We start from the raw sequence: 57,671 nt of genomic DNA, 5'->3' as shown, positions 1-57,671 counted from the left end.
CAAAGCTATTATGATTCCGGCGGCTGGCGCGCAACTTGGGCTGGAGAAGGTGGCGGTGTCATGCTAAACCAATCCCCGCATCAGTTGGATCTATGGCAATGGATTACTGGGATGATGCCAACGCGTGTTAGGGCATTTTGCGGATTCGGGAAATATCATGACATCGAAGTGGAAGACGATGTAACCGCTTATGTTGAATACGAAAACGGAGCAACCGGTCTATTTGTGACATCAACAGGCGAAGCACCAGGTACGAATCGTTTCGAGGTAGTCGGGGATCGCGGTAAACTCGTTGTAGAAAATGGTCAATTAACGTTTTGGCGCTTACGTCAATCAGAACGTGCATTTAACCAAGAATACAAAGGCGGCTTCGGTCAACCTGAATGTTGGAAGATTGACATCCCTGTCCGAGGGCAGTCTGAACATCATGTCGGCATTTTGAAAAACTGGACAAATGCTATTTTACATGATGAAGAGTTACTCGCTCCAGGACCAGAGGGGATTAAGAGTTTGGCGATATCCAATGCGGTTTATTTATCAAGCTGGCTTGATGACTGGGTTGAGCTGCCAATTGATGAAGACTTGTTTTATGAGAAATTACAAGAAAAGATTAATCAATCTACTTATAAAAAGGTAACGGAGCAAGATATAACGATGGATGTCAGTGGCACGCATTAAACTATAAAGTGGTGAGATCATTTGGGAAAAGACGGGATGAATTACGCTCCAAAAGGTAAGACGAACCGAGTTGTGGCAAAAGGTGAATTTGTCATTGCAGCCATGGCTTTGGATCACGGCCATATTTATGGGATGTGCAATGGCCTTGTGGAAGCAGGGGCAACATTAAAGTGGGTATATGATCCAGATCCTGTGAAAGTAGAACAATTTTTAGTGTCATATCCTAATGTAGAGGTAGCCGAAAGCGCTGAGCAAATATTACAAGATCCGGAAGTAAAATTGGTTGCAGCAGCAGCTGTTCCTTGTGAAAGAGGGCCACTTGGTGTTCGAGTGATGGAGAGTGGAAAAGATTATTTTACTGACAAAACGCCATTTACAACGCTCGAACAACTGGAAGAGGCGAAGAAGGCGGTTGAAAAAACTAAACAGAAATATTTAGTATATTATTCAGAACGCTTGCATGTTGAAAGTACAGTTTTTGCTGGTTATTTAATTGAAGAAGGAGCAATCGGGAGGGTTATTCAAGTAACAAATCTTGCCCCACATCGTTTAAATGCTCCATCCCGTCCTGACTGGTTTTTTGAAAAGGAAAAATACGGCGGTATTCTCTGTGATATCGGCAGTCATCAAATCGAACAGTTTTTATATTATACTGGGAATGCGGATGCGAAAATTGTCAGGAGTCAGGTAGCGAACTACGCCAATAAGGAATATCCAGAACTGGAAGACTTCGGTGATTGCATGCTAGTTGGTGAAAATGGTGCAACACAATACTTTCGAGTAGATTGGCTTACACCAGAAGGACTCGGTGTCTGGGGAGATGGCCGGACAGTGATACTTGGTACAGAAGGATATATTGAACTTCGAAAATATATTGATATAGTCCGTGATGACGAAGGAGACCAAGTCTATCTTGTCAATCAAAACGGTAAGTATCATTACTCAGTTAAAGGTAAAATCGGTTTTCCTTTTTTCGGAGAAATGATTTTAGATTGTATAAACCGAACTGAAAACGCGATGACCCAAGCACATATTTTTAAAGCAGCGGAGCTTTGTTTATTAGCTCAACAGCAAGCAGTAAGATTGGAATAGAAAAAATAACCCTCTTTTGGTAAAGGGGGTTATTTTTTTGTGGTTTATAATAAATATTAATTTTATAATTAATTTACTAAATTAATATTGAATAAAAAATTAATTATGTTTATAATTATATTAAATTATTGAAGGTGAGGAGGAGGTTATGAGTTATCCAATCATAACAAATTGTCCAGTTTGCTCGGAACAATTGAAAATTACAAAATTACATTGCAGTCATTGTCATACGACTATTGAAAATGAATTTGAATTAGCAAGATGGGCATCGCTGTCTACTGAGCAACTATTTTTTATTGAAGTATTTTTAAAAACTCGCGGTAATATCAAAGAAGTTGAAAAAGAGTTAGGTATTTCTTATCCAACTGTTCGTGGAAAATTAAATGATATTATTGGTGCACTTGGGTATGCGGACAAGAAAAGTAACGATGAGAAGGAAACCGTAGATAAAAGTAAGATTATTTCCATGCTCGAAAGTGGAGAAATCTCAGCGGATGAAGCTTTACGTCTATTAAAAAATGAGTAAGGAGCTGATTGGAATGAGGGAAGAGATTGCAAAAGTATTAGCGATGATGGAAGAAGGGAAACTTGGAACGGAAGAAGCTACTGACCTAATCCAAGCTTTGCAAGAGAAACAAGCGCCTAATCAAGTAATCCAACAACGCGATTACATGGATAAGATCTTAAAAATCCAGGCCGAAGAGAAAGGGAATAAAGTTAATGTTAATTTACCATTGCGTTTAATTAAAGTTGCTTTGGAAGCAGGGATAAATATTGCTTCAAAAATTCCGGAATCAGCCAAATATACAGAAGCGATTGATTTGGTAGATATTAATCTTATCATGGACGCAATTGAAAATCAGATAGAAGGACCAATCGTTGACATTACCGGTGAGAATGGAGAAAAAGTGTCTATTGTGATTGAGTGAGAAGCCAATGATTAAAATAACCCTTAATCAGGAAAACCAAAGGCCACGAACGATTCACTTGCCCTATTTATTCGTAAGTGCAGGAGGGCGGATCGCAACATCGAAGCTTTTTTGGAAATTAGTGAAATCTAAAATCAACGAAGAGCGCTATGTTCAACTAAGACAAATTAACTGGCAAGAGATCCAGCCGTTGTTAAAGGAAATGAAGAAATATAAAGGATTAACGATTGTTGATCTGGAAGACGATAAAGGTCAAGTCGTTAAAATTACGCTTTAGCCTTCTCCCCCTTAAAGAGAGAAGGATTTTTTTTAATGAAAGTAGAATATCCAAAGGAGAGGTGATGATGAAAAAGCCTTTATTCAAGCATTGATCGACTATCGGCTTCGGCTGTTAAATGGAAAAACAATTACGAATAGAGAGTTTCGTGAGTTTTTTGGGGTGAGCTCCATTCATATTGCCTCTAAGATGCTTAGCTCCTTAAAGTTACCAACAATCGGGGAACGCAAAAGTCGAAAATATGAATTACCTTTGGAACACTTGGTGAGTTTTCTATAAAAAAGGGTCAACGGCTAATAAAGTGCTCTCAACGGCTAATACAGTTTTAAATAGAATTATTGAAGGCACTCCCGCGAATGTCCAAACGGGAGCGCCTTTGACTGGAGATTATTGTCAGAGGATTAATGTATTATAGCATCAAAGACAATTAAAACAAATGAAACTATAAAATTAGGAATAGCAATCAACAAAAAGTTTTTGGCCCAACTATTTCGCTCTGCTTCGCTGTCGGCATCTGATTTCTTTTTAGTTGGATATTCTCTCAACGACACCCCAGCTAAGATGCCAGCTAGCAAAATGGAAACGATGGCTGTTAATCCTGTAATCCGGGTTGCCAAGAACCAATCATTGGCCACTGCACCAATCATAATGCCTATTAAGGCAATAAGACAGCCAAAGGTGGAAAAGCGGTCCATATTTTCGCCTCCCTTCATCTTATTATATGCACAGATACAGTAAGCGTTTACAAAGGAGGCGAAAGACATTTAAAAAGAGAAAAAAGCATGCGAAATGCACACTTTTAACGATTATTTGCAACCAAAAAAAGGGAAACCTTTTTCCCGAACCAATGGAATAGGGCGTACAAACTATATCCAAGCACTGCTCCCGCCGTATTAAAAACGAGATCATCCAATGTACCACGCCTAGTCATTGTGAAAAAGGTTTGGGTTAGTTCGATTGTTAAGGACCCGCAAAAGCTAATGAAGAGTAAAACTCCAAAGCGTCTGCACGATCTAAACAAAATCGGCAAGAAAATCCCTAACGGAAAGAATAAAGCGATATTCCCTACTGAATAGAGAGTTTGAAGCTGCAGGTCAGACATATGACTTAGTTCATAAAAAAGCCGATAATCGAAATGATATCCACTTTTTCCACCCGAAATGCCAAAAGGGAGATTCCATTGAAATGGTTGCATCGTTAAAAACACGACAGACAACAGATAAAAAACGAATCCATTTAATAGGAACTCCTTCAATGGCTGCAGCCGATATTTTTTTCGTCTACTTACCATCCAGAGAAGGTAAATGAATCCAAAGGCTATGATGCCAATCCTCACCGTTTCAACGCTCCCTTATAGTACGATGTCTTTTTTCTTTCCATAGTAGCATAATGGAAGTCGAATATGCCACTAGCACTAAAAGTAGCAGAACCAATGTTTGAAATAGTTTGTAGTCAATAAAAAGCTGCCAAGTAATAAACCCGGCAGCTCTATCTTATACTTCTAAAATCCATTTATGTTGACGATTTCTTGTTTTTTCTTCTCCCTTGTGTTCAATTTTCACCGTATACGACTTCAGGTCTGGAAGGGTGCCACCTTGTTGCAATTCTACACGTTCCGGATTTTTCACCTTCCCGCCACCATGTCCAACCTCTACATAAGTACCAGCTACAGGTGCATTACTTCCTGGTTTTAAAAATGGATTCATTTAAATGACCCCGCTTTCATATATGATGTATTTATTATAACAGTAAGAGGGTGGTCACTTTTTCCTAAAATCGGCTGGAAAGTAAATTGAATAGAATGGACTAGTGATCTTCCTCTTCCTTGTATAGAACTGGCTTCCCATTTTCATCGACCTAGTACGGTCATGCCGCCACCATTGCCAAGCATATTCTCCGCATCTTGTACATTCGTTTCTGTGTCACGGATAATTCGAAATAATCCATTGTCCCTTGTGTATAAACAACTTAGAATCTTTATTTGTTCTCCCCTTATTAAGAAAATTTCCAACAGGAATAGTCTACAATATTTTACTTAAAAACTCTTGCGTACGCGGGTTTTGTGGGTGATCAAATATTTGTTCTGGGCTTCCTTCTTCCATCACAATTCCTTCATCCATAAAAATAACCCGATCGCCAACCTCGCGTGCGAAGCCCATCTCATGTGTGACGACGACCATAGTCATCCCGTCATCAGCAAGATCTTTCATAACTTGAAGAACATCCCCAACAAGTTCTGGATCTAGTGCTGATGTTGGTTCGTCAAAGAGCATGACTTTGGGGTTCATCGCAAGTGCGCGCGCGATGGCGACTCGTTGTTTCTGACCACCTGAGAGGCTGTCGGGATAGATATAGGCTTTATCGGAGAGTCCCACCTTTTCCAATAGAGGTAAAGCCGTTGTTTCTGCCTCTTCTCGAGCGATATCCTTCACTTTTATAGGTCCAAGTGTTACATTTTCCAACACAGTCATATGGGGGAAAAGGTTAAAATGCTGGAATACCATACCAACTCGTGAGCGTAGTTTGTTAATGTCAACGCTAGCATCAATTAGATGAACACCATCCATAACTACATCTCCTGAAGTAATCTCTTCTAGTAAATTTAAACAGCGTAAAAACGTACTTTTTCCAGAACCGGATGGCCCGATTACACAGACAACCTCGCGTTCCGCAATTTCCGCATTAATACCTTTTAAAACTTCTAAGTCGCCGAATGATTTATATAAATTTTCAACAGTAATCATTTAGACATCTAACTTCCTTTCCAATCTCTGTAAGTAATACGAAGTAGGGATCGTAATGATGAGATAAAGGATACAGACCATAATTAAAGTTTGGAAAGCAGAAAAGGTCGTGTTGTAATATTCCTTTCCTCGATAAAGAAGTTCTCCAACAGCGATGACAGAGAAGAGTGAGGTGTCCTTTAAACTAATAATAAATTGATTTCCTAAAGGCGGAATCATTCGTTTAAATGCCTGTGGCCAAATAATATAGCGCATTGTTTGTTTTTCAGTTAGTCCGATCGACCGTCCTGCTTCATGCTGGCCTTTATCGATGGATTTTACGGCCCCGCGGACAATTTCGGAAATATAAGCGCCGGCATTAATAGTAATCGCGATAATAGAGGCACTAAATTTATCAATGTTAAAACCGATAATATCTTCCGTTAACCCATTGTAAATAAACAAAACTTGAACGAGAATGGGTGTACCACGTACAACATCTACGTAGATGGCGCAAATTCCGCGAATGATTTTACTTTTAGATAAACGGCCGAGACCAGTTAGTGCACCGAGGATAAATCCAAGAATTAAGCCAATGATCGTGATGGCTAGTGTCCAGACTAAACCTTGGAGAAGGAAGGGTAGACTTTGAATATAGTGACTATTGACAATGGTATCTATCATTCATTTATTCTCTCCTTGGTTATTTGTTTTAGAAAAGCGTGCCATAAAGGGGGCATTCCCATGACAGTTGTATGGCATTTTATATGGCGAAAGCGCCACGAGAAGAGTTCTCATGCCACTTGTCTAGCATTTTATATGGTGTAAGCGCCACGAGAAGTGCTCTCATGGCACTTATCAGCGTTTTACATTGTGAATACGCCACGACCACCCTTACTCATCCCCAAGCCACTTTTCAGCCGGTCGTTCTCCAAAGTATTTTTCATAAATTTCAGCATAAGTTCCGTCTTTAATCATGCTTGCCAGTGCTTCATTGACATCATCTACTAATTCTGAGTCCTTTTTAAAAGCAATCCCGTAGGATTCACCTTGAAGGATATCACCAGTAGTTTTTAGTTCACCTTTGCCTTCTTGAGCAATAAAATATTGGACATTTGGAAGATCGTAAAGAGCCCCATCCAGTCGGCCTTCTTGTAAATTCATATAGGCTGTGACAATTTCCGGGAAAGCTTCAATTTTCGCATCAGTATGTTCTTTGAGATAAGATTGACTTGTAGAACCTTGTCTAGTCCCGATCTTTTTACCGTCGACATCATCAATCGACTGAATATCACTATCAACCGGCACCATTAATATCATCCCAGAATCATAGTATGGGTCAGAAAAATCAAGTGTCTCTGCTCGGTCAGGTGTAATTGACATCCCGGCAATGCCAATTGGATAACGTCCCGATTGCATACCCGTTAATAATCCCTCGAATTCCATCGTTTCAAACTTCACATCAAATCCAGCCCTTTTGGCGACCTCCTTCATCAATTCAATATCAAAGCCTTCTAATTCACCTGTTTCAGGGTTTAAATATTCAAATGGTTTAAAATTGGAGTCTGTTGCAACCGTGTATGTTTTACCGGATCCACCTGTTTTACTTCCACATGCTACGAGTAAAGTCAGCAATGACAGTATGACAATCAAAAACAACCAGCTTTTCTTAAAAATAATGGACACCCCTCGAGTATTTTTTTACAGCTATGTCTAAGGCTATTAGGTTAGTAGGGGGAATATTCTTAAAATGGTAGAATTGGAGGGTTTGGGAAGATGCTACTAAAGTTATGTTTAAAATAAATAAAAAAAGGGAAGTCAGCATGAACTTGACTTCCTTTGAAAATTTTATTTAACTAACCCAAGTGATTTTAATCCATTAAAAATCCCTGAATCCTGAACGCTCGTAGTCTTATGTTTTGCATAAGTAAAAACTTGCGGATTCGCATTGCCCATCGCAAAACTTTCACCTGCGATGCTGAGCATTTCTTTATCATTCAGTCCATCGCCAAAGGCTATCACATTTTCCAGTGTAATGCCCATAACTTCTATAACTTTTTGGACGGCGCTTCCTTTATTAACACTCTCTCGAATGATGTCATAACAGTGAAGCAATGCCTCAACATTAACTTGTGATAGTCTGTATGATTGATCAAATTGGTAAAGTGCCTGTTCTTCTTCTGCCAAATTGATCAGCGTTCCCCCTAAAATCTGATCAGCGACTTTATCTGTATATAATTCATTTTGCCTTAATTGGAATATTTCGATGACATCTTGAACGACTGGTTTGTCCAAAGACGTTAGATAATTTTTTTCGCTCGTATATAAGACGAGATCATGATTATGTTCTTTAGCAATCTCTAAAAAGTGCGTTACAGCCCCCACTTCCATTGGTTCTTGTACAACCACTCTGTCCTGATAAAGAGCAAAAGCTCCGTTGTACCCAATGAAGGAATGAACATTTAGCTCACGTCCTAATTCTCTAATTTCATGAAGAGGTCTGCCAGTTGCAAGGAATACTTCAATCCCTTTTTCTTGGACTTGAAAAATCGCCTCTTTTGTAGAGGAATCATATGTATGATCAGGTTTAATAATCGTTCCGTCAATATCTAAAAATAAAGCTTGATAATGGGACAAAATAATCTCTCCGTATCTTTTGATTTTTTAGATAGTTTACCATACTTCTTAATTGACAGGGAATAAGAAATCGATAATGCTTAAGAGAGTAGGCTGTTTTTTCAAAAAAGGAGGAATCCAATTGAAGTATCGGAGACTTGGACGCACAGGTTTAAAAGTTAGTGAAATTAGTTTAGGCAGTTGGCTTACGTATGGGAAAACAGTGGAAGACAATACCGCAACAAAAATTATTCATAAAGCCTATGAGCTAGGGATCAATTTCTTTGATTCTGCCAATATTTATGAACGCGGTGAAGCCGAAAAAGTTATGGCCAAAGCCTTAAAGTCATTTCCGCGTGAATCCTATGTGATCACAACGAAGGCATGGGGAAAAATGGGGGATGGCCCGAATGATCGCGGATTGTCGCGCAAACATGTTTATGAGCAGGTGCATAATAGTTTAAAACGAATGGAATTGGATTATGTCGATATCTTTTATTGCCACCGTTATGACACGGACACACCAGTTGATGAGACTCTTCGTGTTATTGATGATTTAGTTCGGCAAGGGAAAATTCTCTATGTTGGTGTCAGTGAATGGACAGCTGCGCAAATTGAAGAAGCAGTGGGAATGGCCGACCAGAAGTTACTAGATCGTATTGTCGTTAATCAACCGCATTATAATATGTTTCATCGCTATATTGAAAAAGAAGTCATTCCTGTTTCGGAAAAGTATGGGATTGGTCAAGTCGTATATTCTCCGCTTGCTCAAGGAGTGTTAACAGGGAAGTATTCGAGTGGTAAAATTCCCGAAAACAGTCGTGCTGGGAATGATGAAATTAATTTAGGTGTAAAGAACTTTTTAAATGAAGATGTATTGAACAAAGTCACTCAATTAGATCATCTAGCTAAAGAATTAAATACAACATTACCTGCGCTAGCAATTGCTTGGATTTTACGGCAAAAAAATGTGGCAAGTGCGCTCGTTGGGGCAAGTCGTCCTGAACAAATTGAGATGAATGTTAAAGGTAGTGATCTGGAACTAACGGCAGAGGTACTCGAAAAAATTGAAGAAATTTTAGCCTGAGTTGATTTCTTGACACGGCTGAGAAAATATCTAATCATATAAGAGTAGTATGAATTTATTGTAAAGGGGAAATGGCAATGAAGTACCGCAGACTGGGACGCACTGGCTTGAAAGTGAGTGAAATTAGTTTAGGGAGCTGGCTCACTTACGGCAAATCAGTAGAAGATGATATCGCAACGAAGACGATACATAAAGCTTATGAGTTAGGTATTAACTTTTTTGACTCTGCAAACGTTTACGAACGCGGGGAAGGCGAAAAAGTAATGGCTAAAGCGCTAAAAGAATTTCCGCGTGAATCGTATGTGATTACGACGAAAGCCTTTTGGCCAATTGGTGAAGGCCCGAATGACAGAGGCTTGTCCCGTAAGCATGTTTTTGAACAAGTTCACAATAGCTTGAAGCGGATGGACTTAGACTATGTAGATATATTTTATTGCCATCGTTACGACCCAGAAACTCCAGTTGACGAAACTTTAAGGGTAATTGATGATTTAATTCGTCAAGGCAAGATCCTTTACGCAGGCGTCAGTGAATGGACAGCTGCTCAAATTGAGGAAGCGGTAGGAATTGCAGATAAATATTTATTAGATCGAATTGTTGTCAATCAGCCCGTTTATAATATGCTCAATCGTTATATTGAAAAGGAAGTCATTCCTGTATCAAGTAAGTATGGAATTGCTCAAGTTGTTTTCTCACCGCTTGCCCAAGGCGTGTTAACTGGTAAATATTTGGGAGGCCGCGTACCTGACCAAAGCCGAGCTGCTAATTCTGAAATCAATAACTTTATTCAAGGAATGCTCACAGATGAGGTGAATAACAAGGTTGCCCAGTTAGACCAACTAGCAAAAGAGCTAGGCACCACTTTACCAGCGCTTGCGATCGCTTGGATTTTACGTCAACCAAATGTGGCAAGTGCCCTTGTTGGAGCAAGTCGTCCAGACCAAATTGAAGCGAATGTCAAAGGCAGCGAATTAATTTTGTCTGCTGAAGTACTTGAAGAAATTGAAGGAATTTTGGCCTAACTTTCAAGATAAGCCTGAGTAATGGATAAATTGAAATATCCACTACTTGGGCTATTTTAAATACTTTTTCAAAAAGGATTCAAGATATCACCTTTCCAATAGTCAAAATGTTATAATTATAGATAGTTAGAATTAGAAAGGATATCATCTGCATGAGGCAAGACAATTTTACAAGTGGCCCTATTGGAAAACAGCTGCTTGTCTTTTCTATTCCGATCTTAATGACTAACTTACTGCAAACCTCCTATCAATTCATTGATAGTCTTTGGGTTGGAAATTTACTTGGAGATACGGCGCTCGGAGCGATTTCTGTTTCGAGTACAGTTATTTTTACGGTTCTGTCCTTTATCATTGGAGTGAATAATGCTACCTTGACAATTTTATCCCAGCTAAAAGGTAAGAATGATGATGCTGGGTTAAAAAGTTACACGAATGCTTTTATAGTGATTTTAGGAAGTATCGCAATTCTCCTTGGTATTTTTGGTTTCCTCTTTTCTGAAACTATTCTCAAAATACTAGGAACTCCAGACGAGATGATCAAAGATGCGGCAAGCTATTTACAAATTAACTTTTTAGGAATCCTTTTTCTTTTTGGTTACAATTTTATCGGAACGGTCTTTCGAGCACTTGGCAATAGTAAAACACCACTTAGATTTGTCCTCATTGCCGTTGTTCTCAATACCGTATTAGACCCACTTTTTATTTACGTGTTTAAATGGGGAATTCAAGGTGCAGCTTGGGCTACCATTCTCGCACAAGGAGTCGCATTCTTATATGGATTATGGATTAGCCTCCATCATAAACTTATTCCTTTTTCTCGCCCTGCTCTTCCCAAAAAGGAAGAGATCACACTTATATTAGGGCAGGGAATCCCATCTGGACTGCAAATGACGGTTATTTCGGCTGGATCTGCTGCCATTATGAGTGTTGTAACAACGTTCGGAAGTGATACAGTTTCCGGATTTGGAGCGGCGCAACGTTTGGAAAGCCTGATTATGCTTCCAGCCCATGCACTTGGAACAGCCGTAAACAGTATGGCTGGGCAAAACATTGCTGCGGGCAAATGGCGACGTGTCCACAGGATTACTATGTATGCAACGTTCATGAATCTGACCGCTATGCTGATCATCGCACTCATCGTATTTACTGTTGGTGGTTGGGGAATCAGGATGTTTATTGCGGATGCTGGGGCTGTCGGGTTTGGAACAACTTACATTAAAATTGTTGCTTTTTTCTTCCCATTTTTAGGCTTTAATTTCGTTTGGAATGGAGTGGTTAGAGCTTCAGGTGCAGCTTTTCAAGTTCTTATGTTAAATGTTATTTCCTTTTGGTTATTACGCTTTCCATTGACATGGCTTTTTGCACATCAACTTGGTGAAAAGGGAATAGCGCTTGGAATGGGTATTAGCTTTGTAATTAGCAGTGTATTTGCCTTTTCATATTATCGCTTTGGAAAATGGAGTAAAAAGGAATTATTTGAAACAAAAAATGAATAAGTGATGCACCATTTACGATTAAAGAAGTAGACATCATAGGAGGCAGGAACAATGACGATTCTATACTTCTTAGTAGGGTTGGTTGCATCGATTATTGGAGCAATCGCTGGGCTTGGCGGCGGCATTATCATCAAGCCTGTACTTGATTTTCTAGGTCATTATGATGTTACAACAATCGGTGTTTTGTCCTCCTCAACAGTTTTATCAATGGCCATTGTATCGTTAATAAACGCGTTTCGATCAGGTTCAAAGGTTAAATTGAAAATTGGGATCACACTAGCGGTTGGATCCATTGTTGGAGGGCTAATTGGTAATTTTATCTTTGAAATATTAATAGACTCTATGAAGAACAAAGATTTTGTTACGGTGATCCAGGCTGGAATTTTAGCGATTTTAATGACTTCCATATTTATCCTTGATCATAAAAGAAAGAATATGCGTACAGCTAACTTAGAAAACATTTTCCTTATTTTTATGGCAGGTATCGGTTTAGGCGGAATCGCATCCTTTCTCGGAATTGGCGGTGGTCCGTTAAATATTCCCATTCTAATGCTCGCGTTTTCTATGACCGCAAAGGAAGCAGCACTTAATTCTATTTTTATTATTTTCTTTTCCCAAGTATCTTCTTTACTTTTAACAGCAACAACTACAGGATTTTCACCATTTAATCTTGAAATGCTTTGGGTAATGATTGTCGGTGGAGCACTTGGAGGATGGATTGGAAGAATGATTTCTCGGAAAATGGACGATGCCCACGTAGTTAAGCTTTTCCACATTCTATTGCTAGTCGTGTTAATTCTTAATATTTATAATATGATAAACTATCTTATTTAAATGGAGGTGGCGTTCATGTTCGTACATAAAGTTGATGAAGAGCTCTATTTGAAGTTGGTTGAGCTTCAAGATGCAGAAGCGCTGTATCAACTAACCAATCAATCTCGTGAATATTTAAGAGAATGGCTGCCTTGGCTTGACACGACTAGAAGAGTAGAGGATACAACTCGATTTATTGAAGAAAGTTTGAAAGGATACGCCGAACATAAATCACTAAATACGGTCATTCTATATAAAGAGCAAATGGTTGGAGTGGCTGGTTTTAATGAATTTGAGTGGTCGAATAGGGTTGCGTACATCGGCTATTGGCTTGCAGAAGAGTTTCAAGGGAAAGGCATTATGACTAGAGTAGCAGGTTCCCTGACAGACTACGCGATTCAAACGCTAAATTTTAATCGGGTAGATATTAGGGCAGCAGTGGAAAATAGAAAGAGCAGAGCGATCCCGGAACGACTAGGGTATACTGAGGAAGGAAGGATCCGCGAAGCAGAATGGCTTTATGACCATTATGTTGATCATATTGTCTATGGAATGTTGGCAAAGGATTGGAAATGAAAGTAGAGGGAGTATTAAACTCCCCCTTTATATAAAAATCGGAAGGTGATAAAATGAAAAAGTTTATGGATGAAACATTTCTTTTAACAAATGAAACCGCTTTAAACTTGTATGAACAATTTGCGAAGGACATGCCAATCATCGATTACCATTGTCACTTGAGTCCCAAAGAAATCTATGAAAATAAGAAGTTTGCAAACCTGACAGAAGCGTGGTTAGAGGGAGATCACTACAAATGGCGACTATTACGCGCTAATGGCGTCGATGAGGATTTGATTACAGGTAATGCTGATGATTATGAAAAGTTTCTTGCTTGGTCTAGAACTGTTCCAAAAGCGATTGGGAATCCGCTTTATCATTGGACCCATTTGGAGCTACAACGCTTCTTTGGTATCACAGATATTTTCAATGAAAAAAATGCTCCTCTTATTTGGGAAAAGGCGAATGCCGGGCTGCAAGGAGAAGGGTTTGGAGCAAGAGATTTTATAATAAAATCAAATGTGAAAGTAGTTTGCACGACGGATGATCCAACAGACACTTTAGAATATCATCAATTGATTAGAGATGATGAAAGCTTTTCTGTAAAAGTATTACCAAGTTTTCGTCCCGATCAAGGACTGGAAATCAACGCAGAGGGATTTTTAAGTTGGGTAGAAAGGCTTGGAGATGTATCAGGTATATCAATCACAAATTTTGATCACTTTTTAGCGGCCTTGGAACAACGGATTGAATTTTTCCACTCACTTGGCGGGCGAGTGTCAGATCATGGAATCAATACACTCCTTTTTGAATCGGCAACGAAAGAGGAGGCTGAAGCCATTTTTGAAAAGGCGTTACATGGTGAGAGAGTTTCATTGGAAGAAGAGAAAAAATACAAATCATATACATTGGTATTTCTAGGGAAACAGTATGCTAAGCGTAACTGGGCTATGCAATACCACATGAATGTCCTTCGAAATACGAATACGAGAATGTTTGAAAAAATTGGCAAAGATGCCGGTTTTGACAGTATGAACGATGGTTTATTGGCTAATCCGTTAAAGCAATTATTAGATACATTGGATCAGGAAGATGCCCTTCCGAAAACCGTACTATATTCATTAAATCCTAACGACAACTTTATTATTGGTACTATGATTGGCAATTTTCAAGGTGGCGGGATTCCGGGTAAAATCCAGTTTGGAACCGCCTGGTGGTATAACGATCAAATCGATGGGATGAGAGACCAAATGAGAACACTTGCTAATGTCGGCCTATTTGGTCAATTTATTGGAATGTTAACAGATTCCAGAAGCTTTCTATCTTATACAAGGCATGAATATTTCCGCCGTATTCTTTGCAATTTAATTGGTGAGTGGGTGGAAAACGGCGAATATCCACGAGATATGGATACGCTCGGTGAGATTGTCGAGGGAATATGCTATAAAAATGCGCAAGAGTATTTTCAATTTGTTTGAAATTGACTGAAATGGTACCGCTCGTGAGATTCTCATGAGCGGTTTTTTCTGTGTGAAATTCTGTACTTTCTATTGTAAACTTCCGACTCCATATGTTTATTTTTCGAAATTGCATAGGATTCTTTTGAGTTTTGGTGAAATTCATATGAATAAGCGTTGGAATTTATCGAGATAAGCTCACAATTTTTTAAGTAGGGGGGATTCCTCTATGCACCGAAGATCCCCCAACATTGCATCTGCTCAATCTTCCCAATCCCTTCAATATTTGTTAATAATTTGTTCATAACTCCGCTTTATCATGGAAATAGATAAAAACAAGGAGGACGAACGAGATGGAAAGAAATGACCAAGAGATTATGAATATTTCAGAACAACCTAAGAGTCGTTGGAAAAAGGGAAAGAGGGTTGTGAAGAAGGTTGTTTCAACTGTCGGTGCTGGTGTCATCGGATCTGTTTTAACATTGGCTCTAGCAGCAAATACATCGATTTTGAAAGAAGAACCGCAGAATCAACCACAAGCTGTAACGACAGCAAAAGCGGAAACAGACCAATCTTATAATGTTGAAAAACTTTCAACAACAACATCACTAGCAGATATGGTTGAAAAAGCTTCAAAAGCAGTCGTTGGGATCGTCAGCAGCAAAAATCAACAAACGGGTTTTTTCCCAAATAATCAAAGTAGTGGAACGTCATCTGGATCGGGTGTTATTTTCAGAAAAGATGATAAGGAAGCTTATATTGTAACGAATAATCATGTTATCGAAGGGGCAGATAGCGTTGAAATCTCCCTTGAAAATGGTACAAAAACTGAAGCAGAGCTAGTTGGAGCCGATGCACTAACAGATTTAGCGGTTTTAAAAATTAATGCTAAAGACGTGGAAACAGTTATGGAATTTGGCGATTCCGATACACTTAGAGCTGGAGATTCTGTCGTGGCGATTGGAAACCCGCTTGGACTTGAATTTTCCCGTACGGTCACACAGGGAATTGTTAGCGCAGTGAATCGAACAATCAGCGTGGATACTTCAGCAGGAAATTGGGATTTAAATGTAATCCAAACAGATGCTGCAATCAATCCAGGAAACAGCGGTGGCGCCCTCGTAAACATGGCTGGTGAGCTAGTAGGTATTAATAGCTTGAAGATTGCCGAAAACGGCGTAGAAGGACTTGGATTTGCGATTCCAGCTAATGATGCTAAGCCGCTTATTGAAGAAATGATTAAAAATGGAAAAGTTGCGCGTCCTTACATGGGGATTGGGATGGTTGATTTAGAACAAGTGTCCCCGCAGTATTTGCAACAATTACCAAAAGGTATTGAAGGTGGAGTGATCATTACATCTGTTGACCCTGAATCTGCGGCTGCGAAGGCTGGTCTAAAAATAGAAGATATTTTGGTTAGTATTAATGGACATGATATTAAAAATTCCACTGACTTAAGAAAAATGTTGTATACAGAGCTAAAAGTTGGGGATAAAGCATCATTGCAAGTTTATCGAAATGGAAAAACGGAAACCTTCTTCATTGAACTAACAGGCTACCCAGAAAATTAAGTTGGAATCTTATATCCCCCTTTTGCATAAACCTCCTGCCGATGTGGGAGGTTTATTTTAAGTGTAGCGCTATGCAACCTAAGAAGTTTGTAGGCGTTATTCGAGCGCATTGCTTTTTTTCTTGCGGTTATGAGCGATCTTCAATAAATTAGTTATAGGGGGTGCTTCAACTTGAAAATATTAGTAGTAGAGGATAATGAAAATGTGGCAACGATGATTGAAATGTTTTTTTCCAAGGAAGGAATTCAAGGTGAATTTATTACCGATGGAATCAAAGGGTTTGAACGAGCTCAGGAAGATGGCTGGGATTGTCTAATTCTTGACTGGATGTTACCTGGAATGGATGGAATCACAATATGTCGGAAAATCCGTGAGAAAAATAAGGCTGTCCCGATCATTATGCTAACAGCGAAAGATACAGAATCTGATCAAGTGCTTGGATTGGAAATGGGTGCAGATGATTATGTAACAAAGCCATTTAGCCCATTAACCTTAATGGCTCGTATAAAAGCGGTCACACGCCGTTACCATTCTCGGGAAGCTACTCCCACTAATTTTATCGAAACAAATCGGTTTAAAATAAATAAAACGACCCGGGATGTAATGCTTGACGGGCAACCAATTACAAACTTAACCCCAAAGGAATTCGATCTGCTTTGTCACTTCGCCCAACATCCGAAACAAGTCTTTTCCCGTGATCAATTGTTAGAAAAAGTATGGGGCTATGACTTTTATGGAGAGGATCGCACAGTGGATGTTCATATTAAACGTTTGCGAAACAAAGTAGGAACTCCAGAAGAGCCCTTTTTCAAAACTGTATGGGGGGTAGGTTACAAATTTGAAGAGGAATCAGAAGAATCCAGCCACAAAGGTCAAAATAAATGAAATTTAAATACTTCTACCAACAATTAGGTAGTCATATAGGGGTTATTATTTCGGCTCTATTAGTTTTAAGCTTACTTTTCACTCATTTTATAGAGAATCTTGTTTATGAAAATAAAGCTGATGAGTTAACTTCTTATGGAAAAAATATACTTACTGATATCGAGCAAAGCCAAAGCTCAAGAGCTGTTTTACAACAATATGGCAATGTCCTTTTAGGACGGGACATCCAATATAGCTTGTTCGATACTAATTCTGCGATCATTTATTCAACTGGAAGCGGTGCTATTACAAAAATTCAGGAGAAGGAATGGCAAAAAATCCAAAAAGGTTACACCGTTGTTGTCAAAAAGGATTTTAAACGGCAAGAGGAAGGAGTTACTTACGTTTTACTTCCTTATATTCATCAGGGCCAGTTCGTTGGTGGAATTTTACTAGCGTCCCCAATTAAAGGTTCAAGGGATATCATTTCGCAAATTAATCAATATTTATTATATACAGTGCTCATTGCTTCGGCGGTTGCTCTATTATTAAGCTGGATTCTATCAGCCTTTCACGTAAAAAGACTTAAAAGATTGCAAGCCGCAACTTCGCGAATTTCGAGTGGTGATTATTCTGTGCGGACTCCTACTTCTGACTTCGATGAAATCGGTGAACTTTCAAAAGACTTTAATCTTATGGTTCAAAAGTTGCAAACATCCATGGAGGAAATCGAAGGCCTTGAAAATCGGCGCCGTCAATTTATAGCTGATGTCTCACATGAAATGCGAACCCCTCTCACGACGATCAGTGGGGTCATTGAAGGAATTCGAAATGACATGATCCCTGAATCCGAAAAGGAGCGGGGAATGCTACTTGCTAGTAAAGAAACGAAACGGTTAATTAGACTTGTGAATGAAAACCTTGATTATGAAAAAATCCGCTCTAATCAAGTGAAGCTCAATAAAGAGGAGATCCAGCTTTCCGAAGTGCTCGAGATTATTAAAGATCAATTAGATATTCAGGCCGAGGAGAAAAAGAATCAGATTATTGTTGACGTTGATGAAAATGTGATGATCTATGCAGACTATGATCGACTCATGCAAATTTTAATTAACATTACTAAAAACAGTATCCAATTCACTCAGGATGGTATCATTACGCTTAGAGGTATGAAAAGGCAGAATGAAACTACCATTGAAATTGAAGATAATGGAATTGGAATAGACCCAGATGAAATTGAGAAAATTTGGCGGCGCTTTTACAAAGCAGGAGTTTCCCGAACAGCAAATCCATATGGAGAATTCGGACTCGGTCTTTCCATTGTTAAACAGCTTGTTACTTTACACAATGGACAAATCAACGTGACAAGTGAAAAAGGGAATGGAACGATTTTTACTTTGTCATTTCCATCTAAAGAAGGATTAGGGGGATAGGGAAAATAATTACTATCGAAACTTTTTTCAAATTCATTTAAAATAGTAATAGTTTATTCATATTTACATGGTAAACTATGAATAAAGACGAGCAAATAGAGGAGGAACAGATGGTATGAGTCATAAAAATCATCCAAATCAAAAACCATCAAACAAAAAGTTTACTATATCTGTAATCGTACTCATTATCATTGGGGTAGCTGCTATTTTTACTACCGCTTTTGTGAAAAGAGAGATTGTAGCTAATATTGATGGTGAAAAAATTACAAAAGCTGCATTGCAAGAAAAACTTGTAGAGACATATGGTAGCTCTACTCTAGACCAAATGATCGATGATATGGTTGTGGAACTCGAAGTAAAGAAGGCTAAGATAACTATCCCTGAAAAAGAAATTAATGAAGAAATGGACAAGTTTATCGAACAGTCTGGTGGCGAGGAAGCTTTCAATACTGCGTTGCAGCAACAAGGTATGTCTAAGAATGATTTCAAAAAGAATGTTGAGCAATATTTATCTATTAATAAAATCCTTGAACCACGGATCGAATTGACTGATGACGAAGTTAAAGAATACTTCGATAAGAATAAAGCTTCTTTTGATGAGGCTGAGCAAGTTGAAGCAAGTCATATTTTAGTTGAAGATGAAAAAACAGCAAAAGAAGTAAAGAAAAAGCTAGATGAAGGTGCAGACTTTGCAGAACTAGCAAAAGAGTATTCTACAGATGACTCCAATAAAGATAATGGTGGAGAACTTGGTTACTTCCCTAAAGGGAAAATGGCTCAAGAGTTTGAGGATAAAGCCTTTTCTATGAAGGTTGGAGAAATTAGTGATCCAGTTAAAACTTCTTTTGGCTATCACGTCATTAAAGTAACAGATCACAAGGATGCAAAAGAAGCTAAATTTGAAGATCATCAGGAAGAAATTAAGGACACATTGCATGATCAAAAAATTAATCAAGAATATTCCGTGTGGTTGAATGAGAAGAAGGCGGAATATGATATTAAGAAAACATTAGAGCAATGATATAGCAGAGAAGAGGAACTTGCGGAATTACAATTCCAAAAGTTCCTTTTTTTTCGTAATCGTAAATCCTCCAGCGAGCATTGCCCCCTCATTGTTGAACTGGCACCGTTAAAATAAAGCCTTCCCCCTTTTATGTATAGAAAGAGCTAAGTATGGAAAAAAGAAGGAATAAAAGTAAAGAAAGGTAACCTATTTCATGCCCTCTTTTTTTAAGCGTTTGAAAAAAAGTTTCAATAAATTAAACCAACCTAAGATAGAGATGGATGGCATTCTAGATACGTCACTTATCGCTAATCTAGAATACATAAAAAGTAGGACAGGAAACAGCACTGATATTATTATTCGGCACCATGTAATTGGCGAAAGTCCAGGTATACCCTTAGCTATTGTTTATATTGAGGGGCTTGTCGATATTCAAACTGTCAACGAGTTTATAACAGAATCGATTATAAAAGGGAAGATTCCTGTATTCGAAAACCCAAAAAGTACTATTGAAAGTCTGAGGAAAAATGGAATTACCCTTGGAAATATCAAAATCACAGATAAGTGGGAAGATCTATTTTTGTCCTTAATGGGCGGAGATACCATTATTCTTGTTGATGGAGTAAGCGAAATAATCATCGCCGGTACAAGAGGCGGAGAAACAAGGTCTATAGAAGAGCCGAATAATCAGGTTACAGTTCGTGGACCACGGGACGGTTTCGTAGAATCCATTCAAACGAATATAACTTTAGTTCGGCGAAGAATTAAAAATCCAAACTTATGGATCGAATCTATGCAAATTGGAAAACAAACGCAGACAGATGTATCTATTATGTTTTTAAATGGGATTGCAAATGAAAAAGTTGTTGAGGAAGTTCGACGGAGACTAAAAAAAATTAACATTAGTGAAATTTTAGAGTCGGGTTATATAGAGCATTTGATAGAAGATCAGACATACACGTCTTTTCCGACGATGTATCATACAGAGCGTCCTGATACAGTTGCTGCGAATATACTTGAAGGAAGAATTGCCATTTTTGTTGATGGTACACCATATGTATTATTAGTCCCAGCTGTGTTTATCCAATTTTTTCAGGCTGTTGATGATTATTATTCTCGCTTTGATATTGCCACTGCTGTACGGTTCTTGCGAATTTTAACATTTCTTTTATCAGTTATTACTCCTTCAGTTTATATTGCAGCGACAACCTTTCATCAAGAGATGATTCCGACTCAACTGTTAATTGTCATTGCTGCACAACGAGAAAATGTCCCTTTTCCAGCGTTTATAGAGGCCTTAATGATGGAAATCACTTTTGAAATTCTTAGGGAAGCAGGTATACGTATGCCTAGACCTGTCGGGAATGCTATTTCTATCGTAGGTGCATTAGTAATTGGCCAAGCAGCTGTTCAAGCAGGGATTGTTTCTCCCGCTATGGTTATTATCGTTTCCATTACAGCTATTGCCAATTTTGCTTCTCCGTCTTTTGCTATGGCTATTTCTGCGCGCTTGATTCGCTTTTTATTTATGGTATTAGCTGCAGTTATCGGTTTCTATGGGGTTATATTAGGAATTATTTTCTTAACTCTCCATTTATGTAGTCTACGCTCATTTGGTGTACCGTATATGACTCCATTAGCGCCTGTATCTCCAAGTAATTTACAGGACACGTTTATTCGGACTCCACTATGGATTACTAGAAGACGAGCCAATTTGATTAAGCAAAGAGACCTTAGCGGGGAAGAACAACCAGAACCTAAGCCACCAAAACCAAGAAGGATTTACAAAAAGAATTCGCAAGGTGGTAATTCCTAATGAAATGGAACGTTATGGTTTTTTGCCTATTATTATTTGTCTCATCTGTTTTGCTTTCTTCGTGTTGGAGCAAAAAGGAATTAATTGACTTGGCAATTGTAGCTGCTATAGGGATTGATAAAGGGGAGAATAAGGAATTTAAAGGTACCTTTCAAATCTTTAACCCAGTAAATACTGCAGGTGGGCTACAAGGAGGAAATGCTGGTGAAGGAACATCTGTTCAAGTTTATACAACAGAAGGTGATTCTTTAGTTGATGTCAGCCGGCGTATTTCAAATAAGCTTTCTAGAAGCGTCTATTACTCTCATGCAAGTTTAGTTGTAATTGGTTCAGAATTAGCTGAAGAAGAAGGAATTCTTCGTATTATGGATGCGTTGGATCGGGATGTGGAATTTCGAGATACATCTAAGATTGTTCTCGCACACGAGGGCAGTGCAGAAGATTTATTAAAAGTCTTAACCCCAATAGACAAAATACCCGCCGAGAAAATTGTAAAGACGATGGAAGCTTCTGAAGAGCGATGGGGCGAGCAAATGGAAGTGAATCTTCAGGAAGCTATTAGTACGCTGATCAATCCCGGAAAAGAATTGATGCTGCCTGTATTTAAAATAGATGGTTCAGCGCAGGAAGGTAAGGAATCGGGAAATATTCAAAGTTCTATACCAAAAACAATCATTGTTGCAAACGGATTGGCAATTTTTAAAGAAGGGAAAATGATAAGTTGGTTGCAAGGTGATAAGGCTAAAGGTGCTTTGTGGGTATTAGATAAAATTAACGCAACAAATATTGAAATTGATTGGGAGGAAGAGAATAGCGTAATATCCTTCCAGGTTGATAAATCTCAGTCAAAGATAAAGTTAGAAATGGTGAATGGGCAACCTCAATTCATCATAAAAGTAAACTTTAGAGGAAGCATAGGAGAGGTAGAGATTCCTCTCGATATTACAGAGCAAGAGGTTGTGAATAAGATTGAAAAGAAAGTGGAAAATAAAGTTGAACAGATAATCAACAATGTAATAGAAGATGCGCAAGAAAAGAAAACGGATATATTTGGATTAGGTTCGGAGTTGCATTATTCACATCCTGAAGAATGGAAAAAAGTGAAAAAAAATTGGAATAACGATTACTTTCCGGAACTAGATATAAAAGTTGTTGTGAATGCGGATGTCGTCAGAACAGGATTACGTGGCAACCCATTCTGGCTCCAATTGCAGGAAAATAATAAGTAATATTGGTAAAAGGCAAACGATGAACAATCGTTTGCCTTTATTAGAAAGATAAGAATGAACATGGGTTACATATTTTTTCTCTGCTTTTTATTCCTTTTCTTTTTATTTTTGTAAAAAGCAATAATAAATAATAGTAAAGGGAAGATTACTTGAAAAGGTAATTGGATAAATAAGGGGACGATTTGTAATCCTTCCTTCATATGCTCTACTATATTTTGCGCAAGCGCGATTGAAAAAAATAAGACAATAAACCCAATTGGAAAAGCTAAATGACCAGGTCGATCAATTTTAAACAAATCGGCTGTTCCAACCATTGCGGCATAAAATAAAATGCAAATTTTAAAGAAACCAAGAATGACTAAACTTAACATAAAGAAGATATCTAGCCTCTCAAGGAATTGAGCAATTTGAATGGATTGGATCGTACCTAATAACGGGAAATAAGATCGTATAACTTTATCAATACCTAAAACACTAATACTAATACCCATACTAATTGCCAAATTGGCTCCAGCTAGCCATAAGCCTAATAATCCTGTTATCCGCAATTTCTTTGGATTATTTAAATAAGGAAAGATCATAGAAAATGCAATGATTTCACCAAAGGGGAAAAACACTACTTGAGAAAAGGCAACCTTTGCTACATTTTTAAATCCATCTTCTAAGAATGGTTTTAGATTCTTCAGGTCGATTAAGCCAGACATAATAATTAAAATAAATCCACCGATTGCGAGGATGTAGATGAAAACAAATAGTAATTCTCCAGTCCTAGCAATTACCTCTATTCCCTTTCGTGCAGCATAGATAATGACTAGAAGCATGAGCAAGTGATTGAAGATTAGCGGTGTTTCAGGATAACCAGTGATTGCCAGCATTTCCCCGAATTCCCGTAAGATCCTTGAGGCAAGATATAAAAAATAGACTATATATAAAAAGGCAATAATTCTTCCGAAAAACTTACCGATTATTTTTTGCATATATGTAGTAGGAAGCATATCAGGATAATAGTGAAAAAGTTGGGAATGCAATAAAAAAATAAAAGATCCACCAACCATTCCTAGTAATATAGCTAGCCAGGCATCCTGTCTAGCATCTACACCTAGGGGGAGTAACAAGGCACTACCAAGTTCAAACAAAATGATTAAAACAAACAATTGATAAGAACTAATTTTTGCTTTTTCCATCGACTCATCCTCCCCTTGACTAGCGATAAGGAGTTCATAATGTTTGGTTTATCCACAATGGGTCACTTTTATACAAAAAGCGGCAGATCTACTGATAGATGAGCAAAAAAATTAGGAAGTGATATTATTGAAAATAATCGGGATTATTTTTTTAATTACTATTACGCTATTATTGCTTTCCGTTGGTGTAGATCTAATCTTGGGGATTGGCTTGAAAGCATCCATTTGGGGGAATATTCTTCCTTTTTCGTTTATGGTGCCTGCAGAAAAAGTGATCTTTGTTCTTTATCCAATTGTGATTGTTAGTCAACTTATATATTTTTTTATTCAAAAAAGGAGGAAATCTAAAAATTAGTTATGATTCGTTTTCTAAATAAAATGGGCAATTAAAAGATGTATAACTTTTAATTGCCTTTTTTCACATACTGCCTTTTTACGAGGAGGTGTTTTATTATATTCCCACTAAAAATTCCTGGAATTACACATATCATAGGTAGCCAAATTGGCCCTGGTAGAATTCCGAAAATAGAAAAACTTGAAGAAAAAATGGTTCCTACCGTTACAAAATAGGCACAAAAAACGAAGGGTAAAAAGGAATAGGGATCTTTCCCACCTCCCGCATCTCGATAGGCGTCCCAAATTGCGAAAAAATAGATACACGGATAGAACATTAACCATTGATAATCAACGCGATTAATCGCTTCTTCAATTTTTCCATGAAAACTCAATATAATAATTTCATTAAATTTGGAGCGATTATTAATAATGATTTCCAAAGCAAGTAAGACAATACCTTTTAAAAATTTGCCGTTTAAAAATTGCCCAAAGCCAGGGAAGGCGATACTCCAAAAAAGTTTTTCTTTAGGGTTCACACTCGCTTAGCCTTTCGCTAAATCTTTTCGATTAGGAGCGGAGGGAGGTTTCTCCATCCAACTATGTGCAATCATAATATTTGTCCCATCTTGTACTAGTTCCCCAACTTCAATCATTAAACGGCTATAAGCAGTGCCTAAATCCCTTCTTGGACTTCCTGCCAAACTTTGCCCATAAAAGACCATGCCAGCATCCATTAAGGCTGATAGATGAAACATGATTAATTTATCGGAAAATACTGGATCCTTTGCGGTTGTAACAGTTAAATTTGATGAAACTGGTGTCGGTAAATTACATTCAGAGAGAAATTTGCCAAACACAGAGCTATGATGTTTGGCAATTTCAGAACATCTAACGCTAAATTTGCGAACTTCTTTTGTTTGCGCTATTTGGGAAAATCCCGTCGCTAGCGCTCCACCGAGTGTATTTCGATAAAGATTCATAAATAAGAATGAAATCTCCGCGCTTGTTAAAGGGCGCTGATCGCCAATCCATCCAGCCAAAAAGTGATCCTTATTGACAAATTCTATTTGAGTAGGATAAGGAATCTGTGGAGGACGGATATATAATCCTTTTTGAATTGAAACATTTGTTGCACGATTAAATAACTCGGCAGATGATCGGAGACAAGCAGTAAAATGTTCGCGGACATCATTACGAGCTGAAACGGTCAAGGCGTGGCTATATGCGCCCATTCCCATTATTCCAATATTTTGGACATAATGAAGAATGACTTCATCACTAAAGAGTCGAGGTGCTTTAGTATAAACATCCTGATCTGTGAAACCCATTGGTATTGGGAGACCTTCGCCTCTAAATAACTCTCTGTCTAAATCGATGTGCATCTTCGATAAATCTAACGCATATTCAACACATGACTTAATGTCAGGATCCTCCACATGTTCCAAGAAATAGCTTAAAACACAAATAGACATCGAATCGTTAGAATAAGCCATATAAAACGTAGCCAATTCACTTGTAGTTAATTTGATATGCTCATGGGAACTCACTAATTATTACCCTCCTATAATGAAAGTAATGATAGCATTCCCCAAAATCGGAAAGGTATGTGGAGGGATGTAGGGAAGCTGTTAAAGACGTGCCTGGCACGCCCCGAAATATGTCGAATGAATAAACAGGATATATCCATTTGGATATTAAAAGGTGTAGGAGAAAAGGTGATGAAATATTGATTGAATGAAAAATCAGATATATCTATCAAAGGATATTTGGTATTATAGTCCTAAAGAGATATTTCTTAGGGGAGTGTGGAAAAATTGAGAAGGGTGTTGGGGCTTGATATTGGTGTTTCTTCCGTCGGATGGGGGATCATTGACCAAGACAGTGGAGATGTCATTGACGCTGGGGTAAGACTGTTTGAAGAGGCTGCACGTAATGCTAATGAGGATCGGCGAAGTTTTCGTAGTTCGCGCAGATTGAAGAGGCGGAGGACACACCGTTTGGAAAGAGCAAAAAGTCTTTTCGAGTACAATGGATTACCTTCTGAATCAATTGGGAAAATGGATCCATACCAAGCTAGGTATAACGCTATTTTTGGAGAGGTATCTAAAGAAGAATTAGTTGCAGGGTTATACCACTTAGTAAAAAGAAGAGGAACAACGCTTGACTCACCCGAAGATGAAAAATCGAGCGGCAATGAACTATCGACTAAAGAACAATTATCAAGGAATAGGAAATTTCTAGAAAACCGTTATATCTGTGAAGTCCAATTGGAACGTCTTTCAAATGGTCATGAAAAAATTAGAAATCATGAAAATAGGTTTCGCACAGAGGACTATGTGAAAGAAGCACGTGCGATATTGATAAGACAACAACAAAGATATTCGGAAATTACGGATGAATTTATTGAGGATTTTATCAATATCTTAAAATCAAAACGTGAATATTTCGATGGTCCTGGATCTGAAAAGTCACCAACCCCCTATGGGCAGTATTATTTAGATAAAGACGGGAAATTAGCCTATACATCCATGATTAACAAGATGCGTGGAATATGTACATATTTTCCTGACCATCTTCGCATTGCAAAAATGTCATATACAGCCGACTTATATAATCTTTTAAGTGGCGATTTAAACAAATTATTGATCAATGGTGAATATCTCACTTATGAAGACAAACTTTACTTGATTGATCATTTTATCAAAAAGGGCAAAAATATTACCCTTACACAAATTCTAAAGTATAAAGGTATTTCGGATGATTCAGATGTGAGTGGATATCGTATTGATTTGAAAACCGACAAACCAATTTTTACGGAATTTACAGGATTCAAAGAACTTAAAAAGATCGTAGACAAAAATGATTTGCCTTCATCCATCCTAGAGGACATAGATTTAATTGACGACATTATTGAAATATTAACGGCAGAAAAATCTTATTACAGGCGAGAAGAGCAATTAAAGCCATTGTTTTCGGAATATGATCAAGAAACTATTGATAGAATAGTTAATGCTTTTAAGGAAAGTACCTCCTTTAAGGGTTACCACGCCCTATCAAAAAAAGCAATTGAACTAATTTTAGAGGATCTATGGTACACAAACAAAAATCAAATGGAATTGTTTGCGGAAAGAAAACTAGAGGAAAAACGCCTTTCTGACTTGAAGACTCAAACAAAAGTTATGTTTGATGGTGATGCTATTCTTAGCACTGTTGCAAAAAGGGCGCATCGTGAGGCAATTAAAATAGTCAATGAAGTGCGTAAAAGATACGGCGAAATGGATGCCATTGTAATAGAAACAGCACGAGAGAAAAATAGTGAGGAAAAAAGAAAACAATATTCCGATTTTCAAAGAGAGATCGGTAAGCATGAAAAAGAAATGGCCAAACTTTTAGGAGTGAAATCATTAAAAGATCTTCGGCTTAATAGCAAACAACATCTCGCATTAAAACTTTGGGTGTCTCAGGATAGAAAATGCATTTATTCTGGTAGAAGTATCTCAATTAATGATATTGTACAGGATCCCTCAAAATTTGAAATTGACCATATATTACCTGTTTCACTATCCTTTGATGATAGCCAAGCAAATAAAGTTCTTTGTTATCACAGAGAAAATCAGAAAAAGGGACAAAAAACACCTTTTCAATATTTTTCAACTGGACAAGCATCACGTTCGTTTGACCAGTTTAAGGTAGAAGTTTTGAACTTATATAAGAGTAGGAAAATCAATAACAAGAAAAAGGATTACTTGCTTGAAATACGAGATATTGCTCATAATGAGGAATTACAAAAAGAATTTATTAATCGAAATCTAGTAGATACACAGTACGCAATGCGGAGCTTTTCTATGTCTCTTCGTACTTTCTTTAACAGTCATAATATTGATACGAAGGTGTTATCCATTAGGGGATCCTTTACTGCAGCTTTTAGACGAAGGGCTAGATTAAATAAGGACAGAGAAGAAAGTCATGCCCATCATGCTATTGATGCTCTGATTGTTGCGGCAATAGGACGTATGCCCATTTTTGAGTTCCTTAAAGAGTTTGATATGAGTGAAGAAGGTGTTGTTGTTAATAGAGAGACTGGAGAAATATTGGAAGAGAATGAGTTTTTTAAACATAAATACCTCTCTTTTATACGAAATCTAATGAATTATGAATCTAAGGTGAAATATTCTCATAAGGTCGATCGTAAAGTGAATCGGACTATGTCGAATCAGACGATTTATGGAACGAGGGAGAAAGATGGAGACACGTATTATCTTGGGAAGGTATCTAATATTTACAATCTGGATAAACATGGTGTTGAACCATTATTAAAGAGACTTGAGAAAAGCCCTAATAGCTTTCTTATTGCTGAACATAATCCAAAACTTTTCGAATTGATACAGCTTATTGTAAAAGAATATAAAAATGCGGATAACCCTTTTAAAGCTTATTATAATGATCATGGTTATGTTATGAAGGATGGAAAAGTTCCGGTGAAAACTTTAAGATATCGTGATCGTAAGTTGGGTGTCCACATGAAAATCACGGATAAGTATCCAGGTGCTAAAAGCGATGTGGTCTTACTAAGCATTAAGGGGGTTAGGGTGGATCTTTATAAGAATGCTGAAGGTAAGTATAAATATTTGGGCGTCCCTTATCATTGGTTTAAGCAGCAAGGGAATAAATATGTATTAGACATGGAAAAGTACAATGAGGAAAAAATGAAGGATTATAAGAAGATTGATGACACATTTGAGTTTCAGATGAGCCTTTATAAGAATGATTTATTTTCTTTTGAAAGGAAAGAAGGTTCTTACTTTAGGATTTTTAGAGGAGATGCGATGCCGAGGGACAATAAAATAGAGGTTGATTTCATAGATAAGAAAAAACAAGATCGAAAAGACGGCTTTCTATCCCCATCCACATTTAAAAACATAGTTAAGTATAATGTCGATGTTTTAGGCAATACTTATAAAGTGGAAAAAGAAAATTTCAAAAACACTTTACAACTATAGTAGGATGGGGTATCCTAAAGGGGCAATGGAGACGTCTATTGCCCTATACCAAAAGCTGGGAGAACCTGTCAAAACAAGGGTTTATCCCGAACTCAGAACCCCATTTTACTGGGGTTCTTTTCTTTTTCTCTGAAAAATAGTAGGGGAGGAAGATTGAGTGAGCTGGAGGATTATTTATATTTCAGAAGCGGAAGAAATGAAACTCTATCTTGATAACTTGAAAGTTGTGAAAGAAGAGCAGGAAATTTTAATTCCTCTTTCAGACATTCACACCATTGTTGTAGACAACACTAGAACTGTAGTTACTGGGCGATTAATGAATAAGTTAGCGGAGTATCATATTTTGCTAATCTTTTGTGATGAATCCCATCATCCAAATGTTTTCTCTATTGGACTTTATAGCCACTATCGTGTTTATGGAGTTTTGTATCAACAAATGAAGTGGTCTGATGATGCAAGGGGAGAGATGTGGCAAAAAATTATTCAGATTAAAATAAAAAACCAGGTATCCGTACTTCAGTATCTTGACAAGGATCCGAGTGTAATTTCAAAAATGAATACGCTGTCAAATAATGTTCTATTTGAAGATTCTAGCAATCGTGAAGGACATGCAGCAAAAATCTATTTTAATGAGTTATTTGGGACGGATTTTCGTAGAGAGCGGGGGGCTATTGATACGTATAATGCGGCTTTAAACTACGGGTATATAGTGTTAAGGGCATGTTTTGCTAGAACAATAGTAGCGTATGGGTTACATCCGGCATATGGCATTGGTCATCGAAATCAATTTAATGCATTTAATCTTGTCGATGATTGCATGGAGATTTTCAGACCGGTGATAGATTTGTGGGTCTATATGACTGCAGGGGATTCGGATTATTTAAATCGGGAAATGAAACAAAATTTAATTCGTCGTTTAAGTGCTAAGATCAATATCGGGGGTCAAAATCAAACTGTATTAAATGCCATAGACTTATATATTCAATCATTTATAAAAGCAATGAACCAAAATGAATTGGATATATTAGTTTACCCACAAGATGGCATCGCCATATAGAGTTATGAGGTTAATGTTATTTTTTGATCTCCCGATGAATACAAAAGAGGAACGACGAATTTATGCTAGATTTCGAAAATATTTGATTAATAATGGTTTCATTATGCTGCAGTTTTCTGTTTATGCAAAAATATTCCCGAATCGAACAAGTTTATTTCAATACATTGAAAGTCTGAAAAGAAATTTACCATCTAAAGGATCCATCCGCATAATGGCTGTTACTGAAAAGCAGTATGAAAAAATGCTTATTCTTGTTGGCGGAAAGTCTATTCAAGAAGAAGTTATGACAGACGAGCCAATGGTGATATTATGATCATTTGGCATATTGAAGGTAATGGACGTGAGGTTGAAATTGAAGTTGGTCCTCTCACAGTGTTGAAAGGCTCCCATCAAAAATGGTTTACTTTGGTACGCAAGATCAATGATTTTTTTAATGAAAAAAAGTCTGATGTGCAGATTTATGAGGATACGCAATTACTTCATAAACAAGACTGGGAATGTATATTTATACCCTTCGATGCTAGTTTGGAATTGGATAAGATAAATACTAAATCACCGTTAAAAATCTTACTCGACGAAATGTCAGACGAACTGACTATGATCCCATCTTATTATGAATTGATTTCTATCTGGGAGGAATTGATTGAAGAAGTTCAATTCATTAGTCATAAACTAAAAAGGTTTGATTTAAAATTAGATCTAGCGAATTTCGAATTGGACTTTTTGAAAAAACACCTTACCTTTCAGTCGATGAACCAATTAATGACCCCGATTGAATATAAAAAACTAATACTTCAATTATGTGCCGAAAGAGGGATGGATAAGAAGCGTATCATTATTGTGGAGCTTCCAGAATTATACGCGTCTAAAAAGGAATTGGCTAATTTTATTGGGATGGTCCATGATTTATTAGAAGTTGGAACGCGTTTTATTATTGTAACAAATTCAATTGCACAAGTAGGAAATAGAAACTATATATTTAACGGAAGAATTATCAATAATGCGATTTTGGAGAATATGAAACAGATAATCCTGTCTGAGCTACCCTTTTATTGCCAAGATGCTATTTATAGGGAGGTTCAGCAAATGGTTATTGATCATGTGGATAAATATGGTGATGGAACTCTAGAAAATGCCTTTACCCACAATTATCAAGAATCAGTGATTGCAGTGTTGTATGTTATCTCCAAAAACTTAAGTATTGATTTAAACCTTGATTTATCAAAGGTTTCGCCGAATATTAGCAAGTTCTTGAGTTCATATTCCTAAAACATTTTAGCCTATGTTATAATAAAAATGAGGTTTTGGCACTCTTTCAGTTTTTGGTATAGGAAAACCCCATAAATAACCTACAATTGCTCCTAATAGTTTTGGCACTCTTTCAGTTTTTGGTATAGGAAAACCCAAGGTAGCGGAGAAAATCCCGGGGACAAGTTTTGGCACTCTTTCAGTTTTTGGTATAGGAAAACCGATTTTGACTCTGGGTAATTACCCGGAGGGTTTTGGCACTCTTTCAGTTTTTGGTATAGGAAAACCAAGAAGAAGAACCAGGACTCTTTGATAATGTTTTGGCACTCTTTCAGTTTTTGGTATAGGAAAACGCTTTAAAGTTGAATATGATTGACCGTCTTGTTTTGGCACTCTTTCAGTTTTTGGTATAGGAAAACATTATTCACCATTGTAAAAGGTATAGCTTTGTTTTGGCACTCTTTCAGTTTTTGGTATAGGAAAACTGTTATAATTGGAATTATCAAGGATGTATGGTTTTGGCACTCTTTCAGTTTTTGGTATAGGAAAACTTTATTACACGGACGGAAATCCTAACATAAGTTTTGGCACTCTTTCAGTTTTTGGTATAGGAAAACATATCCCTACAAATATAAACAATATAAGAAGTTTTGGCACTCTTTCAGTTTTTGGTATAGGAAAACTGCACGTGCTTTTTGTTGTTTTGTCAGCGGTTTTGGCACTCTTTCAGTTTTTGGTATAGGAAAACTCAGGAGATTATGACTATTTAATGCAGGTAGTTTTGGCACTCTTTCAGTTTTTGGTATAGGAAAACTTGAGTTGCGATAATTCTTCAAGTGCTTGAGTTTTGGCACTCTTTCAGTTTTTGGTATAGGAAAACTTTAAGGAGGTGATACATAGTGATCTCAGCGTTTTGGCACTCTTTCAGTTTTTGGTATAGGAAAACACGCTGGATCATAGCTTCAGCCCATTTGACGTTTTGGCACTCTTTCAGTTTTTGGTATAGGAAAACTCTGAATCACTGTCCTCATAGGAACCGATGTTTTGGCACTCTTTCAGTTTTTGGTATAGGAAAACATTTTTTACGAAATGCAAATATCCAACAAGGTTTTGGCACTCTTTCAGTTTTTGGTATAGGAAAACTAAATGGATAAGCTGTAAATTCAACAGTTAGTTTTGGCACTCTTTCAGTTTTTGGTATAGGAAAACAGTATCCAATTAATACGTTCTTCTGTTATTGTTTTGGCACTCTTTCAGTTTTTTAGTATGGGAAAACCGATATACCGTGTATGTATGGAAATATAAAATACATTAGACTAATATTAGGAGTTGATTCTAATGGAAGAAAAGCTATTACAACAAATACTAGAAAAGCTTAATTCCCTAAAAGAAGGGCAAAATGTCCTTGAAAAAGGGCAAGAGGAAATCAAGGGCAATATCAAGGAATTGAAAGAAGAACAGAATAAAATCTATGAACTTCTAGTGACAGTAAGCGAAAGAGTAGATGAACAACTGGATAGTATAGAAGCACTTTCGCAACGTGTTTGGAATACTGAAAAAGATATTTCAAGAATTCAAAGGAGAGCTGGATTAAAATAATAACCAATTAGGTCTTGGCTACAGTCCCGTATCCCGTAACTAAAATAAGATTAGGGATTTCCGTTTTATCTTCTGAACGTAGTTGGGATCATTAGTGAAAATTTGTTTGAAACTTATAGTTGAAAAAGGTAGCCCCGTATGATCTGTCTATTTGGGGGCAACCTTTTCATCCTCACGACAATCTATTCCTAAAATCCTCATACCCAAATTCTTTAACAACCTTTACGCCTTCATCCACAGTATTTAATACAATCGCCGGCAAGTTAACACCATTAAACGTATTATTTTTCACCATCGTATAGTGTGCCATATCTGTAAATACGAGCTTGTCGCCTGCCTTTAAAGGTTCGTCAAAGGAGTAATCACCAATAATGTCTCCTGCTAGGCAAGTAGGCCCACCCAATCGATACGTATAGGATTTTTCATTTGGGTTTCCTGCATTAATAATCCCTGGACGGTACGGCATTTCCAACACATCTGGCATATGACAAGCGGCAGATGTATCTAAGATTGCGGCTGGTATTTGACTTTCAACGATATCGAGCACTGTAGCAACCAAATAGCCTGTGTTCAATGCAATCGCTTCCCCAGGCTCTAAATAAATCTCAAGGTCATATTTATCGCGCATGTAAATAATCGATTGCACGAGCTTATCAATATCATAATCTTGGCGTGTAATATGATGACCGCCCCCGAAATTAAGCCATTTCATGCCTTTTAAGTACTTCCCGAATTTCTCATCGACTACTTTTACGGTACGTTCCAATACATCCGAATTCTGTTCACACATTGTATGGAAGTGGAGTCCATCAATGTCGTCCAGCTGATCGGGTTCAAAATTGGCCAAGCGAACACCTAATCTTGAACCTAAAGCACATGGATCATAGATTGCTGTTTCGACTTCCGAATATTCGGGATTAATGCGGATCCCTATTTCAACTTTCTTCGGATAACCTTGCACCTTATCTTTAAACTTTCGCAACTGATGGAAAGAGTTAAAGACAATATGATCGGAAACCTCCAAAATCTCATCAAAATCGGTTTCCGAAAAAGCAGGGGAGTAGGTATGTACCTCTTTCCCCATTTCTTCTTTCCCAAGGCGCGCCTCCCAAAGTGAACTGGAGGTAACGCCATCTAAATACTTTCCAATCAAAGGATACACCGAAAACATCGAAAATCCCTTTTGAGCTAATAATATTTTACAGCCTGTCTGATCAATAACAGATTTCAATTTTTCAAGGTTTTTAATCAATAATGCCTCATCAACTATATAACAAGGGGAGGGAAGGGAATGCACATCAAAGTTCACTTTAGCATTTCCTCCCATTAGTCAACCAACTCAGGATTAAAATCTTCTTGCCAAGGCAATCCGTATTTATTCAATGCATCCATAAATGGATCTGGATCGAATTCTTCAACATTGTAGACACCAGGTTTTTTCCACTTTCCAGTCAGCACCATCATCGCGCCAATCATAGCTGGGACTCCTGTTGTATACGAAACAGCTTGGGAACCAACTTCACGATAGCATTCTTCATGGTCACAGATGTTGTAGACGTAGTACGTTTTTTCTTCTCCGTCTTTCACACCTTGGAAAATACAACCGATGTTTGTTTTTCCTTTTGTCCGGGGCCCAAGAGAGGCAGGATCAGGAAGAACAGCTTTCAAAAATTGCAATGGTACAATTTCTTTTCCTTCAAACATAATCGGCTCGATGGAAGTCATGCCAACATTCTCTAATACTTTTAAATGAGTTAAATAGCGTTCCGAGAATGTCATAAAGAAACGAATGCGCTTGATCCCTTTAATATTCACAGCGAGGGATTCTAACTCTTCGTGATAGAGTAGGTACATATCCTTTTCGCCAACTTCGGAAAAATCATAAGTGCGTTTGATTTCCATAGGCTCAGTTTCGACAAACTCACCATTTTCAAAATATCTGCCGTTGGACGTAACTTCGCGAATATTTATTTCAGGGTTGAAGTTTGTCGCGAAAGGATAGCCATGGTCACCACCATTACAGTCTAAAATATCGATATAATTGATTTCATCGAAGTAATGTTTTTGTGCGTACGCCGAGAAAACGCCAGTTACACCTGGATCAAAACCAGAACCAAGCACTGCTGTTAGACCGGCTTTTTCGAACTTCTCACGATAAGCCCATTGCCATTTATACTCAAATTTTGCTGTATCAAGCGGCTCATAGTTTGCTGTATCTAGATAGTGAACACCAGTTGCCAAGCATGCGTCCATAATGGTTAAGTCTTGATAAGGTAATGCAACATTAATGACAATATCTGGTTTAAACTCATTAATGACACGAACAAGATCATCAACGTTATCAGCGTCTACTTGAGCCGTTTGAATTTTCGTTTGTCCGCCGTCGAGTTTCTCCTTTAAAGCGTTACATTTTTCAATTGTCCGACTTGCAATACAAATTTCTTCGAATACTTCAGGAACTTGACAACACTTATGAACGACAACACTACCTACTCCACCAGCACCAATAATTAAAGCTTTTCCCACTTTACAAAACACCACCCTAATAATTTTTTAGTAAACAGCTAATAATAATTCGCGCAAAATTTTGCATGCGATCGCTGTAGAAACACCACTTTGATCATAAATCGGTGAAAGTTCATTGACATCCATGCCAACAATATTCAACCCACTGACTGTTAAAATAGCATTTAATAATTCCGTAAAACTAACACCGCCAGCTTCGGGAGTGCCTGTTCCCGGAAATTGAGAAGGATCCAAAACATCTAAATCGATCGTTAAGTAAACAGGTTTTCCCTTTAGTCTTTCAACAACTTCATCTAAGCCATTGAAGTTAAATTTATTCGTAAAGACATGGTCTTTCCCCCATTGAAACTCACTGCGATCGCCGGAGCGAATACCAAATTGAAAAATACGGTTATCGCCAAGCAGATCCCATACTCTATGAATAACGGTCGCGTGTGAGAGGGATTCTCCTAAATAATCATCACGTAAATCGGCATGGGCATCAAATTGAATAACGTGTAAGTCAGGATGTTTTTTTGCCACTGCTCGAATCGCACCTAGTGTCACTAAATGCTCGCCGCCAATCATACACGGAATTTTCTCGTCCTTTAAAATTTGGCCCGCAAATTCTTCAATTTGTCCTAACGCTTTTCGGGTATTTCCAAAGCTTAGTTCCAAATCACCTGCATCAAAAACGGAAATGTCTTCAAGATCTTTGTCTTGATAAGGGCTGTATGTTTCGATGCCAAACGAATCACCCCGAATCGCCTTGCTGGCAAACCTTGTTCCAGGGCGAAAAGAGGTAGTAGAATCAAATGGTGATCCAAACAACACAATTTTAGAATCGGCATATTCCTTATCACAGCCAATAAAGGTTTCAATATTTTTATTCAACATCTGCCAACTGCTCCTTTACATAGGTAGGGAGAGCAAAAGAACCTACGTGTATGTCTGTGTTATAGTACTTCGTTTGAAGGCCAAGTTGATTCCAGGCATCAGCATCTAAATCACGAATCGCGTCAAACTTTTTCGAGGCGAATCCAAATAACCAGTGCCCTGACGGATATGTAGGAATATGCAGCTGGTATACCTCACAAATCGGAAAGTATTTGATAATTCGTTGATGGGCTTTTATCATGCCAGCAGCATCCTCGGCATAAAACGGACTTTCGTGTTGATTAACGAGAATTCCCTCGTCGGTAAGTGCATGAAAACAGTTTCCGTAAAATTCTTTTGTAAATAAGCCTTCTCCTGGACCAAATGGGTCAGTTGAATCAACGATGATAAGATCGTATTCATTTTCCTTATCGCGGACAAACTTAAGTCCATCCTCAAAATAGAGGTTCACTCGCGGGTCATCTAGTTTTGAAGCAGTTTGAGGGAGATATTCCCGACAAACATTTACGACCATTTCATCGATTTCAACCATGTCGATTTGCTCAATCGTTGAATATTTAGTTAACTCTCGTACAGTTCCGCCATCTCCAGCTCCAATGACTAATACCTTTTTAATCTTTGGATTCGTTGCCATCGCCACATGGGTAATCATCTCATGGTAGATGAATTCATCTCTTTCCGTTAACATGACGTATCCATCTAACGTTAGCACTTTTCCAAACTCAGTTGTTTCGAAAATATCAATATTTTGAAATTCACTTTTCCCTGTAAAAATTTGCTTCTCTACTTGCATGGAAAAGCGTACATGAGGTGAGTGATGTTCGGTATACCAAAAGTTCATCATTCCTCCTCCTTTACGACATTAATATTGTTTACCTCTTTATCTTCTGTTCCTGTCAAGAAACAACCTTTTGCTTTAGCATACTGAATATAGCTGATGATTTCTTCTGTAATTCTTTCACCTGGTGCTAAAATTGGGATCCCTGGTGGATAGCACATGACTGATTCTGAACAAATCCGGCCAGCACTTTCATCGAGAGGGATTGTTGTTTTTGGCACGTAAAAGGCTGATTGAGGTGTAAGTACAACCTCAGGATTGATATACTCATGATTCATTAAGTCAGTCTTATCTTTGGAGTAACGCCGTTTTATTTCAGCCAATGCAGCAACTAACCGCTCCAAATCAAGCTTTCGATCGCCGACAGAAATATATCCTAAAATATTACCTAAGTCGCCGAATTCAATTTGAATATCATACTCATCTCGAAGAAGGTCGTATACCTCAATACCTGCTAATCCGATATCGAGTGTATGGACAGAAAGCTTAGTAATATCAAAGTCATAAATCGTGTCGCCATTTATTAATTCTTTTGAAAATGCATAGTAACCGCCAATCTTATTAATTTCTCTCCTTGTGTACTCAGCCATTTCAGCCACTTTTGTAAAAATCTCATTTCCATGAAGAGCTAAGTTTTTTCTAGAAATGTCGAGAGAGGATAAAAGCAAATAAGATCCGCTCGTTGTTTGCGTTAAATTTATAATTTGACGGGTATATCCTTCGCTAATCTCATTATTAATGAGGAGAAACGAACTTTGAGTTAAAGATCCGCCCGATTTATGCATGCTAACAGAAGCCATATCAGCACCAACAGACATAGCAGAGGCTGGAAGATCATGATGAAAATAAAAATGGGTACCATGGGCTTCATCAACAAGGACGAGCATTCCATGTTTGTGTGCGAGATCTGTTAGCCTTTTTAAATCAGAACAAATCCCATAATAAGTTGGATTGTTGATCAGGATCGCTTTTGCATCAGGGTTCTCTCTGATCGCCTTTTCTACATCTATAACAGACATCCCGAGTGGAATTCCTAGTTGATTATTCACTCCTGGGTTTACATAGACGGGAATAGCCCCGCTTAAAACTAATGCGTTGATCGCACTTCTGTGCACATTTCTTGGGAGAATAATTTTCTCACCAGCTTTGCAAGCGGTCATTACCATCGCTTGAACAGCAGAAGTTGTGCCATTGACCATGAAAAAGGCATGTTTTGCTCCGAATGCTTCAGCAGCTAATTCCTCAGCTTCCCTAATAATAGAAACGGGGTGAGAGAGGTTATCCAGTGGCTTCATCGAATTAACATCAACAGACAGGCATTGTTCTCCTAAGAATGCCGCTAATTCTTTATTTCCTCTCCCGCGTTTATGGCCTGGAACATCGAAAGGGACGACTCGCATCGATTTATACCTATTAAGCGCCTCCATAATAGGGGCATTCTCCTGTGAAAGATGTTTCATTTTTTCACCTCTCACTCGTATATATTTGAACCGCTGAAAATTTCAATCATTTCTTTGCGTAAATTGTTCGTAATGGTTAGCCTTTCTTTAGGAGGCAACTCATATACATCGGTATTGAACAAATAATTTTGCAAATCGATATCTTTAATCAGCATTTTAGTATGGAAAATATTATGTTGGAACACATTTACATCAACCGCATCATACTTTTTAAGTGTTTCGCTATCGATGTAATCTTGTATAGATGTCATTTTATGATCAATAAAGAACTTCTTCCCTTTATCATCTCTTGTAAAACCGCGAACACGATAGTCAATCGTGATGATATCGGAGTCAAAACTACCAATAAGAAAGTCAAGTGCGTTTAACGGCGAAATTTTACCGCATGTTGCAACATCAATATCAACACGAAAAGTGGCGATGGAATTATCTGGGTGATATTCAGGGTATGAATGTACTGTTACATGACTTTTATCTAAATGCCCAACGATTGTATCGCCCGATGATTTCAAAGTCTCTCCGCGATTACATGATTCATCTAACATGTCAATCGGAAAAACCTCTTCTGAAACAAGAATAGTTACACTGGCCCCTTGAGGATCGTAATCTTGTTTACTAACATTTAATACGTGTGCCCCAATGATCTCGGTTACTTTATACAAAATGTCTGTTAATCGCTCGGAATTATATTGCTCATCAATATAATCAATATAGTCTTTTTGTTCCCGCTCACTTTTTGCATAGCTCACATCATAAATGTTAAAGCTAAGTGTTTTGGTGAGGTTGTTAAAGCCGTATAATTTCAGCTTATTTTCCAACCCTAACATCGCCCCTTTATTAAAAGATAAGTATGAAGCTATTTTGAGCTAGTTTAAACGCTATTAGCGTAGGAATTTTAATAATCTTTGCCCTTTTCCTTCATATAAATAAATCTAATTATAAGTTATAGTTTACCTAAGTCAATAAAAATATTTTTCCTCTACTTAACCAATATAAAAGTGAAGAACCTCCTATACTTAACATGAATATAATGAGCCCAGTAAAGATTAGAGGGAGGCGATTTCATGATTCCCATTTACCCTTATTATAGTTATCAAAGAACGTGTAAAACAGTCCCGATTGCATTCCCGCCTCAACACCAAACGAGGCAGCCAGGATATGAATATTTGATGAATCCTCGGCCCATTTCGGAAAATCCTGAATACGAAGGATCTAATAAGTTAAAGGACAAGGTTGCTATTATTACTGGCGGTGATAGTGGAATTGGTCGAGCTGTTGCCTATGCTTTTGTGAAAGAGGGAGCTAAAGTTGTTATCGCATATTATGATGAGCATCACGATGCAAAGGAAACAGAACAAAGAATTAAGGAATTGGGTGGAGAGTGTCTATTGCTCGCCGGCGATTTAAAAGATGAGGAAATGTCAAAATATGTGGTTCAAAGAACGCTTCAAACTTTTGGTAAACTCGATATTTTAGTCAATAACCATGGTGTCCAATATGTGCAAAAAAGTATATTGGATATTTCAAAGGAACAAATGGAATACACATTTCAAACCAATATCTTCTCTTTTTTCTATCTAATCAAGGCTGCTCTTCCTTATATGAAGCAAGGAAGTTCGATCATTAATACAACGTCGATTACAGCCTATGAAGGGCATAAAGAGCTGATCGATTATTCGGCAACGAAGGGGGCGATTGTCACTTTAACCCGTTCACTTTCTTTATCGCTTGAAAAACAGAGGATTCGTGTCAATGCTGTCGCACCTGGGTCTGTTTGGACACCGCTTATTCCAGCAAGCTTTTCTGCAAAACAAGTAATGACATTTGGAACAGATGCCCCAATGAAAAGGGCGGGACAACCGTTTGAATTAGCACCTGCCTATGTCTACTTAGCTTCTGACGATTCTAGTTTTGTTTCCGGCCAAGTTTTACATGTCAACGGCGGTGTAATGGTTAGCTCGTAGAAGTTTGCAAGTCGCTGGAGATAACTAATATGAAGCCATGCGGAATTATTGCATGGCTTTTCGCATGCTTATTCAATTGTTCCAGTGCTTTTTACTTTCGCATCGACGTGAATTTCAAATTTCACATTTGGATAGATATTCTCCCATTGTGAAAGAGTGTCTTGCTGGGCAAGTCTCGTTGCTCTATATCTTAATCCAAATCCAAGCGGATCAATGTTTTCCTTTTGCATAGCAGTGAGAAATTCATGGACATTTTCTTTGGCAGTGTTACTAGCGAACTTGCTATATTTGTCTAACTCTTTCGGGGATAGATCTTTAAAGGATTCCTCTATGATCCCAGCAATTTGAATTTTCATTTTGATAATAGGCTGTTCAAGTGAGGATGTATCAATTTTATATTTAACATCAACACTATCGACCGAAAAAATGAATTGATGATCCTCTCCCTTAACTCTTAAATCATATTTATTAATATCGTTTGATAACACATTATAGGATTTTGTAAATTTACTAGACAGATGTACATGTTCATTATGTTTTTTAAACACAACAGATTGATTGACCATTATTTTGTTTTTTTCCTTATTAACACGGATAATGGGCAAAATAGGATCGATCCCTGGTTCAAAGGTTTTTCTGCGCAAATCAAACAAAAAGGTTGATACAATATAAGCACTTTCTACACCATTTTGAGAAAAAAGATTTGTTAATGTGGGGGAAGCAGCCATCTCTGAAGGAGTTTCTACTTTTAACACTTCCTCCGCTGACGGATCACCGACTGCTACCCAAGCAATCATTTGAATATCTCTTCTCCTGAATAAGAAGTCGGTTACTTCATTAATGTTGTGATCAATAAGCTTTTCACCAAAAATAATGATTCTGCTGTGTCCGAAATCAAGCTCTTTATCTGTATGCGTTTTTAAAATGCGAATGGCTCCAGCTAAACTAGAATCTTCCCTCGATAAATAGCTATATTTTGCTCCTTGAGATTCCTTCAAACTTCCAGTTGGCACAGCTAATTTTAATGTTATTCTATATGGTTTTTCTTTATCCTCAGTATAGTCAATTGCAATGCCCTGTACGAAAATTCTTTTATCAATATCTTTGAAAGAACAACCAGAAAAAAAGGATGTCATTAGTACTAGCACAACCGCAATTTTTGCAAAATGCTTTTTCATGATGTTTGTGCCCTCCTGTGAATAAACCAAAATAATATAAATATCAATAAGAAAAAGGGAGGTTGGCAATTAAAGAAAAATTGTGTATAGGTAAATAATGTGTATTCGTCTAAATAAGCCGTTAAAAAAAGGGCAATTATCCAAAATATGGCTAAGAAAAGGACAGGTGTTAAATTTACCTTTTTCCATTTAAACTTTTTTAGCCAAAAAACATTCTTTGCTAATTCCATAGCTACATGCCAATGGATTAACAAACTAACAAATGTGATTGCCATGAAAAATGTGAAAAATACATAAAGAACCCTTTCAATAAGACCAAACTTCATTCGTAACGTGTCACTTGTACTAATAGCAGGATAAACAAACTGCTCTATCCGTTCAAAACCGTTTAGTCCAATAGGGATAATAAAGGTCGACATTATGGAAAGGGTACCAGCTAGTCCTATGAATATAATCGGTTTCCATGAAAGTTGGAATTTCCTATCTTTGAAGGCGTGATTATAAATGATAATATTCGCAACACCAAGAAAACAAAACAATGCGGCCGAAAAGGCACTGTAGCTTGGCCAGTGATTGATATGCATAACAGCTACTCCAACAAAATCCCAAGAGAATTCGGGACTGCGATAAGCTTTATATAAAAGGAAAATTACTAAAGGTATTGAGAAAATGAGTACGGTTTCAATTGTATATAAAACACTATCCGTTCGCATAAGAACACCGTACGATATGAATATCAAAAAGAGACTTGCAATAAGTAGAATAGACATGTCGGGTGTTAGAAAACGTTTAATCATAAATGTAAAAGTGATTAACGTAATAAGACCGGCTGAAAGCCAAACTATCACAAAAAAGCTCAGAATAGGCAGATATATCCATTTAGGGAAATGGCTTTTTAATAGTTCGGGTAAATCCTTACCTTGAAAAGAATTAAAAAAGCGGATAAAAAGATATACGATCAGTACTCCCGCTGGAACAGAAAGGAGTAAAGACCAGATAACACCGTCTGTTTTGTTAGTTAAAAAGATTTTGGGGACAGCAGAAATCATATTAGCAACCATGTTAACGAATATAAGATAGTAGTAATATCGATTCATAATTATTTAGCGCTCGTTTCTTTTTCTTTAGATTGGATAAACACCTTGAAATATGGTTCACCAAAACTTTCCTTATTGGATAAAATCATAATGAAGCCGATAAAGCAGAGCATTAAACCAGCCATACCTCCAAAAGTTGCAAAGAATAAAATAATATATTTGGAAACTCTAACAGAAAAACTCATCTCATTGATCGGAATAACGAAGGTTGAAACCGCGACAGCCGATACGATGATAATCATAATATTGGAGGTTAAAGCTGCTTCTGTTGCAGCAGTACCTAAAATTAAACCACCAACGGTTGTTGCAGTAGCACTTACTGCTTTAGGTAAGCGAATACTTGCTTCTGTCAAAAGTTCCATGACGATTAACATGAATAAAACTTCTACATACGAGGGATATGGTACGCCAATTCGAGAACCAGCAACGGATAAAGCTAATTCCGCACGAAAGACATCGGGATTATAGGAGGCGACGGCAACGTAGAGTCCTGGAAAAATAATACATGTGACAAGGCCGATATAACGAAGGAATGAGGCGAACTTGCTGATCCAATAAGGATGGTAATTATCCTCCATAGATGTCATAAAATCAAAAAAGATAGCTGGAGCAAGAATGACTAATGAATCTCCATCTAACAGAAGTACAACTTTTCCTCCCGATAGATTATAAGTAATCCGATCTGTTCGTTCTGTTTGCAGCATCGTTGGTAAAAGGGATCTGCTATTACGATTCAAAAAGCGGATCAACTCTGCGCTCGACAGGACAACATCACTATTTAACATTTCGATTCTTTCTTTAATTTGTTTCAGAGCTTTTGGCTTCACCAAATCCTTGTCATATATAATCGCTAACGATTGATGTGACTTCTTACCAACTTGAGTCATTTCAATCACGAGGGAAGGTTGGTGATAGCGTTGCCGAATCAAGTTTAAATTAGTATCAATATCTTCACTTAGGCCCAGCTGTGGACCCATGATTGTAGGCTCAACATTACTTTCGAGAACAGTATCTGTGTTAACCTTTTTGAAATCAAACAGAAGAAGAGTGTCCTTAATGGCGACGGCAACACTTCCTTTTGTTAATTCCAATTCAACTTGTTCTTTCGTTTCGAATGTTTGTTGATTGGGAAGTGATGTTAGGTAGGCTTCCACCTGTTCCATTGAAGTTAGTTCAAAAAAGGGTCTAATAATCACCTTTTGTAGCTGCTCATTATTAGTTAATGTTTTTATATATAGAAGTTCTATTTCCTTTTTGTCGATTTTTAACAGTTTTTGAGTAAAATCAAAGGAACTTTCAAATTGTGTGACAAGCCAATCCTTCATTCCGGAGGGAATTGCTTTTTTCTTCTTATTGAGAATAGTAGTTACCCCCTTTTTAAAAGTATAAATTGCTTCGTCTGTAAAAACTTCCAAGTGTCACTATATGGGTATGGTTCGCGAAATGCTCAGGAAATATGCGGTCTAACAAAAAACAGCTGTGAAATGTTCACAGCTGTTACAGTTCATTTAGTGCTATCAGATTTACTACTTTAATTTTTCGTTGCCCTGCTTGTTCAATCCAACCACGTTCTTGGAATTCAGTCAGTTTACGGCTTACTGTCTCAGGGGTTGTACCAAGATAGGAAGCAAGATCCTTTTTAGACATGGGGAGAGTGATAGTACTGTATTGGGATTCCTTTGTCAGTTCTACTAAATATTCAGCTATTCGTTTTTCGACATCTTCGGAAGTTAGACTACTAATTAATTTCTCTGTCCGTTCTAGACGTCGGCCAAATTCCTCAAGGATTTTTAGCGAAATAGCTGGATATTTCATTAAAAAAGATTGCAAATCCGAGCGTCTCATTATACATAGTTCTGTCTTTTCCATAGCCATCGCATAGTGATCTGTAACCGATTCTGTAAACAATGCTGTTTCACCCATAAAATCACCAGGTTCTAAAATCCGAATAAGTTGTTCTTTACCCGATTCGGAAAGACGATAGATTTTAACTCGACCACGATGGACAATAAAAAGATGAGCTGAACTGTCACCCATTCCATAAATCGTTTCATTGCGATTGTATTGAGCATGGGTCGTTGTTTTGACGATTTCCTGCATTTCTTCCGGTTTTAGATGGTTGAAAATAGGGACTAAAGAGACGCATAGATGTTGCATGCCTTGGGAATTGCTATGATGGTTACAACTTTGCATACGCACACAACCCTTCTCACTTTTCTCTATTATAGCGGATAAACTCCTTTAAGGTGAAAAGGGCCAAATTGATAGTTTAAAAATAGGCCAATTTGGCCGTAACGCGAACAACGGCAGTCGTATCGCGAATAAAAAAGTCCGACGTGCTAATACAGAAACAGCAGGAGATAAATTCTTAATTAAGAGCAACCTTCCGTTGCATAGTGCCTGCTGTTTTTCTTCGACGACGTTTATATTTGACGAGTCGAACGGCATTCAAAATGACGATCAAGACACTTAATTCATGGATGAGCATACCCGAAGCTAAGAACACTTTTTGCATTAATACTCCGATGAGAAGGAGGACAACCGTTCCTACTGCGAAGAATGTGTTTTGCTTCATATTGCGAACCGTCGCTTTCGCCAGTGAGTATGCGTGGGCAAATTGATCCAACTTATCGGCCATTAGGACAACATCAGCTGTTTCCATCGAAACATCGGTACCGGATCTTCCCATGGCTAGACCGATATCAGCGGTAGCAATCGCAGGCGCATCGTTAATTCCATCACCAGCCATCGCAACATGCAGGCCTTTCTCTTTCAATTCGCGGACGATTTCTACTTTGTTTTCTGGCAATAATTCCGCAAACACATGATCAATTCCGAGTTTTGCGGCGACTAGTTCAGCGGTATGGCGGTTGTCGCCAGTTAGCATATAAAATTCTTTGACTCCGGCTGATCTTAATTTTTTTAAGGCGTCTGCAGCTTCGGGGCGGATCTGGTCAGAGATGGAAAAAATCCCTTCCACCTTTCCGTCCACTGCCGCGAAAATCGCTGTATTTCCTTGCTTTTCTCGTTCAAGTGCATATATTTCCATTTCCGGCGTTACACGAATACCCGAATCAGCCATCAGTTTGCGATTTCCGATTGACAAAAGATACCCGTCTACTTTGGCACGTATTCCATTTCCTTTTATTATTTCGGTATTTTCGGGAGAATGGGCAAGTTGTAATTGCCGAGCAAGTGCTTCTTTTACGATTGTTTGCCCAAGATGGTGTTCCGATACAACTTCAGCTTCCGCAACTAGTTTTAATAACTCATTCTCTTCCCATGTAAAAGTTTGGATAGCTGTAACTGTCGGACTTCCCTCTGTTAATGTCCCAGTCTTATCAAAAACCACGGCATCTACTTTGGCTAACTTCTCCATTATTTCTCCGCCTTTAATCAAAACACCATTTTTTGCTCCATTCCCGATGCCTGCGACGATTGAAACGGGTGCGGAGATGACAAGGGCACCCGGGCAGGCGATGACAAGAAAGGTTAAAGTGAACTCAATATTTCTAGTGAAAATAAAGACAATGATCGCTAAAATAACAATGGCGGGGGTGTAGATGTTTGCAAACTTCTCTAAGAATTTCTCCGTTTTTGTTTTTGAATCCTGAGCTTCTTCAACGAGTTCAATAATCTTTGCAAAAGCTGTATCATCCCCAACTTTTTCTGCAAGGACTTCAATATATCCATTGTCCACAATCGTCCCACTGTATACAGCATCGTTGCCCTTTTTATTTGCTGGTATTGATTCTCCTGTAATGGCTGATTCGTTAATAAAAGCTGTTCCAGAGATAACTTTGCCATCGACTGCGATCTTTTCTCCAGATTGAATAAAAACATGATCTCCTTCCTCTATTTCATCGATTGGAAGGATGACTTTTTCATTGCCGCGAAGAACAGTCGCCTCCAAAGGGGCCATGTCCATTAAAGTTTTTAAGGAACTTCTAGTTTTTTCTAATGTCCTTGCTTCAAGATAAGCACCGAAAAGGAAGAGGAAAGAGACGACAGCTGATTCAACATACTCACCAATAAAAAGAGCTCCAATAACGGCAATTGAAACAAGAAGTTCGATGCTGAAAGCTTTCATGCGCAGTGATTGAATCGCTTTTGTAATAATCGGGACACTAGCGATAATGGTTGAAAGAATGAGCAGCAAATTTCTTATTTGCTCCAGGCCAGTTATGTGAAAGAGAAAAGCTGCCACAAGTAACCCTCCAGTGACGGCAGCGATCCGAGCCTTTGTTTTACCAGTCATGACTAACTACTCCTTTCTTCATTTTTTTGATAAAACTGGATAGCCCAATTTCGTGATAAGCTTCTCAAGTTGATCAGCCGTAACAATCGTTTCATCATATTCGGTTTTGACTTTACTTGAATTGAACAGAACTTTGGCTTCTTGAACACCAACTTGTTTGTTAAGAGTATTTTCAATTTTTTTAATGCAAGATGGGCAAGAGAGAGTTTCTAATTGAAATTTTATAGTGGTCATGTAGACCGCCTCCTTAGTATTTTGATTGTTTTTATCTGATTTCATCATACGGGATGAACATCTTTGCATCCTTGATGGCAATCAAGTTTTGTGAAGATTTTTTGTAAATAGCCTTAAATTTTGAAGTTTTTCCAGAACCTCACACTAGATTTTTTGCGAAAAAGAGTTATAATGATTCAGTTGTATTTAAATTGAAATTTAGATAAGGGGTGTTTAAGTTGGAAAGACTTAAAAGACTGTTTACTAGTCTTCAAGACAAAAACGTCCATTTTTTCTTGATAGCGATTCTTCTTTTTTGGATAAAAACGTATGTTACTTATAGAATTGAGTTTAATTTAGGAATCGATAATGAAATGCAGGAGTTTTTGCTGTTTATTAATCCACTTAGTTCTGCATTACTTTTCCTTGGTGCGGCTCTATTGTTTAAAAAACACTGGGGTGCAGTTTTAATTGGAATAGAATTTTTAATGTCGTTTTGGTTGTATGCGAATGTAGTCTATTATCGCTTTTTCGATGACTTTATTACGATACCTGTTATTACGCAATTGAAGGTTAACGGGGGGCAGTCTGAAAGTGCGCTTTCGCTTATGAATCCACTTGATATTTTCTATTTCACAGATACAGTTGTATTAGTTTTATTACTTGCCTTTAAAGTGTTTACTTTAAAACCTCGCAACAATAGAAGAGTTGCTATGTTGCCAATGGTTGCGGCTGTTGCAGTCTTTATGTTTAACTTGTCCTTAGCTGAAGCAGATCGTCCAGAATTATTGACAAGATCTTTTGACCGTAACTATCTAGTGAAATATTTAGGGGCTTATAATTTTACGATCTATGATACGATTCAAACGACTCGTTCTTCGATTCAACGGACTCTTGCTAGTAGTGATGATTTAACGGAAATTGAAAATAATATTAAAGCAAATTTTGCTAAACCTAATCCTGATTATTTCGGTAAAGCCGAGGGTATGAACGTAATGTATATATCCTTGGAGTCTTTGCAGACGTTTATGATTGATTACAAATTGGATGGTCAGGAAGTTACGCCGTTTTTAAATTCATTAGCTCATGATGGAGAAACTTTTTATTTCGATAATTTCTTCCATCAAACGGGACAAGGAAAAACATCTGATGCTGAATTTATGATGGAAACTTCACTTTTCCCATTGTCACAGGGATCTGTTTTTATTAATAAAGCACAGAATACGTATCACGCAGCACCTGCAATTTTGAAATCGAAAGGATATACATCTGCAGCACTTCATGGTAACTACAAAACATTTTGGAATCGAAATGAGATGTATAAATCACTTGGCTATGATCGCTTTTATGATGCGACTTATTATGATATGAGCCCAGAAAATACGAAAAACTATGGGATGAAAGATAAGCCGTTTCTAAAAGAATCAATGCCACTGCTGGAGGAATTGCCACAGCCATTTTATTCGAAGTTAATTCTTCTTTCGAATCATTTTCCTTTCAAAATGGATGAGGGAGATACAGATTTCCCTGCGGGTGATTTCGGGGATAGTGTCGTTAATCAATACTTCCAATCAGCGAATTACATGGACAATGCACTTGAAGAATTCTTCAATGATTTAAAAGAGTCAGGACTCTATGACAATACGATTATAGTCATGTATGGGGATCATTACGGTATTTCCGAAAACCATAATGATGCAATGGCTCAAGTAGTTGGAGAGGAAATCACGCCGTTTAAAAATGCACAATTACAACGTGTGCCACTCTTTATCCATGTACCTGGTGTAAAAGGTGGAGTAGTTCATAAATATAGTGGCGAGGTAGATGTTCAGCCAACTATTATGCATTTGCTAGGTGTGAATACTCGCGATTATTTACAATCAGGAAACGACATCTTGTCTCCTGAATTTAAGGAAATCGTGCCATTCCGTAATGGTGATTTTGTTACCCCTGATGTAACACAAGTCGGTGGAAAATGCTATGAGACTGGAACAGGTGAAGAAATGGATATGACGACCTGTGAACCGTCCGACCAAGTTGCAAAAGAAAAACTTGAGGTTTCTGATCGGATTGTGACGAAGGATTTACTCCGTTTCTATGAGCCAGAAGGGTTTGTACCATTCGATCGAAATGAAATCCAATATACGGGAAAACAAGAGTAAAAGAGAAATCCCCCATCATCCATGAAATTGGTGATGAGGGATTTTTTCTATTTTCAACTTCGTTTGCTATTCCTGGGTATTCCAACTATTATATTAGCCTTTTCTTATTCCGAAATTATCCTCAAGCAATAGCCAATTTTGTGGGAAAGGATAGCCTAATACCCAATAGCTAATTCCGAGAAGACGGTAATTTTTAACTAAGTCAAATTTGGCTTGCGCACTGCGAGCATCTTCAAACCAGACTTCATGCTGACGTCCTTGTTCGTCTGTATAACGGAAAAATGGAGATTGGGCGATTCGATCGTATTGGATTGTTGCGCCAAATTTTTGAGCGCGTCTAATAGCTTCTTGCATATCAAAAGTTTCAGCTTCTTGTCCCTTAACGTGGGGAAGAAGCCAATCGCGAGCGTAAATTTGAAAACCCATCATAATTTTATTTCTTGGAATGACAGTAATCGCATAATCGATAACACGTTTCATCTCATTCAACGGAGAAATGGCTTGAGGCGGTCCAAAACGGTATCCCCATTCGTACGTCATTAAAATAACGAAATCCACAATTCTTCCATGTGCTTCATAATCGTGAGCTTCATATAATAATCCTTTTTGAGTGGAACTCGTTTTTGGTGCTAGAGCAGTGGAAACAGAGTAGCCGAGTGGATGGAGGCGATTGACAGCCCGCTGTAAAAATTGATTATACAATTCTCGGTCTGTTTCCTGCACATTTTCAAAATCAACATTAAGTCCACGATATCCTTTTTCCTTCATCGTGTTCATGATATTGGTTAGTAAGCGATCCTGAATTTGCGTATTGGAAAGGATCGTATGGGCTAATTGAGTGCCAGGATCCTGAAAAGTAAAGTTCGTAATACTCATTAAAGGAATGATATTATTTTCTTTTGCTGCTTGAATAATGGGGGTGTCTTGAATTGAAGTTAATCCTCCATCTGCCTTCATCGTATAAACGAATGGCATGACAGACGTTAAGTATGCGCCAACCTCCCGGACTTCCTTAGCACCCGTCTCCCCTGTATTAATCGTATAAGCATTAACATCGATGACAGGTTTTGGAAAAGGAATCGTTAAAACTGTACCAACGAGAATTTGATTTGGATTTTGAATATGATTGATTCGAATAAGATTTTGAATATCTACCCCGTAATGCTGAGCAATTTGCCAAAGGGTTTCGTTGGACTGGACAACATGGGTTCGAGGAGGAATCAACAACTGAGTGCCGACATTAATCATAGACGGATTACTAAGATGATTGGCTTGGATAATCGCATTTAATTGAATCCCATATCTTTGGGCAATACTCCAAAGCGTTTCTCCGCTGCGTACAGTATGGTAAAAGGCCGTTACAGGAATTACTAAAGATTGGCCGACAATGAGCTTGTTCGGATCAGGTAATTCATTGGCCGCAGCAATTTGCTTACTACTGCTCCCATAACGTTGGGCGATACCCCATAACGTCTCTCCGCTTGTCACGACGTGAATAATCATATTACCACCTCTAATCTGGTCATATGACTAGTGTATGCTTGAAACGTGGATACAAGAACGAGATTCCAAAGGGAAAATCGTATCAAAACATGAAGGACTTTGTTATATTATTTACCGAATAATAGGGGCTAGCTCTGTAAAGCGAATAAAATGGAAATAACGCGAATAACACCCGTTCTAACGCGAACAAACTTATCAGAGCTAGTCCTAGCACGAAAATATCTTACGCCCGAATCGAAATCCCCTCCGCCGAAAATACTTCATTCAATCTTTTAACGAACTCAAGTGCTGACGTCCCATCTCCATGAACACAGATCGTATCTGCTTTGACAAGGACATCGTCGCCTTGAAGAGAATGTACTTTTTGTTCTTTTACCATACATAAGGCTTGGGAAATGGCTTGATCTGCGTCTTTGATTAACGCGTTCGGTTCTGATCGAGGTGTGAGAGTGCCATCACTTTGATAAGTACGATCAGTAAAGACCTCGCTCGTTGTCTGAAGCCCAAGCTTTTCGCCAGCACGGATTAATGCACTTCCAGACAACCCGAATAAACGTAACTCCGGGTTAAAACGGTATACAGCTTCCGCGATGGCATCGGCAATTCCAATATCAACGGCTGCCATATTGTAAAGAGCCCCATGAGGTTTTACATGGTTCAAGGTTCCGCCATTTGCTAATATAAAAGCATTTAACGCACCAATCTGGTAAAGAACAATCTCATAGGCCTCTTGAGGAGAGATCGCCATCTTTCTTCGACCAAAGCCTTGCAAATCCGGCAATCCGGGATGGGCTCCAATGGCAACACTGTTTTCAAGGGCAAGCAAGACAGTCTTGTTCATCGTTGAAAAGTCACCTGCATGAAAACCGCAGGCAATGTTCGCCGAGGAAATATAAGGCATAATTTTTTCATCTAAACCTGCCGTATAGGAACCGAATCCTTCGCCAATGTCACAATTTAAATCAATTTTCCGCATTTAAAAACCTCCCTACTAAAAATCGTTCCATTTCAGGTGACAAGCCGCTTTTAATTGAGCGAGTTCCTGTTGTTGTTTAAAATAGATACTTTGCGCTTTATGAAGTGAGATTTCCACAAAATGAATTTCCTCACCTGGCCGCAATTGACTTAAGGCCGACAAGTCAGGAGTAATAACTTCGCCGATTTTCGGGTACCCGCCAGTAGGCTGGCGATCGGCCATTAAAATAATCGGTTGACCATCCCCAGGTATCTGGATCGACCCAAAAGTAGTTGCTTCTGTGATGAGTTCTTTAGGATGCTCCCTTATGACAGGGGGGCCTGTTAAGCGGAAACCCATTCGATCTGATTGGGAGCTAATCGTAAAAGTTGATGAATGAAAAAGTTGCTGAGACTTTGGAGAGAACCAATCATATTGCCTTCCTCTTACAAAACGGATGAAGGATGGCTTTTTCCTATTAAACTGAAAAGGTAACTTCCAAGTAGCATCGCCGAGAAATAAGCTATTCTTAATCGGTAAAACATCATCCTGTTGCAGAGCCCTTCCTTGGAAACCTCCGAAACCTGCTTTTAAATTTGTACTCTTGCTTCCTAATACACTTTGAATATCGAATCCATCTTTTACTCCTAAATAAGTCCTCATTCCTTTTCTAGCAAACTCGAACTTTAACACATCCTTGACCTGAACTTGGATGGGCTTCCCTATTTCTATCAATCTTCCATTTAATTTTGGTTGCATATCTGCTCCATAAAGAGCTATTATCGCGTTTTTATAAAATTGCAAAGTGGGGCCATGAAGAGTCATTTCCAAGACAGCTTCATCCTCTTTGTTACCAAGCACGATATTTACAAGCCTGGCAGCATACTGATCCATCGCGCCCCCAGCGGAAATTCCGAATGATTGCCAGCCTTTCCTGCCAAGATCTTGCAAGGTTGTAAGTGTCCCGCCTTTAATTATCCGGATTGCCATGCCGGTCCCTCCCAATTTTGAAACTCATCCTTACTGATCGGTATAAAGCGAATTTGTTCGCCTGGTAAAAGAAAGGTTGGTGACTCCTTACTAATATTAAATAGTTGCAGGGGGGTTCTTCCGATGATTTGCCAACCACCTGGTGAATCGAGTGGATAAATCCCAGTTTGTCCACCAGCGATTCCGACAGAACCAGCAGGAACATGTAACCGTGGAGAAGAGCGTCTGGACGTTGCAATGCGAGAATCCATGCCTCCTAGAAAAGGAAAGCCTGGTGAAAACCCTAAGAAATAAATATGATAGGTTGCTTGGCTATGAAGATTTACGACTTCATCAATAGAAATATGATGATGATTTGCTACAAATTCAAGATCTGGGGCAAAGGGTTCCTCATAACAGACAGGAATTTCCTTCACCTTTTTTTGTATCACTGATGTTTGAATGGATAGAGAAATAGCTTGAATGGATTTCTTGATTTTCTCATATGGAAAATTAGAACCAACGATTATCGGATCATAAAAAATAGTTAAAGTTGTGTAGGCAGGAAGCGCTTCAATAAATCCAGGGATTGTCGCTGCTTCAATCGCGGCTTTACAGTTCAGAATTTCCAGATTTCGTTCAACGCTTACTGTTTCGCCAAAATCGATGACAATTGCATCTAGTCCAAGTGGAGAAAATGTTACCTTTTCCATAAAAATCCACACCTCTAGAATATGTATACCTTTACTATAACAGATGTATAAAAAAATGGATCTCGTATAAGTCTGAGATCCACTTCATAATTTTTACATTACTGAAAAATAAACAATACCTAAAACAATGGCTAGTACAATTCGATAAATCGCGAACGGTAGCAATTTAATTCTGCTGATGAGTGCTAAGAAAAAGCGGATCGAAATCCAGGCAAAGACAAAGGCACTCGCAAAGCCAACGACGAAAAATGGAATGACGTCGGTCGTAAGGACGTCTAATTTTTTGATTAAAGAAACGGCACTAGCGCCAAACATAATCGGAACAGCCATGATGAATGTGAAATCTGCTGCTGCACGGTGTTTAAGTCCCATTAAAACACCACCAGAGATCGTTGCGCCCGATCTGGAAAAGCCAGGCCATAGGGCGATACATTGGAATAATCCGATTAAGAGTGCTTGCTTATATGTAATTTCATCTAAAGATGCACCGTCAGAAGGGCTTTGTTTCGCTTTTTTGTCAGCGATGATCATCAAAATTGCCCCTGCAATCAATGCGACTAATACCCATTCAATTCTAAATAAATGCTTGTCAATAAAATCTTCGAAGGCAAAACCTAATATAGCTGCAGGTATAAGACCGACAATGACGTGTGATAATTTCAATCTAGAATCGGAAGGGATTTCTTCCTTTGCATTGCCGATATTAATGCCGACCAAACTCCAAAGGCGCGACCAAAAAACAATGACGACCGCCATAATGGAACCTAGTTGAATGACGACTTTAAACGTATTGGCTACTTCTGGAGAACCAAGAATTTCCTGTGACTTTAACAACATATCATCGACAATGATCATATGTCCCGTAGAGGAAACAGGTGCAAATTCAGTAAGTCCTTCTACAAGACCTAAAATTAAAGCGACTATTATATCCCAAACATTCATTTTCATACCTCACTTTCAAAGCCTTATTGTACATTTTTCTATGTGAAAAGGAAAGGGGGATTATGCCAATCCTTTATCCTTTTATATATACGAATAATATGTTAGTAATCCCTACAGATTACATAAAAAATCATAAAAGTGCTTCAATAGGAATAATTTCACAATAGTAAAATAATATGTTTTTATAATATGAAAATAGAATTTCGTGTGGTATAATAATCACAATTCTTGTCTGAAAAGACATATTTTTAATTTCACAGGAGGTGTACCACCTTTCTATGAAAGGTGAACCATTTGGACATAGTCAGTTTAATATTTATTGCAGTATTGATTGCTTTAACCGCATTTTTCGTAGCGACGGAATTTGCCATTGTTAAGATTAGAAGCTCACGTATTGACCAGCTTGTAGAGGAAGGAAAACCTGGTGCAAAGGCTGCAAGGCATGTAATAACGCATATGGATGAGTATTTATCTGCGTGCCAGTTAGGAATTACAGTGACTGCTCTTGGAATCGGTTGGTTAGGTGAACCAGCTATTAAAAGTATGCTTGATCCATTGTTGGGGAAAGTAGAAATTAGTGATTCTGTGTCACACGTTATTTCCATCACTATCTCCTTTTTGTTTATTACCTTTTTACACGTCGTGATAGGGGAGTTGGCTCCAAAAACTATTGCTATTCAAAAATCCGAAGCTGTTACATTAGCATTCTCGAAACCATTAATTTGGTTTTATCGGTTGTTGTTCCCGTTTATTTGGGCATTGAATGGTTCTGCACGATTAATGGTAAAAATGGTAGGATTGAAGCCTGTCAAAGAGCATGAAGTTTCCCACACGGAAGAAGAGTTGCGAATTATTTTATCCGACAGCTACAAAAGTGGTGAAATCAATCAATCGGAATTGACGTATGTCAATAATGTTTTTAAGTTTGATGAGCGGATTGCGAAAGAAATTATGGTTCCGCGAACTGAAATGATCTCTTTGTCATCAGAGGATGGATTTCAGGATTGGTTGAATGTTATTAAAGAAGAAAAACTTACGCGTTATCCTGTATATGAAGGCGATAAGGATAATATTATTGGTTTAATTAATATAAAAGATATTTTGTTAGCACAAGTAAAGAGCGGCGATTTTGATTATACAAGTATCAAAATTACTGATTTTCTGAAACCGGTTATACACGTGATTGATACGATACCAATAAGTGATCTTCTATTGAAAATGCAAACAGAGCGCACCCATATGGCTGTATTATTAGATGAATACGGAGGAACTTCGGGTCTCGTAACAGTAGAAGATATAATCGAGGAAATCGTTGGTGAAATTCGCGATGAATTTGATACAGATGAAATTGAAGAAATTACGAAAATAGATGAAGAAAATTATTCCTTCAGTGCGAAAGTATTAATAAATGAAGTGAATGATTTACTAGGTACGAATCTTTCTGATGAAGAAGTTGATACTCTTGGTGGATGGATCTTATCACAAAACTTCGATATTCAAGAAGGGGAGAGTATCTCCGCCGATGGTTTTAAATTTACAGTTAAAGAAATAGATGGCCACCAAATTCAGTATGTTGAAGCGCACAAAGAAGTCGACACAGAAGAACAGCTTCAACAACTTGAGATGAAAGAGGCTCAATAACATAAAACGCACCATCGTGGTTTAATGGACGATGGTGCGTTTATTTTTTATTCAACCGAAAGCGATAGTCACTTTATATAGTAAAGTATCGATAAAACGGGAAAACATGCGGCCATAACTGCGATGATGACACTTGCAAATTTCTTTTTATCCTTCCAAACTGCACGTGCGAAGTTAAATGTAAAGTAGGTCAAATATAGTGAGATCGCGATTAGCAAGTAACTCAATCAGATCAGTCCACCTTATGTTTATTGATTTTTGGAGGTTCTATCATTTCCCCGAAGCTTTCAATTTCCATATCAAAATCAATTTGGACATCTGCGTTTAAATATTTTTTCTCCCAGGCAAAATCTTCGAATTCTTGTATTGTCCAAAATTCTCTCCGTGCGGCTAAATACCACAAGAATGGTTCGCCCTTAAATTCTTCTTGCGTTTTTTTTACAAGCTTCATCGCATTTTCTTCCATCCTTTTTTTAATCGATTCTTTAAGTAGCTCTTGGTTCTTTTTATTCGCTGTATAATTATTAAGGCTTGGATTTGAAAATACTTGTAAATTGACCGGGACTGAAACTTTGATTTCAACCGGGTCCTTTTTCGCATTCACCTTAACTTTAGCATCTTCATTTCGAATGATCCTGACTGTTACATGACTGTTATCATCAAGTGGATCAGGAAAAGTGTCTGTCTGTATATAAGTAACAGCTTTGGGTCTTAGGAATAAGGCAATTCTTGTTTCTCTTCCAGATAAGGTCCCAATCATCTTCCCATTTTTAAAAACGGCAGATCCAACCATCTGTACGGGATCTCCGCCCTTTTGGGGAACTTCTCCCACCTGATAACCTACATTAGGGTGTGGCCCATGTTCGTTTTTCTCGGTGGTAGCTAATACAGATAAAAATAATTCATCAGATATTCTCAGAAAGTAACGATTGATATCGGCTTGAGGAGAATAGGCTGTTTCGATCCATCTCCTTACCATGAAACTATAATATTTATGTGGTCGTGTTTCCAATTTTGGTTTATTTTTATCAATAAATTTTCTAGCTTTTTCTTTACTAACAATTAAATTTACATCACGCCGAATTTCGGGATCCACGATTGCCGAACCAAGAATATGGGGAAACAATTCCGTTTTAGCCAATTCCTCCTCTATGATCATCGTTCGTAAATGATCGAAATTCATTTCCCTTGATACAATTGTATTTGCTAATTCTTTTGCATCCAAAACATCAGAGGCAGTGATGGTAACAATATCACTTGGAGGTTCATTTTGGACGTCAGCTTCTTGAGA

The 57,671-nt window shown here is 37.9% G+C and carries 55 protein-coding genes and 1 CRISPR repeat array (2 of these 56 only partly in view); of the genes, 26 read left to right on the top strand and 29 right to left on the bottom strand.

Features of this window, described 5'->3' with window-relative positions:
* The 5 genes from BN1243_RS12040 to BN1243_RS12020 all read left to right on the top strand — a co-directional run.
* Nucleotides 1-678, top strand: the 3' portion of a protein-coding gene (locus BN1243_RS12040; protein ID WP_062107130.1) for a Gfo/Idh/MocA family protein. 486 nt of this gene lie to the left of the window's left edge; only the last 678 of its 1,164 coding nucleotides appear in the window; its start codon lies beyond the left edge, outside the window; the stop codon is at nucleotides 676-678.
* A 36-nt stretch (nucleotides 679-714) separates the two neighbouring features.
* A complete protein-coding gene (locus BN1243_RS12035; protein ID WP_069201863.1) occupies nucleotides 715-1,770 on the top strand; it encodes a Gfo/Idh/MocA family protein in 1,056 nt (351 codons plus the stop codon).
* A gap of 148 nt (nucleotides 1,771-1,918) precedes the next feature.
* Nucleotides 1,919-2,296 (top strand): DUF2089 domain-containing protein, encoded by a 378-nt coding sequence (locus tag BN1243_RS12030; protein WP_062107126.1) that lies wholly within the window; start codon nucleotides 1,919-1,921, stop codon nucleotides 2,294-2,296.
* Between the two features lie 13 nt (nucleotides 2,297-2,309).
* Nucleotides 2,310-2,699 carry a hypothetical protein gene (locus BN1243_RS12025; RefSeq protein WP_062107124.1) on the top strand — a complete coding sequence of 130 codons (390 nt, stop codon included), beginning with the start codon at nucleotides 2,310-2,312 and terminating at the stop codon, nucleotides 2,697-2,699.
* Between the two features lie 7 nt (nucleotides 2,700-2,706).
* The gene (locus tag BN1243_RS12020; protein ID WP_154669848.1) at nucleotides 2,707-2,976 is read left to right on the top strand and encodes a hypothetical protein; all 270 of its coding nucleotides are present in this window, start codon (nucleotides 2,707-2,709) and stop codon (nucleotides 2,974-2,976) included.
* A gap of 401 nt (nucleotides 2,977-3,377) precedes the next feature.
* Here BN1243_RS12020 and BN1243_RS12010 read toward each other — a convergent pair whose 3' ends face one another.
* From BN1243_RS12010 to BN1243_RS11980, 8 genes are all read right to left on the bottom strand, one after another.
* The gene (locus tag BN1243_RS12010) at nucleotides 3,378-3,671 is read right to left on the bottom strand and encodes a DUF5316 family protein (RefSeq protein ID WP_062107120.1); all 294 of its coding nucleotides are present in this window, start codon (nucleotides 3,669-3,671) and stop codon (nucleotides 3,378-3,380) included.
* 104 nt (nucleotides 3,672-3,775) lie between these two features.
* The gene (locus tag BN1243_RS12005) at nucleotides 3,776-4,267 is read right to left on the bottom strand and encodes a VanZ family protein (RefSeq protein ID WP_230200189.1); all 492 of its coding nucleotides are present in this window, start codon (nucleotides 4,265-4,267) and stop codon (nucleotides 3,776-3,778) included.
* A 202-nt stretch (nucleotides 4,268-4,469) separates the two neighbouring features.
* Nucleotides 4,470-4,682: a YjzC family protein gene (locus BN1243_RS12000; RefSeq protein WP_062107118.1), complete on the bottom strand. Its 213-nt coding sequence runs from the start codon at nucleotides 4,680-4,682 to the stop codon at nucleotides 4,470-4,472.
* 143 nt (nucleotides 4,683-4,825) lie between these two features.
* Nucleotides 4,826-4,987, bottom strand: a complete 162-nt coding sequence (locus BN1243_RS22665) for a hypothetical protein (RefSeq protein WP_230200188.1) — start codon at nucleotides 4,985-4,987, stop codon at nucleotides 4,826-4,828.
* A 10-nt stretch (nucleotides 4,988-4,997) separates the two neighbouring features.
* Complete coding sequence (locus BN1243_RS11995; protein WP_062107116.1) at nucleotides 4,998-5,720, bottom strand: amino acid ABC transporter ATP-binding protein; 723 nt, start codon at nucleotides 5,718-5,720, stop codon at nucleotides 4,998-5,000.
* A complete protein-coding gene (locus BN1243_RS11990) occupies nucleotides 5,721-6,383 on the bottom strand; it encodes an amino acid ABC transporter permease (protein WP_062107114.1) in 663 nt (220 codons plus the stop codon). It abuts the gene before it with no gap.
* A 210-nt stretch (nucleotides 6,384-6,593) separates the two neighbouring features.
* A complete protein-coding gene (locus BN1243_RS11985) occupies nucleotides 6,594-7,334 on the bottom strand; it encodes a transporter substrate-binding domain-containing protein (protein ID WP_230200187.1) in 741 nt (246 codons plus the stop codon).
* A 213-nt stretch (nucleotides 7,335-7,547) separates the two neighbouring features.
* Nucleotides 7,548-8,336, bottom strand: a complete 789-nt coding sequence (locus BN1243_RS11980; RefSeq protein ID WP_062107110.1) for a Cof-type HAD-IIB family hydrolase — start codon at nucleotides 8,334-8,336, stop codon at nucleotides 7,548-7,550.
* Between the two features lie 121 nt (nucleotides 8,337-8,457).
* Between BN1243_RS11980 and BN1243_RS11975 the strand changes: the two genes are divergently transcribed.
* From BN1243_RS11975 to BN1243_RS11920, 12 genes are all read left to right on the top strand, one after another.
* On the top strand, nucleotides 8,458-9,402 hold the full coding sequence (locus BN1243_RS11975; RefSeq protein ID WP_062107109.1) for an aldo/keto reductase family protein: 945 nt from the start codon (nucleotides 8,458-8,460) through the stop codon (nucleotides 9,400-9,402).
* A 77-nt stretch (nucleotides 9,403-9,479) separates the two neighbouring features.
* Nucleotides 9,480-10,424 carry an aldo/keto reductase family protein gene (locus BN1243_RS11970; protein ID WP_062107107.1) on the top strand — a complete coding sequence of 315 codons (945 nt, stop codon included), beginning with the start codon at nucleotides 9,480-9,482 and terminating at the stop codon, nucleotides 10,422-10,424.
* 152 nt (nucleotides 10,425-10,576) lie between these two features.
* The gene (locus tag BN1243_RS11965; protein WP_062107105.1) at nucleotides 10,577-11,920 is read left to right on the top strand and encodes an MATE family efflux transporter; all 1,344 of its coding nucleotides are present in this window, start codon (nucleotides 10,577-10,579) and stop codon (nucleotides 11,918-11,920) included.
* A gap of 51 nt (nucleotides 11,921-11,971) precedes the next feature.
* A complete protein-coding gene (locus BN1243_RS11960; protein ID WP_062107103.1) occupies nucleotides 11,972-12,754 on the top strand; it encodes a sulfite exporter TauE/SafE family protein in 783 nt (260 codons plus the stop codon).
* Nucleotides 12,755-12,769: 15 nt separating this feature from the next.
* Nucleotides 12,770-13,309, top strand: a complete 540-nt coding sequence (locus BN1243_RS11955; RefSeq protein ID WP_062107101.1) for a GNAT family N-acetyltransferase — start codon at nucleotides 12,770-12,772, stop codon at nucleotides 13,307-13,309.
* Between the two features lie 53 nt (nucleotides 13,310-13,362).
* Nucleotides 13,363-14,766, top strand: a complete 1,404-nt coding sequence (gene uxaC / locus BN1243_RS11950; RefSeq protein ID WP_062107099.1) for a glucuronate isomerase — start codon at nucleotides 13,363-13,365, stop codon at nucleotides 14,764-14,766.
* A gap of 332 nt (nucleotides 14,767-15,098) precedes the next feature.
* Nucleotides 15,099-16,316, top strand: a complete 1,218-nt coding sequence (locus tag BN1243_RS11945; protein ID WP_084781897.1) for a S1C family serine protease — start codon at nucleotides 15,099-15,101, stop codon at nucleotides 16,314-16,316.
* 171 nt (nucleotides 16,317-16,487) lie between these two features.
* Nucleotides 16,488-17,201: a response regulator transcription factor gene (locus BN1243_RS11940; protein WP_062107097.1), complete on the top strand. Its 714-nt coding sequence runs from the start codon at nucleotides 16,488-16,490 to the stop codon at nucleotides 17,199-17,201.
* Entirely contained in the window at nucleotides 17,198-18,613 is a 1,416-nt protein-coding gene (locus tag BN1243_RS11935) for a sensor histidine kinase (protein ID WP_062107095.1), read from the top strand. Before BN1243_RS11940 ends, BN1243_RS11935 begins: the two co-directional genes overlap by 4 nt.
* A gap of 115 nt (nucleotides 18,614-18,728) precedes the next feature.
* Nucleotides 18,729-19,634, top strand: a complete 906-nt coding sequence (locus tag BN1243_RS11930; protein WP_062107093.1) for a peptidylprolyl isomerase — start codon at nucleotides 18,729-18,731, stop codon at nucleotides 19,632-19,634.
* 196 nt (nucleotides 19,635-19,830) lie between these two features.
* On the top strand, nucleotides 19,831-21,432 hold the full coding sequence (locus BN1243_RS11925) for a spore germination protein (protein WP_062107091.1): 1,602 nt from the start codon (nucleotides 19,831-19,833) through the stop codon (nucleotides 21,430-21,432).
* Complete coding sequence (locus tag BN1243_RS11920) at nucleotides 21,432-22,661, top strand: Ger(x)C family spore germination protein (RefSeq protein ID WP_062107089.1); 1,230 nt, start codon at nucleotides 21,432-21,434, stop codon at nucleotides 22,659-22,661. The genes BN1243_RS11925 and BN1243_RS11920 overlap by 1 nt, the downstream gene beginning before the upstream one ends.
* A 65-nt stretch (nucleotides 22,662-22,726) precedes the next feature.
* On the opposite strand, the gene BN1243_RS11915 is transcribed toward BN1243_RS11920, so the two are convergent.
* Nucleotides 22,727-23,845, bottom strand: coding sequence for a GerAB/ArcD/ProY family transporter (locus BN1243_RS11915; protein WP_062107087.1), 1,119 nt, complete (start codon nucleotides 23,843-23,845; stop codon nucleotides 22,727-22,729).
* Between the two features lie 127 nt (nucleotides 23,846-23,972).
* Here BN1243_RS11915 and BN1243_RS11910 point away from each other — a divergent pair, with 127 nt between their 5' ends.
* Complete coding sequence (locus tag BN1243_RS11910) at nucleotides 23,973-24,200, top strand: YczF family membrane protein (RefSeq protein WP_062107085.1); 228 nt, start codon at nucleotides 23,973-23,975, stop codon at nucleotides 24,198-24,200.
* Nucleotides 24,201-24,249: 49 nt separating this feature from the next.
* Here the strand turns inward: BN1243_RS11910 and BN1243_RS11905 are convergent, their stop codons facing one another.
* Both BN1243_RS11905 and BN1243_RS11900 read right to left on the bottom strand, forming a co-directional pair.
* Nucleotides 24,250-24,717 carry a hypothetical protein gene (locus BN1243_RS11905; protein WP_062107083.1) on the bottom strand — a complete coding sequence of 156 codons (468 nt, stop codon included), beginning with the start codon at nucleotides 24,715-24,717 and terminating at the stop codon, nucleotides 24,250-24,252.
* Between the two features lie 6 nt (nucleotides 24,718-24,723).
* The gene (locus BN1243_RS11900; protein ID WP_084781894.1) at nucleotides 24,724-25,728 is read right to left on the bottom strand and encodes a DUF3231 family protein; all 1,005 of its coding nucleotides are present in this window, start codon (nucleotides 25,726-25,728) and stop codon (nucleotides 24,724-24,726) included.
* A 276-nt stretch (nucleotides 25,729-26,004) separates the two neighbouring features.
* On the opposite strand from BN1243_RS11900, the gene cas9 reads away from it, so the two are divergent.
* The 5 genes from cas9 (at nucleotide 26,005) to BN1243_RS11875 (ending at nucleotide 33,085) form a co-directional block, all read left to right on the top strand.
* Complete coding sequence (cas9, locus tag BN1243_RS11895) at nucleotides 26,005-29,181, top strand: type II CRISPR RNA-guided endonuclease Cas9 (protein ID WP_230200319.1); 3,177 nt, start codon at nucleotides 26,005-26,007, stop codon at nucleotides 29,179-29,181.
* A 157-nt stretch (nucleotides 29,182-29,338) separates the two neighbouring features.
* Nucleotides 29,339-30,238, top strand: coding sequence for a type II CRISPR-associated endonuclease Cas1 (gene cas1 / locus BN1243_RS11890; RefSeq protein ID WP_062107079.1), 900 nt, complete (start codon nucleotides 29,339-29,341; stop codon nucleotides 30,236-30,238).
* A gap of 4 nt (nucleotides 30,239-30,242) precedes the next feature.
* Complete coding sequence (gene cas2, locus BN1243_RS11885; protein ID WP_062107076.1) at nucleotides 30,243-30,551, top strand: CRISPR-associated endonuclease Cas2; 309 nt, start codon at nucleotides 30,243-30,245, stop codon at nucleotides 30,549-30,551.
* Nucleotides 30,548-31,507: a hypothetical protein gene (locus BN1243_RS11880; RefSeq protein WP_062107074.1), complete on the top strand. Its 960-nt coding sequence runs from the start codon at nucleotides 30,548-30,550 to the stop codon at nucleotides 31,505-31,507. The genes cas2 and BN1243_RS11880 overlap by 4 nt, the downstream gene beginning before the upstream one ends.
* A gap of 32 nt (nucleotides 31,508-31,539) precedes the next feature.
* Nucleotides 31,540-32,695: direct repeats of the CRISPR family, unit length 36 nt; unit sequence GTTTTGGCACTCTTTCAGTTTTTGGTATAGGAAAAC.
* Nucleotides 32,696-32,824: 129 nt separating this feature from the next.
* On the top strand, nucleotides 32,825-33,085 hold the full coding sequence (locus tag BN1243_RS11875) for a hypothetical protein (RefSeq protein ID WP_062107072.1): 261 nt from the start codon (nucleotides 32,825-32,827) through the stop codon (nucleotides 33,083-33,085).
* A gap of 172 nt (nucleotides 33,086-33,257) precedes the next feature.
* Here the strand turns inward: BN1243_RS11875 and nspC are convergent, their stop codons facing one another.
* The 6 genes from nspC to speD are packed head-to-tail and all read right to left on the bottom strand — an operon-like array spanning nucleotide 33,258 to nucleotide 39,612.
* A complete protein-coding gene (gene nspC, locus BN1243_RS11870) occupies nucleotides 33,258-34,412 on the bottom strand; it encodes a carboxynorspermidine decarboxylase (RefSeq protein WP_062107070.1) in 1,155 nt (384 codons plus the stop codon).
* On the bottom strand, nucleotides 34,412-35,611 hold the full coding sequence (locus tag BN1243_RS11865) for a saccharopine dehydrogenase family protein (protein WP_062107069.1): 1,200 nt from the start codon (nucleotides 35,609-35,611) through the stop codon (nucleotides 34,412-34,414). Before BN1243_RS11865 ends, nspC begins: the two co-directional genes overlap by 1 nt.
* A gap of 27 nt (nucleotides 35,612-35,638) precedes the next feature.
* The gene (speB, locus tag BN1243_RS11860) at nucleotides 35,639-36,487 is read right to left on the bottom strand and encodes an agmatinase (protein WP_230200186.1); all 849 of its coding nucleotides are present in this window, start codon (nucleotides 36,485-36,487) and stop codon (nucleotides 35,639-35,641) included.
* On the bottom strand, nucleotides 36,477-37,328 hold the full coding sequence (gene speE, locus BN1243_RS11855; RefSeq protein ID WP_062107068.1) for a polyamine aminopropyltransferase: 852 nt from the start codon (nucleotides 37,326-37,328) through the stop codon (nucleotides 36,477-36,479). Before speE ends, speB begins: the two co-directional genes overlap by 11 nt.
* A complete protein-coding gene (locus BN1243_RS11850) occupies nucleotides 37,328-38,785 on the bottom strand; it encodes an aminotransferase class I/II-fold pyridoxal phosphate-dependent enzyme (RefSeq protein ID WP_062107066.1) in 1,458 nt (485 codons plus the stop codon). The genes speE and BN1243_RS11850 overlap by 1 nt, the downstream gene beginning before the upstream one ends.
* A gap of 11 nt (nucleotides 38,786-38,796) precedes the next feature.
* Nucleotides 38,797-39,612, bottom strand: coding sequence for an adenosylmethionine decarboxylase (gene speD, locus BN1243_RS11845; protein WP_062107064.1), 816 nt, complete (start codon nucleotides 39,610-39,612; stop codon nucleotides 38,797-38,799).
* Between the two features lie 237 nt (nucleotides 39,613-39,849).
* Between speD and BN1243_RS11840 the strand changes: the two genes are divergently transcribed.
* Complete coding sequence (locus BN1243_RS11840; protein WP_062107057.1) at nucleotides 39,850-40,749, top strand: SDR family oxidoreductase; 900 nt, start codon at nucleotides 39,850-39,852, stop codon at nucleotides 40,747-40,749.
* Nucleotides 40,750-40,817: 68 nt separating this feature from the next.
* Here BN1243_RS11840 and BN1243_RS11835 read toward each other — a convergent pair whose 3' ends face one another.
* The 6 genes from BN1243_RS11835 to BN1243_RS11810 all read right to left on the bottom strand — a co-directional run bounded on the left by BN1243_RS11835 (nucleotide 40,818) and on the right by BN1243_RS11810 (nucleotide 47,516).
* Nucleotides 40,818-41,927: a Ger(x)C family spore germination protein gene (locus tag BN1243_RS11835; RefSeq protein WP_062107055.1), complete on the bottom strand. Its 1,110-nt coding sequence runs from the start codon at nucleotides 41,925-41,927 to the stop codon at nucleotides 40,818-40,820.
* Nucleotides 41,924-43,024: a GerAB/ArcD/ProY family transporter gene (locus BN1243_RS11830; protein WP_062107053.1), complete on the bottom strand. Its 1,101-nt coding sequence runs from the start codon at nucleotides 43,022-43,024 to the stop codon at nucleotides 41,924-41,926. Before BN1243_RS11830 ends, BN1243_RS11835 begins: the two co-directional genes overlap by 4 nt.
* A 2-nt stretch (nucleotides 43,025-43,026) precedes the next feature.
* A complete protein-coding gene (locus BN1243_RS11825; RefSeq protein WP_062110588.1) occupies nucleotides 43,027-44,349 on the bottom strand; it encodes a spore germination protein in 1,323 nt (440 codons plus the stop codon).
* 172 nt (nucleotides 44,350-44,521) lie between these two features.
* The gene (locus BN1243_RS11820) at nucleotides 44,522-45,124 is read right to left on the bottom strand and encodes a Crp/Fnr family transcriptional regulator (protein WP_230200184.1); all 603 of its coding nucleotides are present in this window, start codon (nucleotides 45,122-45,124) and stop codon (nucleotides 44,522-44,524) included.
* A 268-nt stretch (nucleotides 45,125-45,392) separates the two neighbouring features.
* The gene (locus BN1243_RS11815; RefSeq protein ID WP_062107050.1) at nucleotides 45,393-47,282 is read right to left on the bottom strand and encodes a heavy metal translocating P-type ATPase; all 1,890 of its coding nucleotides are present in this window, start codon (nucleotides 47,280-47,282) and stop codon (nucleotides 45,393-45,395) included.
* A gap of 18 nt (nucleotides 47,283-47,300) precedes the next feature.
* Entirely contained in the window at nucleotides 47,301-47,516 is a 216-nt protein-coding gene (locus tag BN1243_RS11810) for a heavy-metal-associated domain-containing protein (RefSeq protein ID WP_062107048.1), read from the bottom strand.
* 236 nt (nucleotides 47,517-47,752) lie between these two features.
* Between BN1243_RS11810 and BN1243_RS11805 the strand changes: the two genes are divergently transcribed.
* Nucleotides 47,753-49,657 (top strand): lipoteichoic acid synthase, encoded by a 1,905-nt coding sequence (locus BN1243_RS11805; protein WP_062110586.1) that lies wholly within the window; start codon nucleotides 47,753-47,755, stop codon nucleotides 49,655-49,657.
* Between the two features lie 93 nt (nucleotides 49,658-49,750).
* Here the strand turns inward: BN1243_RS11805 and BN1243_RS11800 are convergent, their stop codons facing one another.
* From BN1243_RS11800 to BN1243_RS11780, 5 genes are all read right to left on the bottom strand, one after another.
* Complete coding sequence (locus BN1243_RS11800) at nucleotides 49,751-51,160, bottom strand: LysM peptidoglycan-binding domain-containing protein (RefSeq protein ID WP_062107046.1); 1,410 nt, start codon at nucleotides 51,158-51,160, stop codon at nucleotides 49,751-49,753.
* A gap of 223 nt (nucleotides 51,161-51,383) precedes the next feature.
* Nucleotides 51,384-52,136 carry a 5-oxoprolinase subunit PxpA gene (locus tag BN1243_RS11795; protein ID WP_062107044.1) on the bottom strand — a complete coding sequence of 251 codons (753 nt, stop codon included), beginning with the start codon at nucleotides 52,134-52,136 and terminating at the stop codon, nucleotides 51,384-51,386.
* A 15-nt stretch (nucleotides 52,137-52,151) separates the two neighbouring features.
* On the bottom strand, nucleotides 52,152-53,105 hold the full coding sequence (locus BN1243_RS11790; RefSeq protein WP_062107041.1) for a 5-oxoprolinase subunit C family protein: 954 nt from the start codon (nucleotides 53,103-53,105) through the stop codon (nucleotides 52,152-52,154).
* Nucleotides 53,090-53,797 (bottom strand): 5-oxoprolinase subunit PxpB, encoded by a 708-nt coding sequence (gene pxpB / locus BN1243_RS11785; protein ID WP_062107039.1) that lies wholly within the window; start codon nucleotides 53,795-53,797, stop codon nucleotides 53,090-53,092. The genes BN1243_RS11790 and pxpB overlap by 16 nt, the downstream gene beginning before the upstream one ends.
* Nucleotides 53,798-53,890: 93 nt before the next feature.
* On the bottom strand, nucleotides 53,891-54,739 hold the full coding sequence (locus BN1243_RS11780) for an undecaprenyl-diphosphate phosphatase (RefSeq protein WP_062107037.1): 849 nt from the start codon (nucleotides 54,737-54,739) through the stop codon (nucleotides 53,891-53,893).
* 294 nt (nucleotides 54,740-55,033) lie between these two features.
* Here BN1243_RS11780 and BN1243_RS11775 point away from each other — a divergent pair, with 294 nt between their 5' ends.
* Nucleotides 55,034-56,380: a hemolysin family protein gene (locus tag BN1243_RS11775; RefSeq protein WP_062107035.1), complete on the top strand. Its 1,347-nt coding sequence runs from the start codon at nucleotides 55,034-55,036 to the stop codon at nucleotides 56,378-56,380.
* Between the two features lie 232 nt (nucleotides 56,381-56,612).
* Here the strand turns inward: BN1243_RS11775 and BN1243_RS11770 are convergent, their stop codons facing one another.
* Nucleotides 56,613-57,671, bottom strand: the 3' portion of a protein-coding gene (locus tag BN1243_RS11770) for a Ger(x)C family spore germination protein (RefSeq protein WP_062107033.1). It continues 174 nt past the right edge of the window; the window shows 1,059 of its 1,233 coding nt (coding positions 175-1,233); the start codon falls outside the window, past its right edge — the gene reads right to left on this strand; its stop codon occupies nucleotides 56,613-56,615.

This window comes from Bacillus niameyensis (assembly GCF_001375535.1).
GTDB lineage: Bacteria > Bacillota > Bacilli > Bacillales > Bacillaceae_C > Lederbergia > Lederbergia niameyensis.
The sequence above is the reverse complement of the archived record's forward strand: the minus strand, read 5'-3'. Positions and strand labels throughout refer to the sequence as shown.

What these genes read in the sequence shown, in the direction of transcription:
- BN1243_RS12035 (WP_069201863.1), top strand. Translation starts at nt 715, where the DNA reads ATGAATTACGCTCCAAAAGGTAAGACGAACCGAGTTGTGGCAAAAGGT.
- BN1243_RS12030 (WP_062107126.1), top strand. Translation starts at nt 1,919, where the DNA reads ATGAGTTATCCAATCATAACAAATTGTCCAGTTTGCTCGGAACAATTG.
- BN1243_RS12025 (WP_062107124.1), top strand. Translation starts at nt 2,310, where the DNA reads ATGAGGGAAGAGATTGCAAAAGTATTAGCGATGATGGAAGAAGGGAAA.
- BN1243_RS12020 (WP_154669848.1), top strand. Translation starts at nt 2,707, where the DNA reads ATGATTAAAATAACCCTTAATCAGGAAAACCAAAGGCCACGAACGATT.
- BN1243_RS12010 (WP_062107120.1), bottom strand. Translation starts at nt 3,671, where the DNA reads ATGGACCGCTTTTCCACCTTTGGCTGTCTTATTGCCTTAATAGGCATT.
- BN1243_RS12005 (WP_230200189.1), bottom strand. Translation starts at nt 4,267, where the DNA reads ATGGTAAGTAGACGAAAAAAATATCGGCTGCAGCCATTGAAGGAGTTC.
- BN1243_RS12000 (WP_062107118.1), bottom strand. Translation starts at nt 4,682, where the DNA reads ATGAATCCATTTTTAAAACCAGGAAGTAATGCACCTGTAGCTGGTACT.
- BN1243_RS11995 (WP_062107116.1), bottom strand. Translation starts at nt 5,720, where the DNA reads ATGATTACTGTTGAAAATTTATATAAATCATTCGGCGACTTAGAAGTT.
- BN1243_RS11990 (WP_062107114.1), bottom strand. Translation starts at nt 6,383, where the DNA reads ATGATAGATACCATTGTCAATAGTCACTATATTCAAAGTCTACCCTTC.
- BN1243_RS11970 (WP_062107107.1), top strand. Translation starts at nt 9,480, where the DNA reads ATGAAGTACCGCAGACTGGGACGCACTGGCTTGAAAGTGAGTGAAATT.
- BN1243_RS11965 (WP_062107105.1), top strand. Translation starts at nt 10,577, where the DNA reads ATGAGGCAAGACAATTTTACAAGTGGCCCTATTGGAAAACAGCTGCTT.
- BN1243_RS11960 (WP_062107103.1), top strand. Translation starts at nt 11,972, where the DNA reads ATGACGATTCTATACTTCTTAGTAGGGTTGGTTGCATCGATTATTGGA.
- BN1243_RS11955 (WP_062107101.1), top strand. Translation starts at nt 12,770, where the DNA reads ATGTTCGTACATAAAGTTGATGAAGAGCTCTATTTGAAGTTGGTTGAG.
- uxaC (WP_062107099.1), top strand. Translation starts at nt 13,363, where the DNA reads ATGAAAAAGTTTATGGATGAAACATTTCTTTTAACAAATGAAACCGCT.
- BN1243_RS11945 (WP_084781897.1), top strand. Translation starts at nt 15,099, where the DNA reads ATGGAAAGAAATGACCAAGAGATTATGAATATTTCAGAACAACCTAAG.
- BN1243_RS11935 (WP_062107095.1), top strand. Translation starts at nt 17,198, where the DNA reads ATGAAATTTAAATACTTCTACCAACAATTAGGTAGTCATATAGGGGTT.
- BN1243_RS11930 (WP_062107093.1), top strand. Translation starts at nt 18,729, where the DNA reads ATGAGTCATAAAAATCATCCAAATCAAAAACCATCAAACAAAAAGTTT.
- BN1243_RS11925 (WP_062107091.1), top strand. Translation starts at nt 19,831, where the DNA reads ATGCCCTCTTTTTTTAAGCGTTTGAAAAAAAGTTTCAATAAATTAAAC.
- BN1243_RS11920 (WP_062107089.1), top strand. Translation starts at nt 21,432, where the DNA reads ATGAAATGGAACGTTATGGTTTTTTGCCTATTATTATTTGTCTCATCT.
- BN1243_RS11915 (WP_062107087.1), bottom strand. Translation starts at nt 23,845, where the DNA reads ATGGAAAAAGCAAAAATTAGTTCTTATCAATTGTTTGTTTTAATCATT.
- cas2 (WP_062107076.1), top strand. Translation starts at nt 30,243, where the DNA reads ATGAGGTTAATGTTATTTTTTGATCTCCCGATGAATACAAAAGAGGAA.
- BN1243_RS11880 (WP_062107074.1), top strand. Translation starts at nt 30,548, where the DNA reads ATGATCATTTGGCATATTGAAGGTAATGGACGTGAGGTTGAAATTGAA.
- BN1243_RS11875 (WP_062107072.1), top strand. Translation starts at nt 32,825, where the DNA reads ATGGAAGAAAAGCTATTACAACAAATACTAGAAAAGCTTAATTCCCTA.
- nspC (WP_062107070.1), bottom strand. Translation starts at nt 34,412, where the DNA reads ATGGGAGGAAATGCTAAAGTGAACTTTGATGTGCATTCCCTTCCCTCC.
- speB (WP_230200186.1), bottom strand. Translation starts at nt 36,487, where the DNA reads ATGTTGAATAAAAATATTGAAACCTTTATTGGCTGTGATAAGGAATAT.
- speE (WP_062107068.1), bottom strand. Translation starts at nt 37,328, where the DNA reads ATGAACTTTTGGTATACCGAACATCACTCACCTCATGTACGCTTTTCC.
- BN1243_RS11850 (WP_062107066.1), bottom strand. Translation starts at nt 38,785, where the DNA reads ATGAAACATCTTTCACAGGAGAATGCCCCTATTATGGAGGCGCTTAAT.
- speD (WP_062107064.1), bottom strand. Translation starts at nt 39,612, where the DNA reads ATGTTAGGGTTGGAAAATAAGCTGAAATTATACGGCTTTAACAACCTC.
- BN1243_RS11840 (WP_062107057.1), top strand. Translation starts at nt 39,850, where the DNA reads ATGATTCCCATTTACCCTTATTATAGTTATCAAAGAACGTGTAAAACA.
- BN1243_RS11835 (WP_062107055.1), bottom strand. Translation starts at nt 41,927, where the DNA reads ATGAAAAAGCATTTTGCAAAAATTGCGGTTGTGCTAGTACTAATGACA.
- BN1243_RS11830 (WP_062107053.1), bottom strand. Translation starts at nt 43,024, where the DNA reads ATGAATCGATATTACTACTATCTTATATTCGTTAACATGGTTGCTAAT.
- BN1243_RS11825 (WP_062110588.1), bottom strand. Translation starts at nt 44,349, where the DNA reads ATGAAGGATTGGCTTGTCACACAATTTGAAAGTTCCTTTGATTTTACT.
- BN1243_RS11820 (WP_230200184.1), bottom strand. Translation starts at nt 45,124, where the DNA reads ATGCAGGAAATCGTCAAAACAACGACCCATGCTCAATACAATCGCAAT.
- BN1243_RS11815 (WP_062107050.1), bottom strand. Translation starts at nt 47,282, where the DNA reads ATGACTGGTAAAACAAAGGCTCGGATCGCTGCCGTCACTGGAGGGTTA.
- BN1243_RS11810 (WP_062107048.1), bottom strand. Translation starts at nt 47,516, where the DNA reads ATGACCACTATAAAATTTCAATTAGAAACTCTCTCTTGCCCATCTTGC.
- BN1243_RS11800 (WP_062107046.1), bottom strand. Translation starts at nt 51,160, where the DNA reads ATGATTATTCACGTCGTGACAAGCGGAGAGACGTTATGGGGTATCGCC.
- BN1243_RS11795 (WP_062107044.1), bottom strand. Translation starts at nt 52,136, where the DNA reads ATGCGGAAAATTGATTTAAATTGTGACATTGGCGAAGGATTCGGTTCC.
- BN1243_RS11790 (WP_062107041.1), bottom strand. Translation starts at nt 53,105, where the DNA reads ATGGCAATCCGGATAATTAAAGGCGGGACACTTACAACCTTGCAAGAT.
- pxpB (WP_062107039.1), bottom strand. Translation starts at nt 53,797, where the DNA reads ATGGAAAAGGTAACATTTTCTCCACTTGGACTAGATGCAATTGTCATC.
- BN1243_RS11780 (WP_062107037.1), bottom strand. Translation starts at nt 54,739, where the DNA reads ATGAATGTTTGGGATATAATAGTCGCTTTAATTTTAGGTCTTGTAGAA.